53 protein-coding genes and 1 other RNA gene (1 of these 54 only partly in view) are annotated in these 57162 nt (G+C 68.8%); 35 read left to right on the top strand and 19 right to left on the bottom strand.

The genetic code is table 11. The features are described from left to right. A protein-coding gene (locus HV824_RS10815) for a LuxR C-terminal-related transcriptional regulator (RefSeq protein ID WP_255207930.1) crosses the window boundary here: on the top strand, positions 1-629 show its 3' portion. Its footprint begins 454 nt before the window's first position; 629 of the gene's 1083 nt are visible here — the last part of the coding sequence; its start codon lies beyond the left edge, outside the window; it ends in the stop codon at positions 627-629. Positions 630-636: 7 nt separating this feature from the next. Here HV824_RS10815 and HV824_RS10810 read toward each other — a convergent pair whose 3' ends face one another. The 3 genes from HV824_RS10810 to HV824_RS10800 all read right to left on the bottom strand — a co-directional run bounded on the left by HV824_RS10810 (position 637) and on the right by HV824_RS10800 (position 2570). After that, complete coding sequence (locus HV824_RS10810; RefSeq protein WP_176417479.1) at positions 637-897, bottom strand: DUF3892 domain-containing protein; 261 nt, start codon at positions 895-897, stop codon at positions 637-639. A gap of 92 nt (positions 898-989) precedes the next feature. Then, positions 990-1673: an iron-containing redox enzyme family protein gene (locus HV824_RS10805; protein ID WP_176423210.1), complete on the bottom strand. Its 684-nt coding sequence runs from the start codon at positions 1671-1673 to the stop codon at positions 990-992. A gap of 87 nt (positions 1674-1760) precedes the next feature. After that, a complete protein-coding gene (locus tag HV824_RS10800; protein WP_176423209.1) occupies positions 1761-2570 on the bottom strand; it encodes a GNAT family N-acyltransferase in 810 nt (269 codons plus the stop codon). Between the two features lie 218 nt (positions 2571-2788). Here HV824_RS10800 and folD point away from each other — a divergent pair, with 218 nt between their 5' ends. The 3 genes from folD to HV824_RS10785 are packed head-to-tail and all read left to right on the top strand — an operon-like array spanning position 2789 to position 4758. Next, positions 2789-3661 carry a bifunctional methylenetetrahydrofolate dehydrogenase/methenyltetrahydrofolate cyclohydrolase FolD gene (gene folD / locus HV824_RS10795; protein WP_176417476.1) on the top strand — a complete coding sequence of 291 codons (873 nt, stop codon included), beginning with the start codon at positions 2789-2791 and terminating at the stop codon, positions 3659-3661. A gap of 50 nt (positions 3662-3711) precedes the next feature. Beyond that, positions 3712-3870 (top strand): hypothetical protein, encoded by a 159-nt coding sequence (locus HV824_RS10790; protein WP_176423195.1) that lies wholly within the window; start codon positions 3712-3714, stop codon positions 3868-3870. Positions 3871-3912: 42 nt separating this feature from the next. Beyond that, positions 3913-4758 carry a glyoxalase gene (locus HV824_RS10785; RefSeq protein WP_368670915.1) on the top strand — a complete coding sequence of 282 codons (846 nt, stop codon included), beginning with the start codon at positions 3913-3915 and terminating at the stop codon, positions 4756-4758. A gap of 48 nt (positions 4759-4806) precedes the next feature. Here HV824_RS10785 and HV824_RS10780 read toward each other — a convergent pair whose 3' ends face one another. After that, entirely contained in the window at positions 4807-5067 is a 261-nt protein-coding gene (locus HV824_RS10780; protein ID WP_176423208.1) for a hypothetical protein, read from the bottom strand. Between the two features lie 198 nt (positions 5068-5265). Here HV824_RS10780 and HV824_RS10775 point away from each other — a divergent pair, with 198 nt between their 5' ends. The 5 genes from HV824_RS10775 (at position 5266) to HV824_RS10755 (ending at position 10779) form a co-directional block, all read left to right on the top strand. Further along, a complete protein-coding gene (locus HV824_RS10775; RefSeq protein WP_176423207.1) occupies positions 5266-7008 on the top strand; it encodes an amidohydrolase family protein in 1743 nt (580 codons plus the stop codon). Between the two features lie 112 nt (positions 7009-7120). Further along, complete coding sequence (locus HV824_RS10770) at positions 7121-7894, top strand: M57 family metalloprotease (protein ID WP_176423206.1); 774 nt, start codon at positions 7121-7123, stop codon at positions 7892-7894. A gap of 164 nt (positions 7895-8058) precedes the next feature. Continuing rightward, positions 8059-8466 (top strand): SRPBCC family protein, encoded by a 408-nt coding sequence (locus HV824_RS10765; protein WP_176423205.1) that lies wholly within the window; start codon positions 8059-8061, stop codon positions 8464-8466. 357 nt (positions 8467-8823) lie between these two features. Further along, on the top strand, positions 8824-9606 hold the full coding sequence (locus HV824_RS10760) for a phospholipase D-like domain-containing protein (RefSeq protein WP_176417471.1): 783 nt from the start codon (positions 8824-8826) through the stop codon (positions 9604-9606). Positions 9607-10011: 405 nt separating this feature from the next. Beyond that, positions 10012-10779 carry a M57 family metalloprotease gene (locus tag HV824_RS10755; RefSeq protein WP_176423204.1) on the top strand — a complete coding sequence of 256 codons (768 nt, stop codon included), beginning with the start codon at positions 10012-10014 and terminating at the stop codon, positions 10777-10779. Positions 10780-10938: 159 nt separating this feature from the next. Here HV824_RS10755 and HV824_RS10750 read toward each other — a convergent pair whose 3' ends face one another. Continuing rightward, positions 10939-12396, bottom strand: a complete 1458-nt coding sequence (locus tag HV824_RS10750; protein WP_255207929.1) for a hypothetical protein — start codon at positions 12394-12396, stop codon at positions 10939-10941. Between the two features lie 282 nt (positions 12397-12678). On the opposite strand from HV824_RS10750, the gene HV824_RS10745 reads away from it, so the two are divergent. The 3 genes from HV824_RS10745 (at position 12679) to HV824_RS10735 (ending at position 17139) form a co-directional block, all read left to right on the top strand. Further along, positions 12679-14979, top strand: coding sequence for a zinc-dependent metalloprotease (locus HV824_RS10745; RefSeq protein ID WP_176423202.1), 2301 nt, complete (start codon positions 12679-12681; stop codon positions 14977-14979). Between the two features lie 184 nt (positions 14980-15163). Then, entirely contained in the window at positions 15164-15667 is a 504-nt protein-coding gene (gene nrfH, locus HV824_RS10740) for a cytochrome c nitrite reductase small subunit (protein WP_176417467.1), read from the top strand. Then, complete coding sequence (locus HV824_RS10735; protein ID WP_176417466.1) at positions 15664-17139, top strand: ammonia-forming cytochrome c nitrite reductase subunit c552; 1476 nt, start codon at positions 15664-15666, stop codon at positions 17137-17139. Before nrfH ends, HV824_RS10735 begins: the two co-directional genes overlap by 4 nt. Before the next feature lie 51 nt (positions 17140-17190). On the opposite strand, the gene HV824_RS10730 is transcribed toward HV824_RS10735, so the two are convergent. Then, positions 17191-17658 carry a DUF2147 domain-containing protein gene (locus tag HV824_RS10730; protein WP_176423201.1) on the bottom strand — a complete coding sequence of 156 codons (468 nt, stop codon included), beginning with the start codon at positions 17656-17658 and terminating at the stop codon, positions 17191-17193. A 308-nt stretch (positions 17659-17966) separates the two neighbouring features. On the opposite strand from HV824_RS10730, the gene HV824_RS10725 reads away from it, so the two are divergent. Both HV824_RS10725 and HV824_RS10720 read left to right on the top strand, forming a co-directional pair. After that, positions 17967-18527 (top strand): biotin transporter BioY, encoded by a 561-nt coding sequence (locus HV824_RS10725; RefSeq protein WP_368670914.1) that lies wholly within the window; start codon positions 17967-17969, stop codon positions 18525-18527. Positions 18528-18603: 76 nt separating this feature from the next. After that, a complete protein-coding gene (locus HV824_RS10720) occupies positions 18604-18840 on the top strand; it encodes a hypothetical protein (protein WP_176423200.1) in 237 nt (78 codons plus the stop codon). A gap of 184 nt (positions 18841-19024) precedes the next feature. On the opposite strand, the gene HV824_RS10715 is transcribed toward HV824_RS10720, so the two are convergent. From HV824_RS10715 to HV824_RS10695, 5 genes are all read right to left on the bottom strand, one after another. After that, a complete protein-coding gene (locus tag HV824_RS10715; protein ID WP_255207928.1) occupies positions 19025-21808 on the bottom strand; it encodes a CHAT domain-containing protein in 2784 nt (927 codons plus the stop codon). Positions 21809-21935: 127 nt separating this feature from the next. Further along, positions 21936-22478, bottom strand: a complete 543-nt coding sequence (locus HV824_RS10710) for a hypothetical protein (protein WP_255207927.1) — start codon at positions 22476-22478, stop codon at positions 21936-21938. Positions 22479-22509: 31 nt separating this feature from the next. Next, positions 22510-23244, bottom strand: a complete 735-nt coding sequence (locus tag HV824_RS10705; protein WP_368670913.1) for a hypothetical protein — start codon at positions 23242-23244, stop codon at positions 22510-22512. Beyond that, positions 23241-23762: an RNA polymerase sigma factor gene (locus tag HV824_RS10700; protein ID WP_255207926.1), complete on the bottom strand. Its 522-nt coding sequence runs from the start codon at positions 23760-23762 to the stop codon at positions 23241-23243. Before HV824_RS10700 ends, HV824_RS10705 begins: the two co-directional genes overlap by 4 nt. Before the next feature lie 313 nt (positions 23763-24075). Then, on the bottom strand, positions 24076-26310 hold the full coding sequence (locus tag HV824_RS10695; protein WP_176417462.1) for an exo-alpha-sialidase: 2235 nt from the start codon (positions 26308-26310) through the stop codon (positions 24076-24078). 647 nt (positions 26311-26957) lie between these two features. Here HV824_RS10695 and HV824_RS10690 point away from each other — a divergent pair. The 9 genes from HV824_RS10690 to HV824_RS10650 all read left to right on the top strand — a co-directional run bounded on the left by HV824_RS10690 (position 26958) and on the right by HV824_RS10650 (position 35941). Further along, complete coding sequence (locus tag HV824_RS10690; RefSeq protein WP_368670912.1) at positions 26958-27746, top strand: hypothetical protein; 789 nt, start codon at positions 26958-26960, stop codon at positions 27744-27746. A 132-nt stretch (positions 27747-27878) separates the two neighbouring features. Next, entirely contained in the window at positions 27879-28751 is an 873-nt protein-coding gene (locus tag HV824_RS10685) for a hypothetical protein (RefSeq protein ID WP_176417460.1), read from the top strand. Positions 28752-28860: 109 nt separating this feature from the next. After that, positions 28861-29499 carry a LysM domain-containing protein gene (locus HV824_RS10680; RefSeq protein ID WP_176417459.1) on the top strand — a complete coding sequence of 213 codons (639 nt, stop codon included), beginning with the start codon at positions 28861-28863 and terminating at the stop codon, positions 29497-29499. A gap of 215 nt (positions 29500-29714) precedes the next feature. Further along, entirely contained in the window at positions 29715-30176 is a 462-nt protein-coding gene (locus HV824_RS10675; RefSeq protein ID WP_176417458.1) for a DoxX family protein, read from the top strand. Positions 30177-30418: 242 nt separating this feature from the next. Beyond that, positions 30419-31759 carry a PQQ-dependent sugar dehydrogenase gene (locus HV824_RS10670; RefSeq protein WP_176417457.1) on the top strand — a complete coding sequence of 447 codons (1341 nt, stop codon included), beginning with the start codon at positions 30419-30421 and terminating at the stop codon, positions 31757-31759. A gap of 195 nt (positions 31760-31954) precedes the next feature. Further along, the gene (locus HV824_RS10665) at positions 31955-33670 is read left to right on the top strand and encodes a radical SAM protein (RefSeq protein ID WP_176417456.1); all 1716 of its coding nucleotides are present in this window, start codon (positions 31955-31957) and stop codon (positions 33668-33670) included. 131 nt (positions 33671-33801) lie between these two features. After that, the gene (locus tag HV824_RS10660) at positions 33802-34266 is read left to right on the top strand and encodes a carboxymuconolactone decarboxylase family protein (protein WP_176417455.1); all 465 of its coding nucleotides are present in this window, start codon (positions 33802-33804) and stop codon (positions 34264-34266) included. A 1-nt stretch (position 34267) separates the two neighbouring features. Continuing rightward, the gene (locus HV824_RS10655) at positions 34268-35134 is read left to right on the top strand and encodes a sigma-70 family RNA polymerase sigma factor (RefSeq protein WP_176417454.1); all 867 of its coding nucleotides are present in this window, start codon (positions 34268-34270) and stop codon (positions 35132-35134) included. A 171-nt stretch (positions 35135-35305) separates the two neighbouring features. Further along, positions 35306-35941 carry a hypothetical protein gene (locus HV824_RS10650; RefSeq protein WP_255207925.1) on the top strand — a complete coding sequence of 212 codons (636 nt, stop codon included), beginning with the start codon at positions 35306-35308 and terminating at the stop codon, positions 35939-35941. A gap of 128 nt (positions 35942-36069) precedes the next feature. Here HV824_RS10650 and HV824_RS10645 read toward each other — a convergent pair whose 3' ends face one another. Then, positions 36070-36765 carry an NADPH-dependent F420 reductase gene (locus HV824_RS10645; RefSeq protein WP_176417453.1) on the bottom strand — a complete coding sequence of 232 codons (696 nt, stop codon included), beginning with the start codon at positions 36763-36765 and terminating at the stop codon, positions 36070-36072. Between the two features lie 152 nt (positions 36766-36917). Here HV824_RS10645 and HV824_RS10640 point away from each other — a divergent pair, with 152 nt between their 5' ends. The 8 genes from HV824_RS10640 to HV824_RS10605 all read left to right on the top strand — a co-directional run bounded on the left by HV824_RS10640 (position 36918) and on the right by HV824_RS10605 (position 43985). After that, complete coding sequence (locus HV824_RS10640) at positions 36918-37883, top strand: 3-hydroxyacyl-CoA dehydrogenase family protein (RefSeq protein WP_176417452.1); 966 nt, start codon at positions 36918-36920, stop codon at positions 37881-37883. Further along, the gene (locus HV824_RS10635) at positions 37880-38470 is read left to right on the top strand and encodes a hypothetical protein (protein ID WP_176417451.1); all 591 of its coding nucleotides are present in this window, start codon (positions 37880-37882) and stop codon (positions 38468-38470) included. The genes HV824_RS10640 and HV824_RS10635 overlap by 4 nt, the downstream gene beginning before the upstream one ends. 132 nt (positions 38471-38602) lie before the next feature. After that, a complete protein-coding gene (locus HV824_RS10630) occupies positions 38603-39679 on the top strand; it encodes a hypothetical protein (protein WP_176417450.1) in 1077 nt (358 codons plus the stop codon). After that, entirely contained in the window at positions 39676-40596 is a 921-nt protein-coding gene (locus tag HV824_RS10625) for an AHH domain-containing protein (RefSeq protein ID WP_176423197.1), read from the top strand. Before HV824_RS10630 ends, HV824_RS10625 begins: the two co-directional genes overlap by 4 nt. A gap of 19 nt (positions 40597-40615) precedes the next feature. Further along, a complete protein-coding gene (locus HV824_RS10620) occupies positions 40616-41200 on the top strand; it encodes a DUF1629 domain-containing protein (protein WP_176417448.1) in 585 nt (194 codons plus the stop codon). A gap of 6 nt (positions 41201-41206) precedes the next feature. Continuing rightward, positions 41207-42013 (top strand): hypothetical protein, encoded by an 807-nt coding sequence (locus tag HV824_RS10615; protein ID WP_176417447.1) that lies wholly within the window; start codon positions 41207-41209, stop codon positions 42011-42013. A gap of 186 nt (positions 42014-42199) precedes the next feature. Next, positions 42200-42727 (top strand): DUF1993 family protein, encoded by a 528-nt coding sequence (locus HV824_RS10610; RefSeq protein ID WP_176417446.1) that lies wholly within the window; start codon positions 42200-42202, stop codon positions 42725-42727. 97 nt (positions 42728-42824) lie between these two features. Beyond that, on the top strand, positions 42825-43985 hold the full coding sequence (locus HV824_RS10605; RefSeq protein WP_176417445.1) for an ankyrin repeat domain-containing protein: 1161 nt from the start codon (positions 42825-42827) through the stop codon (positions 43983-43985). Positions 43986-43999: 14 nt separating this feature from the next. On the opposite strand, the gene HV824_RS10600 is transcribed toward HV824_RS10605, so the two are convergent. After that, on the bottom strand, positions 44000-46816 hold the full coding sequence (locus HV824_RS10600) for a carboxypeptidase regulatory-like domain-containing protein (RefSeq protein WP_255207924.1): 2817 nt from the start codon (positions 46814-46816) through the stop codon (positions 44000-44002). Between the two features lie 356 nt (positions 46817-47172). Here HV824_RS10600 and HV824_RS10595 point away from each other — a divergent pair, with 356 nt between their 5' ends. After that, complete coding sequence (locus tag HV824_RS10595) at positions 47173-47628, top strand: hypothetical protein (protein WP_176417444.1); 456 nt, start codon at positions 47173-47175, stop codon at positions 47626-47628. A gap of 350 nt (positions 47629-47978) precedes the next feature. On the opposite strand, the gene HV824_RS10590 is transcribed toward HV824_RS10595, so the two are convergent. The 3 genes from HV824_RS10590 to HV824_RS10580 form a co-directional block, all read right to left on the bottom strand. After that, a complete protein-coding gene (locus HV824_RS10590) occupies positions 47979-50639 on the bottom strand; it encodes a DEAD/DEAH box helicase (protein WP_176417443.1) in 2661 nt (886 codons plus the stop codon). A gap of 339 nt (positions 50640-50978) precedes the next feature. After that, the gene (locus HV824_RS10585; RefSeq protein WP_176417442.1) at positions 50979-51500 is read right to left on the bottom strand and encodes a hypothetical protein; all 522 of its coding nucleotides are present in this window, start codon (positions 51498-51500) and stop codon (positions 50979-50981) included. A gap of 327 nt (positions 51501-51827) precedes the next feature. Next, positions 51828-52610: an AraC family transcriptional regulator gene (locus HV824_RS10580; protein WP_255207923.1), complete on the bottom strand. Its 783-nt coding sequence runs from the start codon at positions 52608-52610 to the stop codon at positions 51828-51830. Between the two features lie 97 nt (positions 52611-52707). Here HV824_RS10580 and HV824_RS10575 point away from each other — a divergent pair, with 97 nt between their 5' ends. After that, complete coding sequence (locus HV824_RS10575; RefSeq protein WP_176417441.1) at positions 52708-53535, top strand: NAD(P)-dependent oxidoreductase; 828 nt, start codon at positions 52708-52710, stop codon at positions 53533-53535. Between the two features lie 59 nt (positions 53536-53594). Here HV824_RS10575 and HV824_RS10570 read toward each other — a convergent pair whose 3' ends face one another. Next, a complete protein-coding gene (locus HV824_RS10570; RefSeq protein ID WP_255207922.1) occupies positions 53595-53774 on the bottom strand; it encodes a hypothetical protein in 180 nt (59 codons plus the stop codon). Positions 53775-54049: 275 nt separating this feature from the next. Between HV824_RS10570 and HV824_RS10565 the strand changes: the two genes are divergently transcribed. After that, entirely contained in the window at positions 54050-55264 is a 1215-nt protein-coding gene (locus HV824_RS10565; RefSeq protein ID WP_176417440.1) for a methyltransferase, read from the top strand. Positions 55265-55472: 208 nt separating this feature from the next. On the opposite strand, the gene HV824_RS10560 is transcribed toward HV824_RS10565, so the two are convergent. After that, entirely contained in the window at positions 55473-55985 is a 513-nt protein-coding gene (locus HV824_RS10560) for a nitrilase-related carbon-nitrogen hydrolase (RefSeq protein ID WP_176423196.1), read from the bottom strand. A gap of 14 nt (positions 55986-55999) precedes the next feature. Between HV824_RS10560 and HV824_RS37325 the strand changes: the two genes are divergently transcribed. Beyond that, positions 56000-56140 carry an ATP-binding protein gene (locus tag HV824_RS37325; protein WP_368670916.1) on the top strand — a complete coding sequence of 47 codons (141 nt, stop codon included), beginning with the start codon at positions 56000-56002 and terminating at the stop codon, positions 56138-56140. A gap of 397 nt (positions 56141-56537) precedes the next feature. On the opposite strand, the gene ssrA is transcribed toward HV824_RS37325, so the two are convergent. Beyond that, positions 56538-56903: a transfer-messenger RNA gene (ssrA, locus tag HV824_RS10555) on the bottom strand. Positions 56904-57162 lie beyond the last annotated feature (259 nt).

The raw sequence follows: 57162 nt of genomic DNA, 5'->3' as shown, positions 1-57162 counted from the left end.
ACGCCGCCTTCCTGACGAGCCTCACGCCCCACCTGCTGAACGCGGTGCGCAACTGCCGTGACATGCAGACGGCCTCCACGGGCTCCCGGCTCCTGGAGGAGCTCTACAGCAGGCCTGACGCCGCGTACGTCGTGGTGGCGCCGCCCTCGCACGAGGTGCTGCGCTCACGCCGGGCCGCCGCGCTGCTGGAGCGGTGGTTCAAGCCCTCGGACCTCCACGCCTCGGGGATTCCGCGCGTCCTCATGGAGCGGCTGGAGGCCCTGACGCGGATGAGTCCAGACGCGCGGCTCCAGAACACGCGCTGGGTCTCCCTCCACGGGGATTCGTACCGCGTGGTGCGGTTCGTCCAGCTCCCCGAATCCGAAGGCCCGCGCCAGTGGGCCCTGATTCTGAACGAGATTCCCTTGTCGATTCCGCTCCCCGAAACCATGCGCGTGCAGCTCACGGCCCGGCAGGTGGACATCGCGCGGGGCATGCTCCGCAACTGGTCCAACGAGCAGATTGCCAGCGAGCTGGGGCTCTCCGAGGACACCGTGAAGACGCACGTGCGCGACATCTTCCGCCGGCTCCAGGTCGACAACAGGACGGACTTCCTCTACCAGGCGGCCCACCTCAACAAGCCCGTCTGAAGCAGCTTCAGAAGCGCGGCAGCTCCAGCAGGTTGTCCGTGAGGATGCCATTGGCCTTCGTGCGCAGGTACGGAGGTCTGGCGTCGATGACGAAGAGCTTCACGTCCCGGGGCCACGTCTGCACGCGGGCGTCTCCCCCCGCCTGGAGCCACTGCACCAGCTCCAGGCGGCTGCCCTCACCCACCTCGGTGCCCTCCTTCCACCGAAAGCGGGCAATGTGCTCGTGAAGCGCGCCTCCTTCGAGACGGATCTGGGTGATGTAGCGCATGAAGACGCCTCCCACTTCGCGGACGACGATTCGGAGGGGAGGATCGCCTTCAAGCGCGGGACTGTCTCTACCACCGGGGAGGTATGCGGCCTTCAGCGCTCGCGGAAGATGCCCGGGTAGATGCACCGCGTGGCGCGGGCGGAGAAAATCACCGCCGCCTGGTCCTCGGGGTCCGTCAGCGTCCGCAGCACCGCTTCCATCTCCGCCACGTGGTCCCCGTCCAGCGCGCCGTGGCTGCGCAGGAAGGTGACGGACTTGCGGATGTTCGGAATCGCGTCGGCCGCAATCAGGCGCTCCACGACGCCGGTCGCGCGCGTCTGGGACAGGTACTCCAGCACATACGCCGTCCCCAGCACCGCCGTCGGCACGCCGGACCGGGAGGTGAAGAAGTTCCAGCCGGTGTAGGCGTCCACCGCGGGGGTGCGCGCCGCGGCCTCCACGCGCGCCTCCGGACACCCCAGGTTCTTCAGGTCCGACAGCAGCCACTTCTCGTGGCCGCGCTCTTCTCCGGCCTTCTGCACCAGCAGCTCCGCCAGGTGCGGGTGCCGGCCCTGCCGCTCGAGCCGGTGGCCCGCCTCCGCCAGCATCGGCGTGCTCCAGCGCGCATAGTGGTAGGTCTGAATCAGGTAGTGGATGTAGCCCTCGGTGTCGATGGTGCCGTCGAAGAGGCGACGGGCGTCGGGCTGCGCGTCCAGCGCGGCCACCAACCCCCGGCCCTCCTGCTCCAGCACCCCCACCCAGTCCACCTGCTTCGGGTTCTGCGCTTGCGTGTTCACGGACGTCTCCTGTTCCCGGGCCGTTCGCGGTCCCCGGCTGCTGTGCGTTGAAGGTGAAGTGAAGGGAAGGAAGCAGCGCCAGCGGCCTCAAGCGGCGCGGCGAAGGGGGTGCTGCGCCAGCGCGTCGAAGCGCGCCAGGGTGCTGGCGGGAATCTCATCCAGCGCGGCGATGAGCGGCAGGGTGAAGCGGCGGAAGCTGGCGTCGTAGAGGGGCTCGGAGATGAAGCGCGCCCCCATCTTCCGGGCGAAGAGCATGGGCGCCCTCGGCACGCGCAAGCCGTCCAGCAGGCCATGCTCCGCGCGCAGCCGCTCCATGGGCGTGTAGTAGGGATTGCTGGGGATGGCGGGCGCCTCCACCGGCTCCGGCACGTCCACGCGCCAGCGCGGGCTCATCCAGCCCCGGTAGGCGGCCACCTGGCAGGACAGCAGCGCGTCCTCGCGCGAGTCCGTGTCCAGGTTCGCGGACGCAAGCCAGTGCGTCACGCCGCGCCGGCGGCTCTCCTCGTAGATGCCCGCGTGCAGCCGGGTGACGGCCTCGGAGTGCCGCCAGCCGTCGAGCACGCAGAAGCGCGACGTCTCCGCGATGACCATCCCCGGGCGGACCACGTCCGACAGGTCCAGCTTCTGCTCCAGCTCCAGCCCCAGCCGTCCGCCAATGGCCTCCGCCACCTCCGGGTTGGGCAGCAGCAGCCGCAGCGTGGCCACCGGGGCCGCGTCCGCGTAGACGACCAGGTGCACGGTGGTGTCCAGCGTGTCGAAACAGCTCACCTCGCGGCGGGACGGCGACGTCCACCCCGTCATCAGCCCCAGCTCTCCGCCGAAGACGGCCCAGCGGACGCGGACCGCGTCGTCGAGCTCGCGTTGGGTGGTGGCAACACGACAGTGCATGGACGTCATGGGTTTCTCCGGGAAGCGAAGCGGGTCCGGCGTCGCGCCGTCCTCGCCCTTTCATTCGCCGCCCAAGCCCCGAGTGCGCGCGGGCCCTGTGCTTTTTGCTCCCCGCGAATCCAGGGCCCGCGGGGTACGACGGGGAGCGTGTCCCAGGACACCGTCCGGGGTGGGCACCGCGAAGAAGCGCTGCGCCAACCCCGGGAATCTGGCGTAAGAAGCCGCGCATGGCGCGGACCCTTGATGGAACCGAAATCAGCCGGGTGATGCGGGCGGAGCTGGCCCAGGACGTCGCGGCGCTTCAGGCCGCCGGCGTGACACCCGGACTCTCCGTGGTGCTGGTGGGCGACAACCCAGCGAGCCAGGCCTACGTCGCGAGCAAGACGCGGGCGTGCGAGGCCCTGGGGATGCGCGGCCAGACGCTGACGCTGCCCGAGGACGTGTCGAAGGAGGAGCTGTTCGCCGTCATCGACCGGCTGAACGCCGACCCGGCCGTACACGGCATCCTGGTGCAGCTGCCGCTGCCGGCCCACCTGCCCTACAAGGCCGTCCTGGAGCACATCCACCCGGCGAAGGACGTGGACGGCTTCCACCCCATGAACGCCGGGTTGGCCTTCGTTGGAGACCCTCGGGCCTTCGTGCCCTGCACCCCCGCCGGCATCATGGAGATGCTCCGGCGTGAGGACATCCCCACCCGGGGCAAGCACGTGGTCATCGTGGGCCGCAGCCTCATCGTCAGCAAGCCGCTGGCGTCGCTGTTGATGGCGCCGGGCCCTGACGCCACCGTCACCCTCACCCACCGCCACACGCCGGACCTCGCGTCCTTCACGCGGCAGGCGGACATCCTCATCGTCGCGGTGGGCAAGCAGAACCTCATCACCGCGGACATGGTGAAGCCGGGCGTCGTCGTCATCGACGTGGGGCAGAACCGCGTCTCCGACGCGAGTTCGCCGCGCGGCTACCGCATGGTGGGGGACGTGGACTTCGATGCCATCCGGCCCATCGCCAGCGCCATCACTCCGGTGCCCGGCGGCGTGGGGCCGATGACCATCACCATGCTGTTGGCGAACACGCTTCAAGCCGCGCGGCAGGCCCGGTAGCCCCAGGCGCGGAGAGGGAAGCGCCAGGGCCTCTCCCAAGGTTCACTGGCGTGGGTGGCATCCCCGCCGCCGACGCACGCGCGCAGGACCTCGGCCGGACGTACCGCTCGGATGACGGCGCTGGCGAGCACTGGCACCCGTCGGCGGCCACGCACCAGAAGGTGGCGGAGGCGCTGACCCGGTTCATCCGGGACGGCGTGCGGCCCTGAGCGGCTCCGTGCGCCGCGCGCCGCCACGCATGACACGAAGAAGTGCCTCCGGCGACGTCGCTCGTCTATCCTCGCGCCATGCCCACCCATGCGACGAAGGCCACCGCCATCAGCGGGAAGGAGACGACCGTTCCGTTGCTCCCCTGCGTCTCGGCTGACGAAACATTGGAGTTCTACCAGGCGCTCGGCTTCGCAGTGACGTACCAGATGACCAAGCCGTACCTGTACCTGGCGCTGCGGTGGAGCAACATCGACCTGCACTTCGGCAGAGGCGCCAAGAGCCTGGACCCGAGCGAGGAGAACTCAGGCGGCTGCCTGGTCATGGTGGACGCGGTGGAGCCCTACCACCGGGCCTTCACGGACGCGCTGCGCGCGAAGTACGGCAAGGTGCTGGCCACGGGCAGGCCCCGCATCACCCGCTTCAAGCCCGGCCAGAGCCGCTTCTCATTGATTGACCCTACCGGCAACAACATCATCTTCATTCAGCGCGATGAGCCGGAGGATTTGGAGTACGGCGGCTCCGCGAAGCTCACGGGCCTGGCGAAGGCCATCGACAACGCGCGCATCCTGCGTGAGTTCAAGAATGACGACAAAGCCGCCGCGCGGGCGCTCGACATCGGGCTCGCCAGACACGAGGCGGAGGCTCCCGTGGAGGACCGGGTTCGCGCCCTGGCCGCCCGCCTGGAGCTGGCGGTTGCCCTCGGGGATGCCACGACGGGACGGGCGCTGAAGCAGCAACTCCAGGCCCTGCCCCTCTCCGAGGACGCGCGGCGCCAATTGTCCGACGAGCTGAAGGCCGCGGAGCGGCTGGAGGAGTGGCTCGCCCAAACCAAACCTCCCGAGCCCGCGCCGTCCAAGCGCACGGGGCCCCCGCGGCGGCCAAGATAGCGGCGAAAGCCGTGGACGAAGCCGTCGCGTCGCGCGTGCCCTCGAGCCTCAATCGACGTCGACGCCCGCATCGGGATTCCCCGAGCCGCCCCTGCCTTCCCTGAACCCCTGCGCCGCCTCCCGGGCCGCGCCCTGAGCCTCCTTCGCGGCCTCCCGGGCGCCCTCCTGAAGCTCCTTCGTCGCCTCCCCCACCTCACGGCCCACCTGTCGGGAGGTCTCCCGCGCGGACTGCTCATCGCAGCCGGTGAACGCCGCGAGCGAAGTCCCCAGGCCCACCAGCGTGAGCCACTTCCAACCCTTGCCTTTCATTGCACGCCTCCCTGGCTCGTGGTGCGTTCGCACCTTCCGCGGGCGAAGATAGTCACGCCCCCGCGGTGCGGCTGCCTGGGGGCCGAGCGCTCCCCTGACGCGCCCAGGCAATGGCATCCACGTCGGCTTGTGCAGGAAAGAACTGTCGGCGCGTCTTCTGGCTGGAAGCGGACAATCCACGGAGCCTAGGCTCTGTCCATGGACCTCATCGTCGAGAACGGCCTCGTGTTCGATGGTCTGGGCAATCCCCCGCGCAAGCTGCATGTGGGCATCCGGGGAAACACCGTCACCACGCTTTCGGAGGCCCCGATTCCGCGCGCCCCGCACACGCGCGTCATCGACGCCACCGGCCACTGGGTGACACCGGGCTTCATCGACTGCCACACGCACTATGACGCGGAGGTGGAGCTGGCGCCCTCGCTGTCGGAGTCCGTGCGACACGGCGTCACCACGGTGCTGATGGGGAGCTGCTCGCTCAGCCTCGCGCTGGGCACGCCCGAGGACCTGGCGGACATGTTCTGCCGCGTGGAGGCCATTCCCTACGAGACAGTCCGAACGCTGCTGGAGGAGCGCAAGACGTGGAACACGCTCGGCGACTACCTGACGCACCTGGAGCAGTTGCCGCTGGGCCCCCATGTCGCGTCCTTCATTGGGCACTCCGCGCTGCGCGCCCACACCATGGGCCTGCACCGCAGCCTGGAGCCCGGCCTGCGTCCACGAGAGGACGAGCTGCGCGCCATGGAGACCCTGGTGCGCGAGGGGCTCGAGCTCGGCTACCTGGGCCTGTCGGTGATGACGCTCAAGTGGGACAAGATGGGCGGCACCCGCGACATCCGCAGCCGCCCCCTGCCGTCCACCTACGCCCGCTGGAGCGAGTACCGCCGCCTGACGCGGCTGCTCCGTGAGCGGGGCCGGGTCTTCCAGGGCGTGCCCAACATCAGCACCAAGGTGAACGTGGTGCTGTTCTTCCTGGAGAGCATCGGGTTGTTCCGCCCGAGCCTCAAGACGACCGTCATCTCCATGATGGACCCGCGCGCCAGCCGCGGCATCCACCGCCTCATCGGCGCGCTCTCCCAGGTGGCCAACCGGCTGCTGGGGGCGGACTTCCGGTGGCAGGCCCTGCCCGAAGTCTTCGACCTCTGGGCGGACGGCATCGACCTGGTCGTCTTCGAGGAGTTCGGCGCGGGCGCCGCCGCCCTCCACCTCCAGGACGCCGCCTCACGCGCCGGGTTGCTGCGAACGCCGGAGTACCGTGAGCGCTTCCGCCGCGAGTGGACGAACCGCTTCCTGCCGCGGGCCTTCCACCGGGACTTCAACGAGTCGCGCATCCTCCAGTGCCCCGACGTCGGCGTGGTGGGCAAGTCCTTCGCTCAGGTGGCGAAGGAGCAGGGGCGTGACGCGGTGGACGTGTTCCTGGACCTCATCTCCACCCACGGCGACGCGCTGCGCTGGTACACGGTGATGGCCAATGACCGGCGCGAGGAGTTGGAGCGCATCTGCCGGCACCCGGACATCCTCATGGGCTTCTCGGATGCGGGGGCGCACCTGCGCAACATGGCGCACTACAACTTCCCCCTGCGGCTGCTGCGGCTGGTGCGCGAGGCGGAGAAGCGCGGCGAGCCCTTCATGAGCGTGGAGCGCGCCGTCCACCGGCTCACCGGGGAGCTGGCCGGCTGGTTCGGCCTGGATGCGGGGGTGCTCGCGGAGGGCCGGCGCGCGGACCTGGTCGTCATCCACCCCGACGGCCTGGACGCGAAGCTCGACGAGGTGGCGGAGGCCCCCATGGAGAACTTCGGTGGCTTCGTCCGGCTGGTCCGCCGCAATGACGCCGCGGTGAAGGCAGTGCTCATCTCCGGGCGCGAAGCCGTGAATGAAGCCGGCGTGTCTCCGGCGCTGGGCCGGGAGCGCGGCTTCGGCGGCGTGCTCCGCGCCCGGGCCTGAGGCCACGGCGCACTGCGTAGGACGGTGAGGCACCGTGCCGCCGCTACTTCCGCCATGCTTTACTCAAACGCGCAGCGCGGAAACCCGATTCAAGACAGGAGCCCATCCAACCATGCTCAAGAGAGCGGCAGTCCTGATGTTGAACTGTGGTGCATTGCTGTCCGGCTGCGGTCCCGACGCAACTGGCGGGAACGCGGAGGTCCTCTCCAATCTGACCGAGGCAGGGTTTCGCGCCGAGGACATCACCGTCGTCGATGACGCCGTCTACGTCGGAGGCGACGCGCATGTGCCGCTCGAGGCCTCCCGGGAGATGCTCCAGCGTGGAGAAGGGAGCCAGGAGCACTACAGGACGACCAACCTCGTCGGCCCCAACGTGACCCTGATTTGCGTCAATGCCACGTCTGCGCTGTCGAGCGTGTCCCGGTTCAGTCAGGGCCTCGACATGGCCCTCGCGAACTACAATGCCCTGGCGCTCAGGTTCAGGTTCGTTCGAGTCACCACCACCACCGGCTGCCTCGCGACCATCAATGCGTCGACCATGCCGGGTACCGGGTACACGTCGGGCTATCCGTCGGGCGGGCTCCCTTATGGGCAGATTCGAATCGGCACCGGGCTGAGCAGCTACAGCGTGGACATGATTGAACATGTCATCACCCACGCGCTTGGCCACACGATTGGCCTCCGCCACACCGACTTCTACAATCGCGGCATCAGCTGTGGCGGCGGCCCCGTCAATGAGGGCCATGGTGGCATTGGTGCCATCCACATCGCCGGGACGCCCACGGTGGCAAACCCAGGCGGGTCCATCATGAACACCTGCATCCCGTCCAGCACGGACGGTGAGTTCTCCACCGGCGACATCATCGCGTTGACCTCCCTTTATTGAGAAGCGACGCGACGCGCCTCTACATGGGGGACGCATCCTCTCCAAGCGGGCCTCCGGGCACTTGCGCCCTCGCGTCGAGTGCGGTGCCCGGAGTCATCGCTGGACGGGAAACGACGTCCGATTTCTTCAAGCGCCGCGGTCACCGCTCGCGCAAGGCTGGCGCCATGACAATGGAATCCACGCACATCAGCGTCCGCATCGCGCGCTCGAGCGCGGACGTGTACGCCTACGCAAGCCAGCCGCGAAACCTCCCAGCCTGGGCGGCCGGCCTCAGCAAATCCGTCCACGAGGCGGACGGTCACTGGGTGGCCGACGCCCCCATGGGCCGGGTCACCGTCGCGTTCGCGCCCGCCAACGCCTTCGGCGTCCTGGACCATGACGTCACGCTTCCGAATGGGGAGACCGTCTACAACCCCGTCCGCGTCATTCCGGATGGAGACCACAGCGAAGTCATCTTCACCCTCCGCCGCCGCGACGGCACGTCCGCCGAAGCGTTCCGTCGGGACGCGGAAGCCGTCGCAGCGGACCTGGAACGACTGAAGGCACTGCTGGAGGGCCAAGGCACGCGCTGAACGCACCGAGGTCCTACAGTGATTCCAGTTGGAAGCGCCCGTCCGACAACCCACGGCGGACGGCGCCCACGGCCCCGGCGTGAGGAGTCGCGACGACCGTCCAAGAACTCGAATAGACGTCGCTGGTGCCCCTGCTTCAGCAAGGGCACTTCCCAACAGATGCCACTCAGCCAGTTGTCGAAACTGTAGGCACCTTCGCCACAAGGTCTCCGGAGACCAATAAGACACCACGGGTCTAAAGACACCCCCTCGATAAAAGGCCACCAGTGGCATCGACGGTGTCCCGCACTCGCAGGATGCCTCCCTCTCCCTACCACCACCTGCTATTCTTCAGTTCCACGGTAATGGGAGGGGTTCTTGGCAATTGCAGGTGCGGGACGCTCACGAATCGAAATCCTCAATCACACCCAGACTGTCGCGAATCTCATGCGGCTCATTACGGAAGCCGAACGTGAACTGCTGCTGGTCAGTCCCTATGTATCCCTCGACAAGCTCCGCGCTCCAGTTCGGGCGATCCAGGGGGCGCTTCACCGCAAAGTACGGGTCGAACTCATCATCCGAGAGAAGGATTTCAGCACGAGGCAAGCAGACCCGTTCGCCGCGAAGGAGATGCAAGAACTCCGCGCTGCGGGGATGCAGGTGCACCTCCTCAAGGACCTCCACGCCAAGGTCTACCTGTCCGAAAAGAATGCGCTCATCACCTCACTCAACTTGCTTGAGTCGTCCATCAACAACAGCATTGAAGTGAGCACATGGCTCTGTGCGGGCACTCCCGAGTATCAACAGCTCGTCGAAGTGCTTCGGACGGACATTCGCCCGACATCGGTGAAGGTCGAGACAGCAGTGCACTCGGCGCGGGCCACCCGAGCGGAAACCGCTCCCGGGAGGACGAAGACAAAAGCGAGTAGGGCCCCTTCTTTCGATGACTTGCCCATATTCGTTGATGACGAAGGTCACTGCATCCGCTGCGGGGACGACGTCGCCTTCAATACGGACAAGCCGTTGTGCACGGACTGCTTTGGTACATGGCGCCGCTTTGGCGACCCGTCCTATCGGGAGGCGTACTGCCACGCCTGCGGGGAGGACGAGGACACGTCGGTTGCCAAGCCGCTCTGCTACGACTGCTTCCGGAACATGTAGCGCGTCCAGCATTCGCGCAGCGGGAGGCGCGGTCCACAGCCGAGTGCAGGTTCCCTCCGAGTCCAAAAAATCGAAATGTCCCAAAGGGAGTGGTCCCCAGCCGCGTCAGGTGGGGACGAACTGGCGACTCGCGGTCGTCCAAGACCACGAGGCCGCCGCGGACGACCAGCGCGCGGTGTGACACGGCCGATGCCACTCCGTGTCACACCGCCAAGCCACTGTATTTTCTTGAATTCACCCGCTCGCCGGGCCACGCGCCCCGGCTCCGCGTTGGTGATTCGGCGCGTCAATTGATGACTGGATTCACCTGGGGAGTGGCCAAACACCGTGCCACCTCGGCTTGCGCCATGCTTTACTCAAGCACGCAGCGCGGAAACCCGATTCAAGACAGGAGCCCATCCAACCATGCTCAAGAGAGCGGCAGTCCTGCTGTTGAACTGTGGCGTATTGCTGTCCGGCTGCGGTCCCGAATCATCTACCGGGAGCGCGGAGGTCCTCTCCAATCTGACCGAGGCAGGGTTTCGCGCCGAGGACATCACCGTCGTCGATGACGCCGTCTACGTCGGAGGCGACGCGCATGTGCCGCTCGAGGCCTCCCGGGAGATGCTCCAGCGTGGCGAAGGGAGCCAGGAGCAATACAGGACAACCAATCTCGTCGGCTCCAGCGTGACCCTGATTTGCGTCAATCCCACGGCTGCGTTCCAGAGCTATGCCCAGCTCAACAAGGGCCTCGACCTGGCCATCGACAACTACAATGCCCTGGGGCTCAGCTTTACCTTTGTTCGGGGCCCGCTCGCCAAATGCGACGCCAACATCGTCGTGACGACCATGACCGGTACCGGTCACTCCACGGGCTTTCCCTCGGGAGGATTGCCCTATGGGTTGATTTCAATTGGCACCGGACTGAACAACTTCAGCCTGGACGTGAATGAGCATGTCATCACCCACGCGCTGGGCCATACCCTGGGCCTCTATCACTCGGACTATTTCAACCCGAGCATCAGTTGTGGCAGCGGAGGTGGCGGCGGCCCCACGGGCGTGGGTGTCATACACATCCCCGGGACGCCCACCGGGGCAACGCCGGGTGGCTCCATCATGAACACCTGCTTCCCGTCCAGCACGAACGGTGAGCTCACGTCCTCCGACATCACCGCGTTGAACTACATGTACTGAGTTGCAGCGGGTCGACGCGCCTGCAAATGAGGCGCATCGGCCCGGACATCCGCATGCTCATTCAGGGGAGAAGCGCCCCTCCGCCCGCTGGAAAAAACGAGGGCCGCGCCCCCTTGGAATGGGCGCGGCCCTCACGTGCGGCATCGAAGAATCGAAGGACTACTCGCAGCTGCCCTGCCGCAGGTACGACAACAGCGAAGCGTCGTCCTCGGAGGCCGGCGCCGCGCCCACCAGGCACTGCCCCTGGGCGACGACCACCTGCGAGGCATTGGCGGAGAGCAGCAGCTCGCCCGTCACCACCTGCAGGCCCCCCTTGAAGCCCGTGGCGCTGTTGGCGGGCGCGGCGCGCAGGCTCGGCCCTCCGTCGCCCCCGCTGAGACGCAGCCGATAGGTCGCGTCCTCATACGCCGCGGGAATCTCCGACGCGGGCTCCGCTTTCAGGGGCGCCAGGTAGAAGCGCGTCACCAGGTCGAACTCCGGCTGCACCTTCAGCAGCGGCGTGCCATCCGCCCCGCGCGTCAGCGTCACGTCGAAGTGCCGGCCGGACTGCGCGTTGAGGTCCAGCTCGAAGAGCTTGTCGCTCCCCAGGCTCACGTGGGTCTGCGCGTCACCAACGCCCAGGTTCTTCACCACGACGTCCGTCTGGTTCTCCGTCGCCTCGACGGAGTACGAGATGCCGGCCAGGGACACCGTCCAGTCCTTGCCCTGCAGCGACGGCGCCAGGCCCGTGTACGGAAGGCGAACCTCCGTGGTGTTCAGGTCCAGCGAGAAGCGCGCGCGCTTCGCCTGGCCGTCCACCTCGAACGCCACGAGCGGCTCGGCCCGCGCGGAGGAGAACGCGAAGGTGCTTCCCTCCAGCGCCAGCTCCAGCCGCAGCGCGTCCAGGATGGAGGCGCTGACAATCCAGTGCGCCTCGCCCTCCTGCGTCGCCTTGAGCTCGACCTGCCCCACCATCACCGTCGGCAGGAACCCGGCCGACTCGGCGTCGAGCTGCTCCACCGCGCCCTTCAAGCCCCCCAGGTCCACCACCAGCGAGACGGCCTTCGGCAGGAAGCGCAGCGCCAGCGGCTCCGCGCGATTCGCGCCGATGAGCAGCTCCAGCTCCAGAGAGTCATCCCCCTGGCTCGTCGCGCGAATGCGCAGCTGTGCGTCCTCCACGAAGCGGACACAGTCCGCGTCCGCAACCTCGCTGCCGTCCGTGCAGACCTGCTCGCCCTTCAAGCGGAAGACGGTGGCGTTGCCCTCCGTGGACTCCACGTTGGCCTCGGTGAAGACGCGCTCGCGCAGGAACCGCTCCAGCGCGTCCGCCTGCGTGTCCACCTCATCCGCGTCGAACATGGCGGACAGCGCCGCGCCCTCCTCACCCGCTGGCAGCTCCGGGAGCGGCACGCCCTCGAAGCCCGCACCGAACAGCGCCATCGCGTCACCCAGGCCATTGAGCGTCGACAGACCGCTCACGGTCTTCATGCTGCTGCTGACCCCCCGCAGCGTCTCCGCCGACCGGGAGGCGGCGATGTCGGCGACCTTCTTCGCGTCGGGAGCTTCATCGGAATCACAACCCGTCGCGACGAAGGCAACAGCCGCGACCGCGGCGAGCCAGGACCTGGAGTTTTGCATGGGGCGTTGCTCCTTGGGGTGGGTAGACAGTGCCCCCCGCCTCAGCAACGTCCGCGCCAACCCAGGCTCCAGGTATTTCCAAGGGTTTCCGACACACCCCGGGCCTCAAAGCCGGGGTTGCCATGACATCCCTGTCATGACGGGCCGTTCGGCGCCGGGGAGATGCTTGCGCGGTGAGGGGGATTCCTCCCAGTCGCCGTCTCCCCTGAGGGCCGCGATGCAGGCGTCCCGTTGCTCCAGCACCGGATGGAAATTCCTCCGTCCGGCGATCTGGAGCACGACATGTTCGAATGGAGTACGCACAGGCGGCGTGCCGGGTGGGGCGCGTTGTCGCTGACGCTGGCCCTTGGCACGGGCTGCGGGGGCGGCATGACAGAGCCGACCACGCCCCCACCGGAAGCCCCCGAGCCCGGGCTCGCCGTGGAGCTCGCGGGTGACTTCGTGGCCATCCCCCGGGAGCTGAGCAAGGAGCAGCGGCACCACGTCGACCAGAAGCTGGGCGGCGTGGTGGAGGACGCGGGCAAGAGCTTCTATCTGGCCATCCGTCGCAGCGAGCTGCGCCAGCGCTGGTTCCTCACGGCGTTCGCCAAGCAGTACCACCCCGGAGGCGTGGGCAACCGCGCGGGCGAAGTGCTGGGCAGCCGGGTGGTGAGCTTCGAGGAGCAGAACGGCAAGCTCTTCGTCTTCGACGTCGACAAGCGCAAGGTGATGAGTGACGTGTTCGACCCGCAGATCCTGGTCGAGGCGTATCCCATCGTCACCGACTACCGCCCGTTCAACCGGCTGCCCGGCGCGAGCCAGTACGTGCTCATCGACCCCACGGCAGGCCTCAACCGCTACGGCGTCGTCGGCGACAGGGTCGGGCAGAGTGGCGTCCACCTCCAGGTGGAGCTGAGCTTCGCGCAGCGCTTCCGGCGGCTCGCCGACGGGGTCGCCTACGAGCAGGTCTTCACCGGCTACGCCGACCTCCCCTGGGAGTGGGCGTCCTACTACGGCGAGGACAATGCCTTCCGGACCGCGGGGACGCTGGCCATCTCCCTTCGCAAATACAAGGAGGGGCAGGGCTACACCCCCACCCCGTTGCCGCCCCGGGAGCTCTACTTCCGCAGCGACAGGCGGCTCGTGCCCAACACGACCGCGGAGCAGTTCGAACAGGTGGCCCTGAAGTGGAACATCCACCCCGGCATGAAGCCCATCCGCTGGCACATCATGGACACCGTGCTCGCGGCGCAGCAGGACCCTCGCCTGCAGCCGTATGACGTCGTGGGCGCGATGAAGCGCGGCATCGAAGGATGGAACGCCGCGTTTGGCTTCCCCGTGTTCGAGGCGGTGGTCGGCGGAGGCATTCAGGACTTCGCCGACGACGACCGCAACGTCGTCATCTTCGACTCGGACGAGCTGATGCCCATGGCCTTCGCGAACTGGCGCAGCAATCCCATCACCGGTGAGATTCGAGGGGCCAGCGTCTACCACTCGGTGAGCTGGCTGCTGTTCGCTGTGGAGGCCTTCGCGGAGGAGGCCCCGCTCACCGAGCGCGTCGCCGAGTTGGCCACCGCGCCCCCCGCGCCGAGGCTCCGGCTGTCCTGGTCCGGCCTTGAAGGCACCGCGCCTTGTGAGCTGAGCGCATCGGACCCACGCCAGGTGCGCGCCCGACTCCAGGCCTCGGCCCACCCTAGGCTCGCGGCGCTCACCCAGAAGCAGAAGGTGGAGGCGCACATCACGCACGTCATGCTCCACGAGGTGGGGCACACGCTGGGACTGCGCCACAACTTCTCCGGTTCGCGCGTCAACGACGGCAGCCCCAACAGCCTCGTCTCCACCTCGGTGATGGACTACCTGCTCGACGAGGACCGGGCCCTCATGGATGCCCCGGGCGTCTACGACGTGCGCGCCGTCCGCTACCTCTATGGCCTGTCATCCGAGCTGCCCGCGACGGACGCCTTCTGCTCGGATGACGACCGCCGCGTCGACCCGTACTGCGCCACGTATGACCGCTTCGGTGATTCCCTCATGCTGCATCATGGCCCCGTGTTCCAAGGGCACCAGGACGCCCTGCTGACCAGCCCCCATCCCTGGCCCCGCCTGCAGTTCTACTTCGACTACGTGTCCTCGCCGTACCTGGGGTTCCTGCGCCTCACCGACCCGGCAAGCCAGGCCACGGCCTACGCGCTGGCCATGCAGAAGCTCCGGCCGCCGCTCGTGATTCCCCCGGGCGCCCGGCCGGACTACGCGGCCCGCGCGGACGAGCTCACCCGGCGCATCTTCCAGCGGCTGTACCTGGACCCTGCGTCGAGCCGGGGCAGCTTCACCAGCGACCCGCCGCCATCCCCCGCGCTGCTGACGCCCATGCTGGCGGACATCGAGGCCATCGTGCTCAACACGGACGGCGTGCGCAGCCACGCGGCGCGCCGCACCCTGGTGGACGTCCTCAAGGCCCAGCAGTCGCTCGGCGCGTACCTGCTGCTGCGCGAGCTGCGCGACTCGCTCAACGCCAGCCTGCCCTCGCTGCCTCCTGAAGAGCAGGTGCTGACCGAGGACCTGGTGACGCGCATCTCGGTCGCCCTGGCGCCCTACTACCGCTGAGAGGAGCGTGAACCTCCGGGCCCGTGCCTCGCGTGTTCGAGGCATGGGCCCGGAGGACGCAAATGCCGCGTGCCCACTCGCCTGGGCGCAAAAATTTCGCGCCCCGACTCCAGCCGCTCAAGCGGCGTGAAAATTCATACGCGCTCGCGAGATGAGACTGGCCGTATGCACAACCGCTGCTACGGTGTTCCGCGTGTCCTCGGCCTCCCGCACACTCCTGGCAGTGGCCCTGGGGCTGACCCTGGGCGCGGCCATTGGCATCGGCGGCTACACCTTCGCGTACGCGAAGGGCTCGGCCTACTTGCAGGACGACCCAGCCGCCTGCGCCAACTGCCACATCATGACCGAACAGTACGATGGCTGGAGCAAGAGCAGCCACCACGCGGTGGCCACCTGCAACGACTGCCACACGCCGTCAGGACTGGTTCCCAAGTACCTCAACAAGGCGAGCAACGGCTTCTGGCACTCCTTCTACTTCACCACCGGCACCTTCCCCGACCCCATCCGCATCCGCCCGCACAACCGGATGGTCACGGAGAACGCCTGCCGGAAGTGCCACGCCAGCCTCGTGGAGAGCATCGAAACGCCCCACGGCGACTCGCTGCAGTGCCTCACCTGCCACAACTCCGTGGGGCACCCCGAAGGCTCCGGGAACCCCGAACTCATCCGTCAGGAGGTTGAACGATGACCGAGCCCGAGAAGCAACGGCGCTTCAGCGGCGTCAAGCTGGTGATTGCCGTGGCGGTGGCGGCCGCCCTGGCCGCCGCTGGCGTCACCGCGCTCCTGGTCAACATCATGGAGCGCAAGCAGGAGGCGAAGAATCCCTTCTACCGGGTGGTGGAGTTGGACGACACCATCGCCGACCCGGAGGTGTGGGGGCGGAACTTCCCGCTGCAGTACGACAGCTACAAGCGCACGGTGGACCAGCAGCGCACCCGCTACGGCGGAAGTGAAGCCGTGGCGCGCACGCCTTCCCAGGCGGACCCACGCAGCGTCGTCGCGCAGAGCCGGCTCGAGGAGGATCCGCGGCTGGTGACGATGTGGAGCGGCTACGCCTTCGCCACCGACTTCCGCGAGGAGCGCGGCCACGCGCACATGCTGGAGGACCAGGTCTACACCGAGCGCCAGCACGTGACGCAGCAGCCGGGCACCTGCATCCACTGCCACGCCAGCGTGTACGTGCCCTACAAGAAGCTCGGTGACGGCGACCTCATCAAGGGCTTCGAGAAGATGAACCAGATGCCCTTCATGGAGGCGCGCAAGCAGGTGGAGCACCCTGTCTCATGCATCGACTGCCACGACCCCACCACGATGCAGCTGCGCGTGACGAGGCCTGGCTTCATCGAGGGCATCGCCGCGCTCAAGGCCAGCCAGGGCGTTCCCAACTTCCGGGTGAATCAGGACGCGACGCGCCAGGAGCTGCGCACGTACGTGTGCGGGCAGTGCCACGTCGAGTACTACTTCAAGGGCAAGGAGAAGCGCCTCACGTACCCCTGGGCCAAGGGCATCAACATCGATCAGATCATGGCCTACTACGACGAGGACGGGCACTCTGACTGGACGCACGCGCTCACGGGCGCCAAGGTGCTGAAGGCGCAGCACCCCGAGTTCGAGCTGTACAACCAGGGCATCCACGCCAAGAGCGGCGTGGCCTGCGCGGACTGCCACATGCCCTTCATGCGTGAGGGGGCGATGAAGGTCAGCGACCACCACGTGCGCAGCCCGCTGCTGAACATCAACCGCGCCTGTCAGACGTGCCACAAGTGGAGCGAGGCGGAGCTGCTCCAGCGCGCGGAGACCATCCAGACGCGCACCTTCGAGACGCGGAACATCGCCATGGACGCGCTGGTGGACCTCATCCATGACCTCGAGTCCGCGCGGAAGGCGGGCCTGCCCGAGGAGGCGCTCGCCAAGGCGCGCGACCTGCAGAAGCGCGCCCAGTTCTACCTGGACTTCGTGGAGGCGGAGAACTCCATGGGCTTCCACGCGGACCAGGAAGCGGTGCGCATCCTGAGCAACTCCATCAACTTCTCGCGCCTGGGTCAGAACGCGCTGCGTCCCGGTGGCGGCGCCTCCACCAGCCCCACCACGCGGCCCCAGGGCGCTCCGGCGCCCGTGTCCACGGCTGGCGCCGGTGAGACGCAGCAAGGCTTGAAGTAGGCACGGCGAGCGGAAGCGAGCGGTGCCCGCTTCCGCCCTCCACCGAAGGTGCTACTCGGCGCGGACCCAGTACTGGGTGCGCCCCAGCAGCGACATGCCGACGTAGCCGCGGACCTTCAGCTTCTTGCCGCCATCCTCGACGGCGACCTTGCACTTGTAGGTCTTGCCATTCGCGGGGTCGAGGATCTTCCCGCCGGACCACTCGTCATCATCCTTCTCCAGGTCGCGAAGGATGGTCATCCCGATGATGGGCTGGTTCTTCAGCGAGCCCTCGCACTTGTCGCAGAGCGGGTTCTGCTCTTCCTTGGGCTCGCGGAAGAGCTTCTCGATCTTCCCGTACAGCTTGCCGTTCTCCTCGTAGATGGCGATGACGGACTTGGGCTTCTTCGTCTCGTCATCGATGGTCGTCCACCGGCCGACGGCGGCATTGGGCGCGGCGGGGGCCTTGTCCTCGGCGACGGCGTTCGACGCCAGCAGCAGCGTCAGTGAAGCGAGTCCAAACCAACGGGTTGCGTTCATGTCTTGGTGTCCTTCCGCGCGGGGGCTCACGCAGGAGGCACCATGCGTACAAGCCCCGCATCACTTCGCTTGTACTCCACCGCCGTGCCGGCACTCAAACGTGCCGCCTCGCGTCATGGTGTCTCATCGCGGTGTTATCGAAGGCGACCGGGCGCTCCAAGGCCCGAGCGCGCGGAGGAAAGCGGGTCTCTCCCGCGTTGCGCCGGGTGGCGCCAGCGTGTACCCCCCTCGAGGCGCCGTGTCCTCGCGGTGTCCGATTCTGGAGGCTCCGCCTGACGCTCGCCACCACCGCCCGCCCCCGCGTCCTCGTGCTCGCCGATGGCGTCGCGCGCTCCCGGGCTCACGACCTGGCGCTCGTGCTCGGCGGCGCGCTGCTCACGGCGGGGCTCGCGCAAGTCTCCATTTCAGTGCCGGGCTCGCCCGTTCCCATCACCGGTCAGTCCCTGGGCGTCATCGTCGCTGCCGCGGCGCTCGGCCCCGCGCGAGGCCTGGCCGCGCAGGTGCTGTATCTCCTGATGGGCGCGGCGGGTCTGCCGTTCTTCGCGGAGGGCGCCAGCGGCCTGGAACGCATCCAGGGCGCAACCGGGGGCTACCTGGTCGGCTTCGTCCCAGCGGCCTTCCTGGTGGGGCTGGCGGCCCAACGTGGCCTTGACCGGCGTCCGTGGACCGCGCTGCCGCTCTTTGTCGTGGGCCAACTGGCCGTCTTCGCCGTCGGCCTGCCCTGGCTCGTCCTGTCCGCCCGGCTCGGCGTGGCCAAGGCCCTTGGCGCCGGCTTCATGCCCTTCCTTCCTGGCGGGCTCCTCAAGGCCGCCATCGCCGCCGTGCTGCTGCCCCTCGCGTGGCGGCTGGTGGGGCCACGCAAGGAGTGACTCCTCCACGTCGGTCCCGTGCTTCGCCACCGCCGGAGGCCCGCGGCGCCCGCGATGGTGAATGAGGGACGTGCCGATGTTCTCGATGAGGACGTCCACCTGGTACAGCAGGTGGGTCACCCGCAGGTCGCTGCCCACGCGGACCACCGACGTCGCGGAAGTCGGCGAGGGCGCGAAGAGCTCCACCGTCAGGTTGGAGGAGCTGCCGTACCCCGCAGACGAGAAGCCGGAGATGCCCAGGTCGGCGCTCGCCACGCCCCAGCCTTCGCAGGGAGTGCCCGGGGCGGCCGCCTCGCCATTCGTGGGCAGGTAGCGCAATCGAGAGTGCGCCGAGCATCGCCGCGTTCATCAACCACCGTGAATCCATGGGGAGTCGCATCCAGCATCTCCTGAGCCCGGGGATGGGCGTGCGGAGCAGCTGCGGTCCGGTGTGCCGCCGCGATGCCAGTCCTGGAGGCCCATGAGCACGAGCCCATCCCACGGTGGGGAGCCCGTGGTCACAAGGGCTTGGAACGCGCGGAGCCTGAACGGCCCCAGCGCCACAACGCCAGGAGCATGAGCAGCGCCGCGGCGATGACCAGCGCCCCGGCCAGTCCAGCCATCGGCGCCCCCTCCTCGCGAGGCATCGCGGCCACCAGCGCGGCGTCGCCGAGCACCACCAGCCCTGCCCAGGCCGCCGGTGGCAGCCCCGCGTCGATGGCCTCGAGCTGCGCGGCCCGCAGCGCCGCGGAGACACTCAAACCCGTGGCCAGGTGCCGGTAGAAGTCTTCCACCAGGTCCGCCGCTTCCTCGTCGCGCAACGGCCACAAGCTGGCCACCACCGCGCTCGAACCCGCCTCGAAGAAGGCCCGCGCGAGGCTCAGCACACCCTCACCCGGCAGCACCGCTCCGGAGGCGCTGCGGCACGCGGACAGCACCACCAGCGCGCCGTCGAGACGCAACTGGGTGATTTCGCGCGGCTGGAGGATGCCGTCCTCGTCGTCCGCCCCCGGGTTGAGCACCAACGCGGAGCGCTCCGGGGCCTCTGCGTCCACCACGGCGTGCGCCGCCAGGTGCAGCACCCGGACCCTCGACAGGTCCGCGCGCTTGAGCGCGCGCTCCGAGGCCTCCGTGCCCACCAACAGCCGGGGGACGACGTGGGTGTCTCGCAGCTCCTTCGCCACCCCGAGCCCTTCGCGACGGGCCTCGGGCAGCGCGCCGAGCCGCGCGGCCTCCTCGAAGATTCCAGTCCGAACGCGCGCCGCCGACCGCGACACACCCTGGCCCAGGACCCACTCGGGGTCCGCCAGCACCAGCGCCTCACCGACAGGCCTGAACGGGGACTCCCCGTGCCAGTGCCGCCACAAGCTCGCCGAGGGCACCAGGGCCAGTTCGTAGCGAGCGACCAGTGGCGGCCCGTCCCGACGCTCCCGCAGCGCGGCGAAGGGGAGGTCATGCAGCGGCCCATCCGGAACCAACAGCAGCCGCCGAACCGTGGGGGGCAGCCCCGCGAGCGCCGGCCCGAGCAGCTGCGCGTGAAGCGCCACCGCCGCGCCGCGCTCGGAGCCATCCCTGCGCTCGATGAGCCCGGAGAACAGCGTGGCCGCCGCCGCGAGCCGCGTGCGCTCGGGGATGCGATGGACGTGGGTTCCCCCCCGTGTCGCCACGAACAGCCACGCACCACCCGCCGACGTTCCAGTGAGGTCCTCATCGTCCCCCACGAGGAAGACCAGCAGCGCCTCGTCCTCCGCCAGCCCCTGCTCCACGGCCGCCAGCGAGGCGAACTCCCGCGCGCCGTGGCGAGGCGCCGGGCGCAGGTCCCGCTCGCGGCGCTCCAGCTCCTGGAGTTCCTTCAGGGCCGCCTCGCGTCCATCGCTCGCGAGCGACGGGTCCAAGAGCTGGCGTTGGACCGCCACCAGCCGCGATTGCACCTCGCTCCGCTGCGCCCGGCGCTCGGGCGTGTCCCCGGAGTCCGCGAGTGCTCGCGAGGCGACCAGGGCATCGAGCAGCGTCCTCGCCCGGAGCCGCTCGCTCACGGCGAAGGCCCGCGACACAGCCTCCCGGAAGGGGAGCGTGGCGGGCTTGCCCGTCGCCCCGCCAGCCTCCAACGTCCAGCCAGCGAGCCGCTGGTAGTCACGAGCCCACGTGGCGAACAGCTCCGCCTGGCTGGAGGCATCGGTTGGCGTCTGGCGCAGGGACTCCAGCGCGTCCAGGGCGCGCTCGGCATGCGCCAGTGCCTGGGGCAAGGGCTGTGTCCGATACGCCACCGTGCCGCGGCCTCGAAGGGCCAGCGCCAGGAACAGCGGGTCGTCTCCTCCGGAGGCCAGTCGCAGCGACGCCTCCGAGTCCTGAATGGCTCCGGCCGGGTCCACGTCTGCCCGCCGCTCCGCGCGCGTCCAGAGACACGCCAGCCGCCGCTCGTTTGAATCCAGCGACTCCGCGAGCGCCATGCAGCGCTCCAGGAGCGCGTCCGCCTCACGGCGCTCCTCGGGGGTGCCTCCCAACAGGTCCGCCGTGAGACGCACCGCCCGGGCCTCCAGCGTGGGGTTCCCCGCCCGCTCCGCGGCGGCCAGGGCCTGCCGCGCCAACGCCAACGCTCGCGTCCGGTCCGCCGGCACGTGGTCCCGCTCGAGCCGCCGCAGCGCGACGTTGGCGAGCGAGAAGCGCGCATGCGCTTCCAGGAAGAGGTCGCCAGTGCTCCGGGTCAACTCCACCAACCGGGCATTGACGTCCGAGGCCTCCTCCAACTGGCCCAGCCGCTCGCTCACCGTGCTCATGACGGACAGGTACTGCTTCTTCAGCCCTTCCGCGCCGTCCGGGAAGACGAGCGGCTCGGCGCGCTTGAGCACACGGAAGGCCCGGCCCAGGTCGAGCGCCACCTCGTAGAGCTGGCTGGCCTCGACGATGAGCGCGCGGGCGTGGAGCGCTGGCCGGCCGGAGGCGCTCGCCACCTCCACCACGCGCCGCGTCCAATCCCAGGACTCCTGGGTGCGCCCTTGCGCCAGGAGGATGGCGCGCAGGTTGATGGCCGCCAGCACCTCACCCTCCGCATCCTGGAGCCGGCGGAACGTCTGCGCCGCGCGGAGATAGGGACCTTCCGCCGCCTTGCTGCTGGACAGCATCCCGACATGCCCGAGCACGAGCGACAGCCAGCCGTGGTCGGGGTGACGCTCCACCAGGGACGTCAGCTCGCGCACGACAGCGTCACGAGCGGAAGCGACCTGGGCACATTGGTAGAAGCACATCGCCGCCTCCCGGCCCTCTGGCCGCGCGGCGAAGCGCTCCCGGCACGACTCGAGCAAGGGAGGCTGGGGAGGGCCTGGCGCCGCGGAGGAGGCCAGGCCCGGACACACCGAGAGAATGGCCCCCAGCAGGAAGGTGAGGAGCCTCCTGTTGCTTCTTTCGGACCGGTGCGTCCGGAGCGACACGTCAGCGGGTGGGCGGCGGCGGCGGCGGCGGGTCGACGGGCTCGCACTTGAGCGTCACGGGCCCCGGGGGAGGAGGCGGTGGCCTGGGCATCGCCAGCTCGAAGTAGCAGTTCTGGGGCCAGGTCCAGGAGTCCGGATCCACAACGGACCAGCGCTCCACCGTCACCACCGCCAGGGAGACGGTCTCCCCGCTCACCGTGGCGATGGCGCGCGCGAACAGCGGGTCCGCGGTGCGTGCCACGTAGCTCAGGCGCAGGGGCGCATCCGGGTCCACCACGCCCGTGGTCTGCGCGACGACGGCACCCGAGGGGTCGACGAGTTGGAGCGTCATGGACTGGCTCGCGCCGGTGCGAACGCCCGCCTCCATCACCGAGGCCACCACCTGGTCTCCCGCCTCGCCGTGGCTGGCATCCGTCTTCACCGCGCGGGTGACGGGGGCCGGCTGACTCCACGCCTGCCCGGCCCCACCGGCCACTCCCATCAGGAGCGCCACCAGTCCCGCGCGCATCCACTGTCGTGTCTTCATGCCCAGCTCCGCTTTCATGAGGCCCTCCATGGGCTCCGGACCGCCCGTTTCACTCCAGCCGGTTGACGAACGTGGCGCCGCGAAGCACCTGCCCGTCCGGCAACCGCGCTTCCACCTGCCACAGCAACGTCGTTCCCGGCTTCACCGGTGCCAGCACCTCGGAAGGCACCCGGTACTCACGCGCCTCCAGCGAGTCCACGCGGTGAACCCAGCCCAGGTCCTCCGTGGACAGCCGCACCGACCAGCGGGTTCCCTCGGGACCGCCGCTCCAGCGCAGCACACAGGCGTCGCGCCTGAGAGGCACCGCCTCTGGCACCTGGGAGACGACCGCCGCCGTGTCGCCGCCACGCAGCAGCGGCTGCTCCGGTTCTTCCCGCATCACCACGCCCACCACGATGAGGGCCAGGGCCGCGGTCGCCGCCACACCCCACAGGGGCTGGCTCCATGCGAAGCGGAACCGGCGCTTCTGCCGCGCTTCATCATCGCCGCGCCGGGTGCGTGGACGGTCCACCCGGGGCGCCACGGGAGGCACGGCCTCCGCGGCGGAGCGCGTCAGTTCGTTCGCGAGCCGCCAGGCCGCCGCCCAGGCCGGGTCCTCCGCCACACGCTCGATGACCGCGCGGCGCTCTTCGGCCGGTAGCTCGCCGCTCACCGCGCGCCAGATGAGGTCCGCATCCACCGGCGCCTCCGCGCGCTCCACCGGGTCCTCGGCACGCACGGCGGCGCGCAGACGCTCGACGGTGGCGTCATCGGGCTTCGTCTCGTCGCGTCCTCGCTCGCTCACGGCTCGAATCCCTTCGCGGAGAGGCACAGGCGCAGCGCGGCCAGGCCCCGGTAGATGAGGTTCTCGGTGCGCTTGTCGTCCCAGCCCAACAGCCGCGCGGACTCCGGCACGCTGTGGCCCTGCAGGTACAGCGTCACCGCCAGCCGGCGGTCCTGGACCAGCTTGCGCAGACAGTCGCGCACGGCCTGGGCAATCTGGGAGCCTCCCGCGGCCTTCTCCGGGTCGCCCGATGCCACCGGCGGCTCGGACAGCGACTCCACCACTTCCAGCTGGACCTCACGGCGGCGCGACACGTTGCGCAGCTCGTCCACCAGCGCGGTGTAGGCGACGCGGTACAAGTAGGCGGAGGTCAACCGGCTGCGGTCGGGCTCGCGCCGTTGCAACTCCATGACGCGCATCATCGCCGTCTGCACCAGGTCATCACGGCGATCGGCCATGTGGGGCGGACACACCCGGGCCACTGCACGGGCCAGGTCCTCGCGCAGCTGCTCCAGCACCTCCGAGGGGCGAGAGACCATGGCCTGTGCCGGCCTGTGCCGTGGCTCCACGTGAAAGTTCCTCCGAGGTGCATTCATGGTCATCGAAAGGTCCCTCCCGCGGCAAGCGTGGTGGCGGATTCGACGCGTATTCCGGGAGCCTGGACGACTACGGCAGGGCTGCATCCCAGACGAGGATGTGCGACCGCGTGTCGGCGTCGGTGAGGCGCAGCTGGCGCCCGGCGGAGTCGGTTTCCCAGGTGTGCGTGGCTAGATCGTGTGCGCCTTGCCACCTGAACGGGGGACGGCATTTTTCCCCCTCATGTCCGTGCGCTGCATTCCGGCGCTTCAAGGGTCAGCGCTTGACCCGAAGCACCTGGAAGCCCACGCCCGCGCTCCCGAAGCCGCTCGCATCCTCCACGCGCACCACCAGCTCCCCGGATGGCAGCGCGCCCCAGACGTCCGCGCGCGTCAGGTCCGCGCCGCTCATCCGCTCGTACCGACGTGACTCCTGCCACGTCACGCCGTCCGCGCTGATGAAGAGCCGCGCGAACACGTCACCGGACGCATGGACGTCCCCAGCGACAGACCAGGCCGTGCCCATCACCCAGCCCCCTCCGGGCACCGCGGTGAGCGAGTACGCCGGCCCCGGCAGCTCCAGCAGCGAACGCACGGTCCCATCCGGAGACAGGCGCAGGAGCTTCGGGTGTTCGGGCTCGAACAACGTTGACTGGCCAAGGAGCAGTGCCCCGCCCGGCTGCGCCACGCCCGCCACGGCGTTGGCCCCATAACCACGCAGCAGTGACGTCCAGGTCCGCCCACCATCCGAGGAGCGCCTCACCGCGGCCTGCGCCTCGCTGCTCCCCAGGGTCGCCCACAGCGTGCCCGTCGCCGGGTCCGCCACCAGGGTATAGCCGTGCCGGTGCGCCGTGAACGTGGAGCGCACGGACCACGTGGCCCCGCCGTCCGTGGTGGCCCAGAGCCGAATCGGCACGGCGGCCGAGGTGAAGGATTGGTACTCGAGGAAGAACCACGTGCTCCCCAGGCGCGCGAAGCTCTGCGGTCCCCGCGCACGATATGTGCCCAGGCGCAGCGGGTTCTCCCACGTCATCCCCCCGTCCGTGGAGCGCTGGAGGACGTACTCTCCGCTGTGACTGGCCACCGCCAGGAGCGTCCCCTCGTCCATCGCCGCCACCGTCCACAGGTTGCCACCCCGCTGCCCCCGAGCCGAGAAGGTGTGCCCACCGTCCGTGCTCGCCATCAACCGCGAGCGCGGGCCCCCCGCGGGAATGCCATACAGCGTGCCGGCCCCGTCCACCGCGAGCAGCTCATGCGTGGAATGGGAGCGCACGAGCTCCAGGACGAAAGGCCCCGGGCCAGGCTCCGGCTCCGGCGGGGGCGCGTCATCGAGCACCAGCGACACCCGCGACACCGAACCCCACGAGCCCGCATCCACCGCTTCGCCATAGAGGCAAGGCACCTCGCCGCTGCCCTCCGGCAGGACATCCACGGCGTTGAGATACCCCTTGAACGTCGCATCCCCGTCGAGCGTCACCGCGCTCCCGAGCGCGCCATCCTCGTCCACCGTGCGCACGCGCAGCTCGTAGTTCGCGTTGAGCGCCCGCACCCGGTTGTAGAAGACATACAACGTGTCGCCGATGCGGGTGATGGCAGGCTGGGTCGCCCAGTCCGAGCTGCCCTCCACCAGCACCCGGGAACCGAAGCTGCTCCCGTCAAAGTGCCGGTAGTAGAGCTTCTCCAGCTCGTCCTTGTAGACGAGGTGCATGCCCCCCTTCCCATCCGCCACCGCGCTCAACGCCGCGCCATGGTAGATGCCGTCGGAGAAGGCCTGGCGCACCGGCCCCCACGTGCCCAACGGGTCCGATTCAGAGCGGATGCGCATGCGCGCGGGTTCCCAGCCGTCATGCATCCCGTACAGGAAGACGAGCTTCGTCCCCACGCTGAGCAGCCGGCCCCCACCCCGCCGGCGGACCTTGTCCAGCGGCTGAACCGAACCGAAGTGCTGCCCCCCATTCGTGGACACGGAGACCACCGCCGTGGCGCCGCCGTCGAGGTCCAGGCGGAAGGCCTGGACCCACAGCCGTCCCTGTGCGTCGCGCGCCAGCAAGGCCCGTGAGTAGGCCGTGCTGGCGTCCGCGTTGAACACCCGCACCGCGGGCTCCGGCGCCCAGGTATTCGCCCCGGGCTGATGGCGCCACCACTGGAAGTAGACGTCGTGCTGACTGGACGCCGCCAGTTGCGGCCCCTCGTAGGAGTAGACAAGCGCCACATCCATGCCCACGACCAGCAGCTCCGCCCGGTCCGTGTGCGCGGCGTCGGGCTGGATGTCCCCCACCCGTCGCAGGGTTTGCAGGGCGTCCTCGGAGCGGTAGAGCACCAGCCCCTTGCCGTCCACGCCTCCGTGCTGGATGGCCACCAGCCACGTCGGCGGACGATTGCTTCCGGTTTCAATGCGAACAATGTGGCGCTGCGCCGGGAGCGTCAGGGCATTTCCCCCGCTCACCGGCACCAACGCCGAGCCACTCGCCGCCACCACCACGGCGAGCATGGCACCAGCCAACCCCGTCATAAGTCCCCTCCCCGAGCGTCCCACCGGGAAGCTGAGCGCGGGAGCGCACGAAAGGAAGGAGGCCCACGCACCTGAGACGATTCCGCGGGGAGGAGTGAACGAACCGCTGCCCGCGGAGGCACACGCCCATCCATGCGCACTGGCACCAACAGGGACGTCGGACGTGGACTGCCCGACAGGAGGACCAAGCACCCGTTGGTGTTCTCCATCCCGCTGTCGAACCATCACCCGGGGCGACTTCGTCTCATTCGTCACCGATGGTCGCGAGGAAGGGACCACCGCCGCGGGTTGGCCAGCGCGGTTCGCGAGCCTCGAAACGCGAACGGCGGCGCGGACTCAGGACGCGCGAGGCGGCAAAGCGCGCGCTGGCCACCGGAGCGGGTGTCACCCCTCTCCGGTAAAAACGCACATGACTCGTTCGACGTCTCAATGGATGACGCGCTCTGAGTGACTGTCAAGCGCCGGCTGGCGGGCCGTGTCCCTGCTTCATCTGCTACGCCGTCATCGCGGCTCCACATCTCACCCTCTTGCATCCAGGGATTCTCTCCATGCTCCATCCGCACCGGCTCCCACGAGTCCTGGCCTTCGCCCTGCTCCCACTCCTCTCCGCCTGTTCCTCTTCCGAATGCACGGAGCACCGTGACTGCGTGTCCCGTGGACCGGACATCGTCTGCGTGGAGGAGACTTGCGTTCAGGCCTCCACACCCGACGCGGGCACCGTCGACGCAGGAGCGGAAGACGCTGGCGTGGACGCGGGCTCGACGGGCTCGGACGATGCCGGCGCTCCGGACTCGGGCACGGATGCGGGGAGCTCCGCGCCGGAGGCCTCGCTGCGCATCACGGAGATCAACCCGTACGTCCAGCAGGAGCTCATCGAGTTGGTGGCCGTCACCGGCGGTTCGCTGACGGGCATCTCCCTCAAGGAGCTCACCAACTCCGACTTCACCTTCACCTTCCCCCAGGGCTACACGGTGGAGACAGGCGCCGTGCTGGTCCTCCACCTTCGCGGCGCCTGCACGGATGTCCCCGGGGACCCGGCCTCCTGTGGCCAGGACGCCCCCTTCACCGCCGGGGCCTGGGACTTCAGCGTGCCGGGCTCGCTGAGCTACTCCGGCAAGGTCTTCGAACTCTTCGCGTCAGATGGCACGCCCATCGACGGCGTTCCCTTCGTCCGGGCCTCCGGGGAGATGCCCTCCAGCATCGTCGCCGCGGTCCAGCGCCTGCAAGCAGACCGCGTCTGGGACCCGACGCCTTGTGTGCATGACCTCCAGACGGGGTTCGCCCGTGACCGGTACTGCCGCAACATCGCGGTGGACTGGTCCAACATGAACGCGGACGCAAACGTGATGCGCATCGCCGGGGACTCGCCGCTGACGACGCCCGGAACGCGGACGCAGTGGAGTGGCCCCCTGCCTTCACGGTGGGGCACCTACTAGCGAGGTCGACTCCGGGCGCCGCGAGGCGAGACCATGTCTCGGCCCTGACGCTCGTATTATACACCTCGCATGACTCCAACCGAGGCGCGGAAGACCGCGCCGTCGTGGCTCCTGCTCCTGCCACTTCCCGCCATGCTCCTGGGCGCCTTCGTCGCATGGCGAAGTGGCGCTCCCATCGCCGCATTCGCCGTCAATGCGACGGCGGCGGCCCTGGGGGCTGGCGCTGCGGCCATGGTGGGGCGCCTCTCGAGCGCGGCACTCCTGCGAGTCTCCGGCCCCCTCTCCGTCGTCGCGGTGCTGCTCACCGCCTCGACACTGCTCTTTCCGGGCCTCGACGAAGTTCATCGATGGATTGAGCTGGGGCCGATACGCCTCCACGCTTCCGCCGTGGCGGTGCCGTGGGTGCTCCTCGGGATGAGTGAAGCAATGCATCGGCGCTTCTCCGCCGCCGCCGTCCTTGCCGTGGGGTTATCGGCCGTTCATGCCGCGCAACCCGACGCGGGCCAGGGGACCGCCTTCGCGCTGGCTGCGAGCACCCTGCTCGCCCGTGCGCACTCGACGCACTGGCTCCAGCGTGCCGTCAGCTGCACCGTCGTTCTCCTCATCGGCTTCGGTGCATGGCTCCAGCCGGACCCACTCGCCGCGGTTCCTCACGTCGAGCGCATCCTCCAGCTCGCCGCCAGTCTGTCGCCCGCGCTCGGCCTCGTGGCAGTGGTCGCGCTGGCCCTGCTCCTGCTGCCCGCCGCGACAGGCACCGCCGTCGCCACCAGTCTCTTCGTCTACATCGCCGCGACACTCTGCGTGCCGATGCTCGGCAACTTCCCGGTACCCGTCATGGGAGCAGGGGCCGGCCCTGTTCTGGGTTGGTACATGGCAACAGGGATTCTCGCGGCGTCCCGGTGGCGGCTGACACCACGGCACCTGCCCGCGCTGCACCAGGGCCATCACCGAGCCGCGTTGAACCCGGCCCGACCTGGACGGCGGGGCGCTGGGCAGCAGGCCTGAGGCATTCCACCCTGAGCGGAATGTCACAACTCTGAAACCATTCCAAGAATCTTGGAAGCGCGCCGCAACTCTGCCGGGGACCTCCTGACAATGGGAGCAGGAGGTTCCAATGTCCAACTACCGCATCCGCCCTGGTGACACCCTCTCTGGCCTGGCCGCCCGTTTCGGCACCACCGTGTCGAAGCTGGCCCGTGACAACAACATCAAGAACCCTGACCTCATCTACGCGGGCAATACGCTGCGTATCGGGCACTCCGGCCGTGACAGCTTCGACGCAGGCGGGGGCCGTCCGGGCGGTGTCCGCGGTGGCGGGGGCCAGTCGGGTGACGTGGGCGGTCCGACGGGCGCCGGTCCCAGCAACGCGACCGCTGCGATGCGCCGGCTCGCGGACGCTGGCCGCGCGGCCGCACTGGGCATGGGCGGCTACAACAGCCAGGGCCTGTGCGCCACGGGCGTGAGCCGGGCCATCCAGAACGCCTTCGGTGTCAAAGTCTGGGGCAACGGCAACCAGATTGACAACAACCTGCCCCGCGACAAGTTCAAGCAGGTCAACATGTCGTTGGAGGAGGCGCTGAAGATTCCGGGCCTCGTCCTCACCTGGGAGAGCACCTCCACTCGGCTGGGCAGCATCTACGGCCACACGGCAATCACCACCGGCGACGGCCGCTCGTCCGCCAGCGACTTCATCGAGAGCAACACGACCAACAACGGCCGCTCCGGCTTCAAGGTCTTCATGCCCATCGTGTAGCGCTGCGCCGCACAGCCCGTGCCGCTTCCGAAGCCCCTGGTCCCGACAAGGACCGGGGGCTTCGTCGTTTCGAGCGAACCACGCAAGGCGCAGCGGCTCCGCGCCGGCGCGCCACCGGGGGCCGGGCATGGAGGGCCCGCTGTTTTTTCCAACCGACCGATGATTTCCGGCGGCCATGGCGGTCCAACCCTCAAAACCGCTTCACGGAGGACCCCATGACCACGACGACCCACACCGAACTCCAGCACGCCGCCCCGGCCCCCCGCCCGCAGTCGGGCACGCAGTCCTCCTCGAGGAAGGCCCTGTGGACCGGACGCGTCCTGAGCGGCATCGCCGTCCTCTTCCTGCTGTTCGACGCCACCGGCAAGTTGCTCCAGATTCCCGAAGCGCAGAAGGGAACCGTGGAGCTCGGCTACCCCGTCAGCGTGCTCTTCGGCCTGGGAGTCGTTCAGTTGGTGTGCCTGGCCGTGTACCTCATTCCGCGCGTCTCCGTGCTGGGCGCCATCCTGTGGACCGGCTATCTCGGAGGCGCGGTCGCGACCCACGTCCGGGTCGGCAACCCGCTCTTCTCCCACATGCTCTTCCCCGTCTACATCGCGACGCTGCTCTGGCTGGGGCTCTGGCTGCGCGACTCGCGGCTCCGCGCCGTCCTTCCGGGCCGGGCCACCTCGCCATAGTCTTTGGAGGGACTCGAAACCCGGGGTGAGCCGCTGCGCGCCATGCATTGCACTACGGCCATCCCATACAATTGGTGCCTCGCTGCACAGCGATTGACGATGGCGTGCAGCGCTCCACCCGAGCAAACGCGCCTCTGTCCGATGTCCGGCACGGAACGGTCGCCAGTTGAAGGGCGGGCTTTCCACTCGACTCGCGGCACGCGATGTTCGCTCCCGTTCTATCCCCCTCAGGAGAGAGTCGCATGCGCACCCTGCCGCTGCCCCTCATCGTCGCCGCCCTCCTCTCTGGCTGCAGCCAGACCCCAGACCCCACGCCAACGCCCAATGACTCGGGCGTCCCGCAGCAGGACTCGGGCCTCCCGCCGGAAGACTCGGGCGTCCCTCCAGATGACGCGGGCGTTCCGCCGGACGACGCGGGTGTTCCGCCGGAAGACCCGCTTCCCACCGGGCCTCCGGTCCCGCAGGGCCCGCCCAACGTGCCCGAGTTTGATCCGGCCTTCCCCGGGCAGACACGCGTCCCCGCCATCCAGACGCAGACGCCCATCCAGGTCACCGAGATTGCATCGGGCTTCAGGAACCCCTGGGCCATCGCGTTCCTCCCCGACCAGCGCATGCTGGTGACGGAGAAGCCCACCGGCTCGCTCTACATCGTGACGCCGCAGGGCGCGAAGTCCCCGGCCGTCACGGGGCTGCCCGCCGTGGATGGCCGTGGCCAGGGGGGCCTGCTCGACGTGGAGGTCGGTCCCGACTACGCGCAGAGCCAGCTCATCTACTGGACCTATGCCGAGCCCCGCCAGGGCGGCAACGGGCTGGCGGTGGCGCGCGCGAAGCTCGTGGACGGCGAGCAGCCTCGCGTGGAGAACGTGCAGGTCATCTTCCGCATGATGCCCACGCTCGAGTCGACGCTGCACTCGGGGGGCCGGCTGGTGTTCACCCCCGACGGCAAGCTGTTCGTCACGCTCGGGGAGCGCTCCATCCTCGCGGGCCGGGTGCAGGCGCGGGACGTGAAGAGCCACTTCGGCAAGGTGGTCCGCATCAACCCCGACGGCTCCGTGCCCCAGGACAACCCCTACGTGAACAACCCGGAGGCGAAGCCGGAGATCTGGTCGGTGGGCCACCGCAACATCCTGTCGGCGGCGCTCGACAGCCAGCACCGGCTGTGGACGGTGGAGATGGGACCGCGCGGGGGTGACGAGCTCAACCGCCCCGAGGCCGGCAAGGACTACGGCTGGCCCACCATCGGGTATGGCGAGGAGTACTCCGGCGCGCCCATCCACGAGAGCCCCCGGGGCCCGGGCATGGAGCAGCCCGTGTACTACTGGGACCCGGTCATTTCTCCCTCGGGGATGACCATCTACACGGGGGACCTGTTCCCCGAGTGGCGGAACAACGTCTTCATTGGAGGCCTGTCCAGCCAGGCGCTGGTGCGGCTCATGATGCGGGATGACCGCGTGGTGGGCGAGGAGCATCTCCTCAAGGACCAGGGCGCGCGCATCCGCGAGGTGGTGCAGGGCCCCGACGGAGCCCTCTACCTGCTCACCGACGCCACCAACGGCAAGCTGCTCAAGGTGACGCCGCGCTGAAGTCACCGCCGGCCACGGCGCGCTTCACGCTCCCCGAGCGACTCCGGTCCTCGGGGGGCTGAAGGAGCGCGCCGGGTGGGCTTCCACCAGGGCCTCGGGCCAGGCGGCCAGGCGGACGGGCCCCACCATTCCGTCCGGGACTGGCCGTTATCGCCTACGCTGCGCGCCGTCCCTTGAAAGGCCGGTGTGCGTCGCATGGGTGGTCGAGTCCTCTCTCCAGTCCTCCTCGTCGGTGCCGGCACGGGGGAGGCCACGTGCGGCATCCTGTACCTGGCGGGCTACCTGCGCCGCGGCGGCATCGAGGCCTTCGTGCGGCTGTACGACGGGGATGAGACCGAAGCCGAGGTGACACGCACCTTCGAGAGCCTCCTGCGCCGCGTGCGCCCGAAGCTCGTGGGCATCAGCCTCAAGTGGTTCCACCACGTGGACCGCGCGCTGCTCATCGCGAGGACGGTGCGGCGGATCGACCCCTCCATCCGCATCGTCGTGGGAGGCAACTCCGCGTCGTACTGGTGGAAGGAGCTGAGCGGCTACGACAGCATCGACCACATCGTGCTGGGCGACGGCGAGGTGCCCCTGCTGGCGCTGTGCAACGGCGAGGAGGCGCCGGTCAACGTCGTGTCGAGGAGCCCGGACGGCCGGCCGCGCCGGCTGCCGCTGGAGTACGTGCAGCGCGCCACGAACACGGACGACATCTACTACTCGCACTTCAACGACCTCTTCCTCAGCCAGATGGACCAGCACTCGTTCTCCGGCTGGGTCGCGCCCGGCAAGGGGTGCGGTGAGAACTGCCTGTATTGCGGCGGGGCGCGAGGCAACCAGAAGGCGGACTTCGGACGCGCGAAGCCCTTCCTGCGCGCCGAGGAGAACGTGCGCCGCGACCACCAGGAGATCGCCAGCCGGACGTGGCAGATGCGCTACGACTTCGCGGGCAGCACCGCCGGGTTCCTGAGCAGCACCTGGGCGGGCGTGGACCTCTCCCACCACTGCTGCACGTACTTCCTGTGGGGCGTGCCCCGGGTGGAGCTGATGGCGGCGCTGGCCGCGACGTTCCAGCGCGTCTACATGGTCATCGACATCGGCTGCTTCTCCGAACAGCAGCGGCTGGAGCAGATGGGCCGGGGCCTGCTCAAGCCCTGCGCGAAGGACCGCGAGCTGCTGGAGGTCATCGACGCCTGCCGCAAGTACCCCAACCTGGACATCGAAATCTCCGGCATCGGGGGCCTGCCCTTCGCGAGCAAGGCCACGCTGGCGGAGGAGCTGCGGCTCGTGGAGCGCATCATCGGCCTGGACTGCGTGGTGGGCTACCAGCGGCTCGAAGCGCAGCCAGGGGCGCTGGTGACGCAGCACCCCGCGCGCTTCGACATGGTGACGGAGGCGAAGACGTTCGCGGAGTTCCTCGACTACTTCGAGCGCCGCGAGCCCGGTGACGTGTCCGTGCCGATGATTCGCTTCCGCGACGAGGGCCTGGAGGCGGCGGTCCAGCACACCTCCGACCGGGTGGACGCGCTGGCATGGAAGCACCGCGACACGCGCAAGCGCGTCGCCATCCAGGGCAGGACGCGGCTGCGCAACACCGCGCCCTGGACCCAGCGCTTCACCCTGGGTGAGTGGCTGGGCAGCCACCGCGCCCCCCCGAAGCTCGCGGGTGAGGCGGTGACAGTCTTGCGCTCCGTGGACGGCATCACGATGAGCTGCGCCCCCTCTGTCAGCCCGAAGCGGTTCGCCGACCCCACGCTCACGCAGGGCGAGGACGGCGCCATCCTCCTGGCCGCCCTGGCCGCCTTCGAGCACCCCACGAGCGTCTCCAGCGCCGTGTCGAAGCTCGGCGCCAAGGCCCGGCTGGACCCGCACTCCGCGCGAGAGGTCATCGACCATCTGGTGGACGGACGCTTCCTCCAGCCGGCGTGAGCTTTCGCATCGCGGGGCGCGGTGGGGCGAAAAAATCGTCCAGAAAAGGCCATGTCACACGGAGCCCCGGCTGCGTCGTCCTGGGGTGGAAGGCAGGCACTTGCGCCCTGCACGACACACAGGAGCTACACATGAAGCCCCGGATGAACGCGTTCGCCGTCGCCCCCGATGCGATGAAGCTGACGCTCGAGTACGGCCAGAAGCTGCTGGAGCTGGGCCTGGAGAAGAGCCTCCTGGAGCTGGTGAAGATCCGCGCCTCGCAGATCAACGGCTGCGCGTTCTGCATCCACATGCACACCCGGGACGCCCGCGCGCACGGGGAGACCGAGGAGCGCATCTACCTGCTGGACGGCTGGCGCGAGTCGCCGCTCTACACCGAGCGCGAGCGAGCGGCCCTGGCCTGGACGGAGGCCCTGACGCACGTTTCCCAGACGCACGCGCCCGACGAGGACTACGCTGCCCTCAAGCCGCACTTCTCGGAGCAGGAGGTCGTGCACCTCACCCTGCTCATCGGGATGATCAACACCTGGAACCGCATCTCCGTGGGGTTCCGCTCCATTCACCCCGTCACCGCCCCCCGCACCGAGGCCGCCTGACGTGAACCCCGCTGACGCCTTCGACCCGCTGCGCCCCCGCTTGCTCCGCATCGCCTACCGGATGCTGGGCATCGTCGCGGAGGCCGAAGACGTGGTGCAGGAGGCGTACTTGCGCTGGCACCAGACTGACCGCGCCGCCGTGCGCGACGCCGAGGCCGTGCTTGTCCGCACGGTGACGCGGTTGTGTCTGGATGTCCTGAAGTCCGCCCGCGTACGCCGCGAGGAATACGTGGGCACCTGGCTTCCGGAGCCCATCGTCGATGCGGTGGAAGGTGATGACTTGACGCTGACCCTGATGATGGCCCTGGAGCGGCTGTCCCCGTTGGAGCGCGCCGCCTTCCTCCTGCACGACGTGTTCGGCATGGACTTCGAGGAGGTGGCGAAGGCCATCGACCGCGACCCGGCCGCCTGCCGCCAGCTCGCCAGCCGCGCGCGGACCCACGTGCGCGAGGCCCGGCCCCGCTTCCCCGTGTCGGAGGCCCAGGGCCATGAGCTGGCCTCGGCCTTCTACGCCGCGTCCCGCGGGGGAGACCTGGGGGCGCTCCAGGCGCTGCTGGCCCAGGACGTCGTCGTGTACTCCGACGGCGGCGGCAAGGTGAAGGCCGCGCTCAACCCCATCTACGGCCAGGAGAAGACGCTGCGCCTCTTCGAGGGCTTGCTGCGCATCCTGGACGTGAACTACTCGCAGTTGGTGCATGAGGGCTTCATCGACGGACTGCCCGCCTTCGTCACCCTGGAGAAGGACGGCACGCTCCAGACGACGGCCCTGGGCATCGAAGATGGCCGCGTCGTCGCCATCTACATCATCCGCAACCCCGACAAGCTCCGCGCGGTCCGTGCGCGGGTGGGGGACAAGCTGCCGACTTGAGCGCCCCCCTCGGCGGCGCCACCCTCGCCGTGGGCCCCGGGCGCAGGCGTTCGTTCAAGGCGCGAGCCTGACGCCTACTACCATGCGACCGCGTTCGATGGCCGGCAGTTCCTCCTCGTCTGGACCGGAGACCGCTCCCTCTTCCTGACGCGCGTCAACCGGAACGGGACCTTGGACGGCCCGCCAGTCACGCTCTTCACCCCCACCGACCACCAGCCCGCGGGCTCCCCGGGCATCGCCTGCCACAACCGCAAGTGCCTGGTGGCGTGGATTGGCTTTGGCGGAACCGCCCGTAGCGTGGTCCGCGGCATCACCCTGAACACCTCGAAGCCGGGCTTCGACGTCCAGGAGGTCTTCATTTCCAACCAGCCGTCCGCCATCAACTCCTATGGCGTCGCGGTGGCCTGGTCCCATGACCGGTACCTGGCGACCTGGACGGACATTCGCTTCGGCGGCCAGGACATCTTCGCCGCGAGAATCCGGCGCACGGGCGCGGTGCTCGACCCGGACGGCTTCGTCATCTCCGCTGCGCCGGGCAATCAGAACTTCTCGGCGGTGACGGCGACGAAGCAGGGCTTCTTCGTCGCCTGGAGCGACGCACGCAATGGCACCGCCGACATCTACGGCGCCCGCGTGAAGGACGGGACCGCGAACGTCCTGGACCCCAGCGGCATCCCCATCGCCACCTCGCGCACGAACGACATCTCGCCCAAGGTCGCCTCCGAAGGCCACCAGGTGCTCGTCACCTGGAGCGCGCTGACGGCCGACACCGGGCGCGTCCGTGGGGACCCGCGTGAAGCAGGATGATGTTCTGGACATCCCAGCCATCCGCATCTCGCACGCGCCTTCGGTCGAACAGCTCGCGCCGTGACGCGCCCCCAGGGGCAGGCGCTGGAGGCCCGCCCTTGGGACACACGCTCGGACCTCCGGGTGCCTCAACGGCTGAACATGGCCTTGACGCGCAGGTCGTTCTGCCGACGGACCTCGGCGACCTTCGTCGCGTCGGCAGCGGCCAGGGCCTTGGGGAGCTGCTCGGCGTCGAGGTCGGCGCAGTACACCGCCGTGCCCGGTTGCTGCCGCCAGGACTCCGACAAGGGGCCCGCGTCGATGGCATCGAAGCCCAGCGCGTCGACGAGCTGAAGAACCTGCTGTCGCGCCCGCGGGTCATCGCCCGACACCGGAAGCGCGATGCGCCCCGGTGCCCCACGGGGCAGGCCCTTCGTGTCCAGGCTGCCAGCCTGGATGTTGTTGAAGGCCTTCACGACCGGACGCTTCAGGTGCGCTGAGACCCACTCGCTGTCGGTCTGCCCTGCATCGATTGCGCCGATATGGCCGTCGCGGAACTCCGGGTAGTAGTTGCCCGTGTCGACCACCACGACGTCCGCGGGCACGTCGTCGAACAGGCCGGGCGGCAAGTCCGTGATGGCCTTCTGGGGAATGGTGACGATGACGATGGGGCCCGCGTGCGCCGCCTCGCGAACGGTGACGGGCCTTGCGCCCACGCTCGCCGCGATGGCCGTGACACCCTCGACGCCGCGTGAGTTCGCGAGCGAAATGTCATGCCCCAGGGCCTTGAGGTGCCGCGCCAGGGTCGCTCCAATGTTCCCCGCGCCGATGATTCCGATGTTCATGGGACGAGCAACCTAATGAGGTGCTCCTCGGCGCGCTCGTCATTCCTCGCCCTTCGGCATGGCTCGGTGCATCAATCACACACGCGCCATGAACAATTCCAGCAACACATCAAGAGGTTGTCTCTGTCGTGCGGGCTGGCAAGGTGCGCTCCATGACACACAAGCGGCTGAAGAGGATTGGCATGGTGGGCGGGGGCGCCATGGGGTGCGGTATCGCGCTCGAGCTCGCCATCGCCGGCAGGCAGGTGGTGCTCTACAACACGCGCGCCGACAGCAGCGAGCGGGCGCGCGCGAAGCTGGAGCGAGACGCGGCGCTGCTGGTGGAGACGGGCCTGCTCGCCCCACAGCAGGCGCCCGCCGCGCTCGGACGCATCCGCCGCACCACGGTGCTCGCGGAGGCCGCCGTGGAGCAGGACCTGGTCATCGAGTCCATCCCGGAGGACCTCGCCCTCAAGCAGCAGCTCTTCCGCGAGCTGGACGGGCTCGCGGCCCCCGACACCCTGCTCGCCACCAACACCACGGCGCTGAGTGTGACGGCCATCGCCCGGGATTGCACGCGGCCCGAGCGCGTCCTCTCTGCCCACTACTACCTGCCCGCGCACCTCATCCCGCTGGTGGACGTCATCCCCGGCGAGAAGACGTCCCCCGACGCGGTGGAGACGGTGCGGCGGTTCCTCGAGGAGCTGGGCAAGTCGCCCGTGGTGTTCTCCAGGGACGTGCCGGGCTCGGTGGGCCCGCGCCTGCAGCAGGCCCTCATCGGTGAGGCCATCCGGCTGGTGCAGGAGGGCGTGGCCACGCCGGAGATGGTGGACCGCGTGCTCACCCAGGGCGTCGGACGGCGCCTGGGCGCTTCGGGGGTCTTCGACCGGCTGGACCTGGTGGGGTTGGACTTCATGACGGCCCTCCTCCACGGCGCCGGACGCCCCGTGCCCCCCGTGCTCGCGCAGAAGGTGGAGCGCGGCGAGCTGGGCCAGAAGACGGGCCAGGGCTTCTACGCCTGGACGCCCGAGTCCACCGCCGCCTACGAGGAGCGCATGGCCCGCCACCTCGTCACCCAGCTTCGTGAGGACCGGGCCGCGGGCCGCCTCCGCGTGCCCACGACGGAGCTGGAGGAATGAGGACGGAGGCCGTCCTGCTGGACTCGGCGGTGCTGTCGGACTTCCTGGCGGACGCCATCCGCGAGTACACCACCTGCACTCCGGAGCTTCCGCCCCGGAGCTGGGCCGTGCTGCTGGGGCGCGTCGTTGGCGACGCCATGCGCGTGGAGCGTGTTCGCTTCGCCACCAACATCCGTGAGACGGATGAGCACGTGCTCCAGGAGTTCGACGCCACCATCATCCCCTGCTTCGGCGCCTGCTACGCCAACGGGCGCCGTGGCTTCTGGTGCGAGCCGCGGGAGCTGCTGCGAATCACCACCGAGGCCGAGGCCCAGGGGATGGACGTGCTCGGCTCCATCCACCTGCACCCGGACTGGCACCGCATCGGCCCGCCCCACGAGCGCGGCCTGCGCGTCAGCCAGGAGCCCACGCCCATGGACCGCCACCTCTTCCAGGGCAGCGGCTGGCCGCTCAACCTGATTCTCTACCTGGAGCGGCGCGAGGGCCGGCTCTACCACTCCGTCGGAGCGTGGGCGCCGCCCGACGGCCAGGAGGCTGGCGCGGGCTGTCGCGCGCTGGCCATCCGCATGGAGACTCCAGAGCGGTGAGCCGGCCGGGGGCGCGGCGCACCAACGGCACACGCTTCGGGACTTGCCCCAGCGTCGACGCAGGCCATGGAAGCCCTGTAGGCTGTGGATTTTGGGCTGGAGGATGCACCAATGCGAATCGTGGCGGTGGGAATGAGTTCCAGCCTCGGACCCACGACGACGGCCTGCGCCGCCTTCCGCGCGGGCATCGTCCGGACAAAGCCCTCCGAGTCGGTGACCACGTTCGCACCTGGCGACAGTGAGCCCCAGCCCGTCTTCGTCCACGAGGTTCTGGGTTCGACCTTCGGCTTCACGGGCGAAGGGCGGCTCGTGGCCCTTGCCATGGAAGCGCTGGAGGACCTGCGGACCTCCGTGCCGCTGGAGTCACTGGGACGCGAAGCGGGCATCTTCCTGGCCCTGCCGGACTTCTCGGATGGCTCAGGGCCCGTGGCGCTCGCGGCGGCCGCCGAACGGCTGGGGCGCCGCGTCTTGGGACGAGCGCTGGAGGGACTCGGCGTGTCCTGGCCGGAGGAGCGTTGGAGATTCTTCAGCGGCGGCTCCGCGGGCTTCGCGCTCGCGCTGGAGTCCGCCCAGCGGGCGATGGAACGCCATGAATACGAGACGTGCCTCGTGGGCGCCGTCGATTCGCTGGTGGAGCCAGAGAACCTCCGCTACCTGCTGGGCGAGCGTCGGCTGAAGACGATGGACAACCCGGTGGGACTCGTACCCGGCGAGGCGGGGGCCGTCTTGGTGCTCCGAAAGGGCCAGTCCAGGACCGAGCCGGCGACCGCGCCCACCGTGGACATCGCTTCTGTTCACCTCGGACGCGAGCCTCACGCACGCGGTGCGAAGCTGCGGCCCGATGGAGGGGCGCTCGCGGCCTGCGTGCAGGCGGTGCTGAGCGCCGGCCCGGGTGCCAGGGACGACGTGCTGTTCATCACGGACCTCAACGGCGAGGAAGTGCGCGCCTGGGAGTGGGGCTGTGCGCTGCTACGCCTGAGGCGGGATGGCGTGGTCACCGGGGATTCGCCCTTCTGGATTCCAGCCACAGGCTTCGGTGACGTGGGCGCGGCATCGGGCGCGGTGGGAGCGGCGCTCGCGCGGCACGCCTTCCTTCGGCACTACGCTCCCGCGCGTCGCCTCGTCGTCATCTCGCAGTCGGACTCAGGAGAACGCGCCGCGTTCGCTCTGTCATCCAGTGGCATCCCAGGAACCGGAGGTCGCACGTGAACAACTCAAGCGGTGGCAGGCGAGCAGGCGTGGCGATGACGCTCAAGGAGCTCATGCAGGGCACCTTCGAGCTGTATGGGAAGGTCGTCTCCGACGGACGGCCCAACATCCGCGACTTCGGCGCAGCGCCTGGCAGCGGCGGCGCGATGAAGCGCAATGAGCCCCGGAAGAAGCAGACCGACGACACGAAGAAGCGAAAGAAGGACGCCAGCCAGGAGGAGGCGGCACCCCACGCCAACCCCCAGTATCCAAAGCGCGCCAGCCTCTCCAAAGGCACTCAATACAACAAGAACGGCGCCAGCTACATCCGCGGCACCCGGCCCACCGAGTACAACTCCTACCCGCACCTGGGCCCCGCTGCCTTCCAGGCGGACGTACAGTCACGGGCCAGCATCACCCAGCTGGGGAACTTCAACCCGTCGCTGAGCGGCGTGAGCCAGCCCTATGTATGGCGGGGCCACCACCTGATTCCGGGCGAGGCGTTCTACACCGAGGACTCCACGGGAAAGCCCATCTTCGACGAGCCAGAGAACTTCGACATCCTGTTGCAGACCCCCTATGACATCGACCACGGCCACAATGTCATACTTCTCCCGCATGAAGCCTGGGCGGTACCTGTCCACGCGCTGATTTGCCATCCCAACAACCACAATGACTACTCAAGGGATGTGATACAGCGACTGAAGAGCATCGACAACGAAATCGACACCTTGCGCGGGCAGGCCACGGAGCACGAGGCCATCGTGGCCAACGTGTTCAGTCAATTGAAGGACCTGGAATCGGACCTCTGGGAAGACCTCCTCGATGAGTCCCGGAGTGCCGTCCGCAGCGCCGCGGAGGGCGAGCTGTACGACGGCCCCTGGTGTCGCTGGAAGACACAAGATGACAGGGAGTACATCTGGCCTTCACTCTGGTAGGCCAGCAACAGGAGCCCCCGTGAGCTTTTCGCTACTATGTGACAAAAATGACGGCGCCCTGCTGGATGCCTACCCGGAGGGAGGCCCCGAAGGGTGGCGCTACCTGGTGTCCCAGCGCCTGGCAGCCGAGTACCCCTCGGGCGGTCTCAGCATGGAGTTCTCACCCAATTTTCCAGATCGGCGAAAGCTCCATGACTTCGTGGACAGCATCCTCGAAATCCGCATCGTCTCTGACCGGGTGCGCCGCGTCATCCAGGAGCTGACGCCCCGTGACGCGGAGTTCCTCCCCGTCACGCTCGTGGACCACCAGAAAGACGTCGTCGCGCGTGACTACTTCATCATGAACGTCATCGCGGACCGGGATGTCATCGACCTCGAGCGCTCCACCGTCCGGATGAGCCATATCCTCAAGGACAACATCAGCCGGGTGTCGGAGCTGAAGCTCAAGGAAGACATACCACCCGATGGCCCGAAGCTCTTCCGGCCGCGGCACCTGCGCGGCTACACGATGGTGGACCCGACCGTCCAGGCCGCCCTGACCACCGCGAAGCTGACAGGGGTGAAGTTCCTCCCGGCAGACGGCTGGAATGGCAAGTACCGCTGAGGCGACATGGACATTGACTTCCATCAACTGAGGGAGAATGCGGGGGCGGCGGCGCCAGTCCTCATCTCGCACATTGACCCGGATGGGGAACGGAACCGGATGATCGAGGAGGTGCGGGAGCTGTGCCGCTGCTTCGTCAACATCGCGGCCGCCACGCTCCTGCTGGAGGGACGTCCGCAACCGTTCTTCCTCAACCTCTGCCGGGCCGCGGAGAACTGGCGCCGCCTCCTCCTTCATCTGGAGCGGCGCAAGCTGCAACCACCGCCCGCCTCGTGGGGACTCATCCCGCTTGCCGGAGTGGTGGCGACCGGACAGTGGGAGCTGGCGTGCCAGGTGGCGGAGCGGATGACGACGACCTGGCAAAAGGACTCAGGCGAGTACGCCGCGGAGTGTGCCTGGACCTCCACGCTGGCCGGCCTGGTGCTGCACGCAACGCGCGGTGAAGACCCCACGCCGAGGCTCCAGGAGCTGGCGCGCGTCTCCAAGGAGGAGTGCTGGCCCGCGCTCGCACAGGCGCTGGTGGACAAGGATACCCTCACATTCCTCTCAGCGTTCTCCGAGGCCCTCTCCCACCACGAGGCCCGCACCGAGAAGCTGGCGCGTGGCTTCACCCAGCGCGAGGACCACTTCGGCGCGAATCGGTATCTGTGGTTCGAAGGGCTCGCCCTGCTCCGGCTCGCGCATCAGCGCGGGCTCGACGTGCCCAACGAACGCTACCGCTACTGCCCGCCCCTCGCACAGGTGCCGATGACCGAGTCATATCGGGGCGACTGGGTCACCCGCCTTGGCGAGGCAGCCTCGGGGACGCCGTGAGGCGCGGCCCATCCCCTCAGGTGAAGCCAATCGCTTCTCCAAAGATGCGATAGCCGCGGAGGAACTCGACGAGAGGCCATCGCGCAGCGCCTGTGACTGATTTGACGGGGCCAGTCCAGGGGCACGTCAGAGCGCCTGCCGGGCCGCGGCGAGCCTGCTAGGGTTGAGTCATTCGAGGAGGCACCCATGTCGCTCTACGAAACGACCGTTCCCTGCTTCGCGCAGATGCTGCGTGCGTTGTTGGTGTTCCTGCAGAAGGGAGAGGCTCGCGCTCGCGAGCTGGGCTGTGATTCGAAGAACCTGCTTCAGTCGCGGCTGGCCCCCGACATGCACAACCTGGCCAGCCAGGTGCAGTTCACCTGTACCCAGGCGCAGGAGGCGGTGCTGCGGCTTGGCCAGCATCCGCCGCCGAAGCTCGACACGCCGGTTGACATGGAACAAGCGAGCGCCTTGATCGAACGAACGCTGCAGCTGCTATCGAGCGCCGACAAGGCCCGGTTCGAGGAAGGCGCACAGCGCCAACTGTCCATCGAGTTGCCCAATGGCATGGTCTTCGACATGACCGGCAGCGAATACGCGCGGAACTGGGTGACACCCCAGTTCTACTTTCACCTGGTCACGGCCTACAACATCCTGCGGCACAACGGTGTGCCGCTTGGCAAGGCCGACTACGTCCAGCACATGTTCGCCTACCTGCGCCAGCCAGCGGCCTGAGCCGGGGGCGTCGGGTCTCAATACGTGAAGAAGCGATGCCGGACTCAGGTAGGCTGCGATGCTCCGGCATCCAGCCCCCGGCCATCAAGTAACGCGCATGAAGCTCGACACGCCCGAGAACCTGTTCGCTGCCATCGAGCAGTGCGATGTCTTCGCGGTGGAGGACCTGCTGGCGAAAGGGGCCGACCCCGACGAAGTCGACCTCCACCGCTACCAGGCCACGCCGTTGGCGTATGCCTGCAGTCACGGTGACGAGGCCGCCGTGCGCGCGCTGCTGGCCGCGAAGGCCGCCCCGGATGCTGCGGCCTTCCAACCTCCGCTGGTCGCTGCCACCGCGCATGGGTTTGCCGCCCTGGTGACGTTGCTGGTGAAGGCCGGCGCGGAGGTGCACGCGGGGGACGAAACCGGCGCCAGCGCGCTGTGGACGGCCGCCGCGAATGGCTTCGCCGACATCGCACGCTGCCTGGTGGAAGCCGGCGCCAGTCGCGAGCAGCCGGACAACGATGGCAAGCTGCCGTCCATCGTGGCGTTGGAGAATGGCCATGTCGCGCTGTCGAACTACCTGAAGGATCCGGCGAGCTACCCGGCCACGCATTCCTTCTGGCGCGGCAGCAAGAAGCGAGCGCGGCAGGCGGCGGAGGCACGGCGCGCAGAGGTGGTCAGCAGGGCCATGGGCCGGGACGGCAGTGACGCTGCTGCCGCCGAACCCGAATGGACGTTCTCCGGCGGAATTGCGCGAAGCCAGTGGGCGACCCAGGACTTCCCTTCGGTGGCCGCTGCCGGCAACCTCGAGCTGGTGGGGCGAATGCTGGACGCCGGCCTCGACCCTGACTGGACACAGTTCAGGGGCAACCCGACGGCGCTGATGCTGGCCGCGCGCAGCGGCGAGCTGGGGGCGGTGGACCTCCTGCTCGCACGCCGCGCCAAGGTGAATCACCGGACGGACAAGGGACTCACCGCGCTGCACATGGCGCTATTCAAACCGTCGGCGCGCGTACACGGCCCCATCGTTCGTAGCCTCCTGGCGGCGGGTGCCGATCCCAATGTGCCCGACGATGAAGGACAACGGCCGCTGCAGCGCGCGCTGGCGCATGCGGCGCCAGCGCTGGTGCAGGCATTGATTGAAGCCGGCGCCGACCCGTTCCTCCGCGACCGCGCCGGCCGCATGCCCGCTGACTGGGCGCCAGCCCATGGAAAGCACGCCAGCGCCATCCGCGAGTTGCTGGAGACGGCGCGCAAGGGACGGGCGGGCGACTGATGGGCTGCTGCCGGCTACCGAGCCGGGACGCGCAGGACCTCGTCATGCGGCGGCAGGTGGAGCTGCTCGGGAGGCCCTGTCCGTCCTTCGTTGCCATGCCCCCATGAGACCACGGTGCCGTCGGCGAGGAACGACTGGCCGGCGTTGCGCGTGGCGGCAATGCCCACCACGTCCCTCACGCCGGAGGGCGGGGCGAGGGCGCTGTCGCCCCAGGCCACGAGGGTGCCATCCGCCTTCAATGCCAGGACGAAGGAATCACCGCCCGCGATGGCCACGACCTGCGTGAGGTCCGCGGGGACGCTCAGGTCCGAGGGGAGGCCGCCGCCCCACGCCACCACGGTGCCGTCCGCCTGGAGGGCGAAGGCGGCCATGCGCGCCGTGGCCACGCTCACCACGTCGGTGAGCCCCGCCGGAATCGGGTGGAGACCGGCCAGGGAGGGCTCCCCCCAGACAGAGACGTGATTGGAAGGAAGGACCCCCACGCCCCACTGCGCCCCATAGGCGACCGTCTGCTGGGGCAACACGCGCACGGAGGTGGTGGCGTCCCTCCGCCAGGGAACACCGGGCGTCACGACGACGTCGTGCTGGCCCGGAACGACGTGGTGCGCCACCCGCGCCACCACCTGAGTGTCGGACCAGGAGATGAAGTCGGTGACGGCTTCTCCTCCCACCGTGACGGTGAAGGGGCCGCGCGCCGCTCCGAAGCCGGAGCCCGTCAAGGTCAGGTGTCCGCCCTGGACCGCCAGCCTGGGCGCGGAGACCTCGAGCGCGCCCAGCCTCGCCAGGGACAGGCTGACCGGATGGAGCTGGCCCTCGCTCACGTCCAGCTCCGCCACGGCCTGCGCGTAGTTCGCCTTGCTGGCCGCCAAAGTGTGGGGGCCCTGGGGCACGCCCTCCAGGACGAAGTGCCCCTGCGCATCCGTCGTCGCGGTGGCGCCATGGCCGGAGAGCGACACGGTGACGCCCTCGTGGTGACTTTCACCTTCGAGTTGGATGATGCCCGCCACCACGCCGGGCCGACGCTGCAGCGTGATGTTCACCACCGTGTCCTCCTGATACCGCACCACCACGCTGCGCTCCTGAATCTCATAGCCCGGCCAAAAGGCGGACAGCGTGTACGGCCCCACGACGAGGCCACTGAAGGAGAAGCGGCCCTGGGCGTCCGTCAACACGGTGACGTTGCCCGGAAGCAGCGCCACCGAGATGCCCGAGGTGGTGTTGGCGTCCTCCAGCAGGACCACGCCTGAGATGCTCCCGCGGGCGATGGCCAGCGTCAGGCTGACCTGGGCCTGCTCGCCGGCGCGCACCTCCACGGCGCGCTGGGCCGTGGCGAAGCCGTCCTTCTGGGCCTCCAGGGTGTAGGAGCCCGTGGGGATGCCGGTGAGGGAGAACTGGCCCGCGGTGTTCGTGCGCGCGCTGAAGGCCGTCCCCGCCAGGGTGACGTTGATGTCCACCGGCGAGCTCCCGCCCTCGAGCAGGATGACACCGGCCACGTTGCCCCGCTCGCGTGTCAGCGAGAGCGAGACGGTGGCCGTCTGGGCCTCCTGCACCTGAACGGACTGGCTCGCCACGGCGTAGCCGCTCCTCCGCGCCTCCACCGTGTACGTGCCCGAGGCCACGTTGCTGAAGGTGAAGCGGCCCTGGCTGTCCGTGGTCGTGGTGGCCCCCGTTCCCGCCAGCGTGACGCTGATGCCGCCGTGGCTGCTCGCGCCCTCCAGCAGGGCCGAGCCCTCCACGCGGCCCTGGGCCCGCACCAGCGTGAAGGCGACCGTGGCCGCGGCGCCCGTGCGCACCGTGACGGTTTGCTGGGCCACCGCGTACCCCTGCCGCTGGGCGGTCAGGGTGTAGGTGCCCAACGGAAGCCCGGTGAGGGTGAACTGGCCTTGCGCGTTCGTCGTCGTGTTGGCGCCCGTCTGCGTCACGGTGATGGTGACACCCGAAGGGGTGGCGCCGTCCGACAGTTGCACGGTGCCCGCCACGTCCCCGCGCACGAGCGACAACGTCAGGTTGACCTGGCTCGGCTGGTTCGCGCGGACCTCCACGAGCTGTTGCGCGTCCACGTAGCTCTCCCGCCGCACGCGCAGGGTGTACGTGCCCGTCATCACGTTCTGGATGTCGAACTGTCCCTCGGCGTTCGTGGTCGCGGTGAGGGCCGCTTCCACCAGGGTGACGACGGCGCCGGCGTGGTTGCTCGCGCCTTCGAACTGGATGACGCCTGACACGCTGCCCCGCTCGCGTGACAGGGAGAGGTTGACCAGGGTGGAGCCCGTGCCCCGCACCTCCACCGTCTGCCGCGTCTCCAGGTAGCCCGCCTTCTGGAGCGCCAGCGTGTAGGTGCCCTGGGCCAGGTCGGAGAAGGTGAAGATACCCGTCGCGTCCGAGGTCGTGGTGGCGCCCGTCTCCACCAGGGTGACGGTGACGCCCGAGGAATCCAGGACGCCCTCCACTTGGACAGTGCCGAGGATTGAACCCCGTCCACGCCCGAGGTCGAGCCGCACGGAGGCCGTTGCCTCCGCGATGACCGTGACGGACTGCCGGGCCTCCGTGTAGCCGGACCGCCTCGCCACCACGATGTGCGTGCCCGGGGCGACGTTCTCCAGGGCGAAGCGACCGTCAGTCGCCGTGGTGGCGCTCAGCGAGGCGCCTTCCACGGAGACGCTGATGCCCCCGTGGGACGAGGCCCCCTCCAGGATGGCCTGGCCTTCGATGCGCCCGCGCTGCGTCCCCGAATCGGGCTGCGTCCCCGCGTCGGAGGGGGTCGTGGAGGTCGAGGAACAGGCGGAGAGGGCCAGCAGGAGGGCCCAGAGCCAGGAAGGGCGAAGGAGGCGCATGGGGTGTGCCACTCGGTGGAAACAGGAAGGGGACGGACGGCCAAGAAGCCTGACGGTACCTGGATTCTACGATTCCGTGGAATGGAGTGACCGCGGAAGGCGTGTGGGGGACGCGCCCGTCCCGCGAGAGGCCTTCCGCCCTGGCGCGCTCACGCAGTCGTGGGCGCCGTGGAGCCTGGCTACGTCGAAGCTCCGGCGCTTGACGGTGGCGACGCCGGACGCCCCGTAGAGCCACCGGGACCAAGGGCACTTCCAACACATGAACAGTTCAGAACACTCTCCAACCAGACAAACAAGACCCCAGGCAAACCAACTAAACTCCCGATGCCTCGCCAACCCACCCCCAGGAGAGCCTCTTGACAGTCCATGCAATCCTGAAGCACCTTCAACTCAGCGCGACATTTGTCTCGACGGCAATCCTGATTGGCGCCTGTGGGGAACCCCTCGCCGACGAGGAAGAGGATTTGAGTATAAGCAACAACACCGTTACCGCGCTCAACATCTACCCTCCAGCGGCGACCATGTCCTGCAGCAGGTATAGCCAAACCAGCACCTTTAGTTGCTCCGGCAATGCCAGCAATGGCGTGGCACCGTACACCTACCAGTGGCAGGAAGTGGATGACTTCGGTGGCGGCTCGACGAGTACCTACTGGTATAACGGCACGACCAGTCGGAACGGTGAATGCCAGTGGGGGCTCTATACCTATGGAACGTATTACACCAAATACGTCCGGTTCCGCGTCATTGACGCCAACACCTACGTGTCGAACGTGGTGGAGCGGAGGATCAACTGCTGGATTCCGACTGAGTAGTTCGTCCAGCCATTGCTGAGCAATGCCCGGGGACGTGCGCGAGCGTGCTCGGCCCGTCCCAGGCCTGCGCCACTCACGAGCGAACCCTCCCGAAATCCGCACCCATCCAGGTGTCATGGGCCTGGGGAATGGCTCGCAGCGGGAGTGGCCAGGCGGGCGGCCTTGGTAGCACGCCATCCCAGGAGGTCACTCGGCGGATGTTGGGGCCTGGCAAGCTGCCGCCCCCCACGCCACCGTGCCCATCGACAGTTGGGGACAGCGCCGCGAGGAGTTCCGGCTGGCCCACGCGCGGGTGGAGCTGGGGCTGGCTGGACCCCGATGCATGGCGAGCGCCCTGCCCGTGCGCCAGGTCAGCGTCGCCGTCGGCCGCCGCCCAGCCGTCTTCCACTCCTGGGTGCCTTGCCGTGATGCCCTCCACGACTGGGAACGCCGCGCTCCCCGTCCCCCCGCGGGCGTGGACGCTCACGGGTGGCCTCGGCGATCTCGTCCGGCATCCAGGGCCGGTCGAGCAGTTCCTGGAGCTCGAGGAGCGAGCGAGCTTCGAGCACGCCCCGCCGACCCCGGGCCACGCTGAAGCGCCGGGGGCGGTCGAGCAGCGGCAGCTCCTCCTCCACCAGCGTGCGCGCGAGCTTCTCCGGCAGGCGCAGCCGCACCACGCCTCGCGGGGCTCCGTCCGACAGCACCTCCACGTCGTACTCGAGCGGCACCTCCTGCTCGCGCACCTCCACGGCGTCCGGGAGCGCCAGGAGCGCCAGACGCGTCGCGGGCGGCACGAGCGCGTCCAGGTCAAGCCGCAGCGGGCGCGCCTTGAACTCGTCGAGCGTGTCCACCCCCTCCAACTGCGCCGCGTAGAGCGCGGTCAGCTCCGGTACGCCCAGCGGCGCGGTGGTGCCTCCCGAGCGTCGCCACAGCTCGCGCACCTCGGTGATGGCGACCCGGTGACGGTCCACCGCGGGATGGGGTGCCTCGCCCCGCGCCAGCGCCTCGGCGAGCGCGTGCCGGGCGGCCGTGGCGAGCTCCGGCCCCCAGGCGCGCAGCACCTCCACTTCCCGTTCGAGCTCGAAGCCAAAATAATCCCCCCGCGTCTCGAGCACGACCGAGCGGAAGCGCGCGTCGTACACCGGCGCCGCCGAGTGACGGCGGGCGTAGCGGCGCAGCAGGGACTGGGGAAGCTGGGTGCCTTCGATGCCGGCCTGCGAGTCGCCGTTGCGGCCGGCGAAGTAGCGCAGCGTGCCCGCCACCGCGCCCAGGTTGCCGCACACGCTCGTCTTCGACACGCGCGCGACCTCGCCCCAGGCGGTGCGCTCGTCGATGACCAGGTCGAAGGGCATGAAGCGCGCGAGCAGGTCGCAGAAGCGCCGGGAGACGCGCGGGTCCGCGAAGGGCATGCGCGCGGGCAGCGCCAGCCCCACGCTCCGGTACACGCTCGCCATCGCGAGCGCCGCGTCCTCCAGGGCCTTCACCAGCACCCCACGCGCCTCCGCCCAGGCCGCGAGCTTCTCCGCATGGAAGACGTGGCGCGGCAGCCCCTGCGCCTGCCCCACCGTGCCCGCTTCCCGGAAGGCCTCGGCGTAGAGGTTGTACGCCGTCAGATGGTCGCTGCCGGGCACGAGCAGCCCGTCCAGGTTCCGCTCCTCGCGAGTCATCCGGTGCAGCGACTCCACCGAGCTGCACACCGCGAGCACCGGCAGCAGCGCGTCCTCCGCGTTGACGATGAGCTCCGCCCACGGGCGCTCCACGGGCAGGGCCTCCACCGCGCGGCCGTAGTCGGACAGTCGACCGTCCGCGTCCACGATGTTGCGCGCCTGCAGCTTCGCGAGCGCCCGGCGATAGGCCTCGCGGTCCAGCGGCACGGGCAGGTCCAGCGCATCCGCCCGCACGCCCAGGGCCGCGGCGGTGAGCGCGACCCGCTCCGGCTCGCCCGCGAGCTGGAACTCGGGGGCGGTGGGCCGCAGCGAGGCGAAGTGCAGCGGCCGGTCGCTCAGGATGAAGACGCGCCCGCCCTCCACCCGCCCGTGCACGCGCCCCGCCATCTGCAAGAGCTCGTTGTTGCCCAGGTGCACGCGGGTGAGGACGTTGCGGCCGCGCTCCACCAGGTTCGTGAAGCGCATGTCGTCGATGACGACCGTGTCCAACCCTGGCACGTTGAGCGCGCTCTGCCCCGCCGCAGTCATCGCGAGCACGAAGGGCCGGGGCGCAGTGCCCTCCAGGAAGGGGCGGATGGCGCGCAGCGGCTCGCCGCCGTGGTAGTGCGCCGCGTGGAGCTCCGGCGCATGCGCGCGGACGTGGGCCGCAGCCTCCTCCACGCCCGCGCGGGTGGGCAGGAACACGCCCACGCCGCGCCCCTGCTGCTGCACGCCCCGTAGGAAGTCCTCGTCGAGGAAGGACAGCGGCTGACGGCGCTCCATCTCCACCTGGGCCGCCTTTTTCGGGTCGAATGAGGACACCTGGAGCACGTCCGCGCTGTCCAGGTAGCGCGCATAGAAGGCCGGGTCCACGGTGGCGGACAGCCAGATGAAGCGGCAGCCCACGCGCTTGCCCAGGGCCAGACACAGCTCCAGCTCGGCGGAGGTCTGGTGGATTTCATCCACGATGAGCGTGTCCTCGCGCCGGATGGCGCCGCCCTGGAACCAGCGCCGCGCGATGCCGGTGGTGACGATGACCACGTCCGCGAGCGGCGTCTCCGCGGTGGCTTCCCGCTCGCGGTTGACCACCGCCACCCGCAGGGGCCGCCGGCCCACGAGCGCCTCCGCGATAGGGCGGATGGCGAGCGTCTTGCCCGTGCCGGTGCCCGCGACGATGCCGAACCCCTGCCCGCCCCGGGCCAGCTCGAGGAGGCGCTCGCCGTGGTGCTCCACCAGGTACGTGCGCAGCTCCAGCCCGAGCGCCAGCTCGATGGTTTCACATGCGGCGCGCGTGGGCGCGAGGACCACCACCCTCCCGCGCTGGGGCGTGACGGCGGAGGAGGCGTCGGGGCGCGGCGGCAGGTATCGGTCGGTGGGCGTACGCACGAAGACCAGTGATACGCACGGGCGGGTGTCCAGGGGAAGCGATTCGCCCGCGGAAGAACGCCCCCGGGGAGGCAGGCAACCGTGCGAGGCAGGGGGCTTTGTCCGTGGACCCGGTTGGAATGTCGTCCGGTGCCCGTTCTCCGGACGTACTGGTGTCGGAACTGGGGGGTGATTTCTAATGAGAGGTGCGCAGAGCGTCTGGGCCGGCGTGTGCCCCAAGGGGGCAACGCGGCCTCTCCCCCGCCGGAGGCCTCACTCGGGAGGTCCTGTCAGAGGCCCTCCGCGGCCGTCGAGCTCCAGTCCGTAACCGCTCAGCAAGCCATCCATCCTTCCTATGTGCTAGTCGACCAATACGAGGTGGCCGATGGCGAGTGGAACAAGGACGCGAGCCGCGTCGCCTCCGCAGGGTCCCGCCAGCGTGCCTGTGATTTCCAGATCGAGTTCTCCGACGAGAGACCTGCTCGAGTTCTCCGTGATGTCGAGCCGGCCGGTGAGGTGATGCACCGCGGGTTGTTCGGGGTCCGCGCCAAAGCAGGAAATGTGGCCCCAGAGTTTGTTGACGCCCCGCGTGTGCGCTGAACCCGCTTCGAATTGAACACCAGCAGGTGTATGGGGAAACACCGTGGCCACGCCGTCGATCGTATAGGCAGCCGGCCCTGCGCCTTTCACGAATGGAGCCAGCTCAAGGCGAACGCAGAACCTCGATTCGTCATCGGCCACATCTGGGAGCGGGTCGTTCAATCCACACACCTCAATCTCGGCGTGCTCTTCACCGAACTGGAGGCTGACACGCCTTTCATCCTGGAAGGTTGTCCACGTGCATCCACGCCTCACACGGTAGAGGCCGAAGACATCCTTCAACGGTTCTTCGTCTGGCTCTTCGGGACAAGGCGCAGCGCCTTCTCCGCAAGCGACAATCGATAGGGCAAGGGTGAGGGGCAAGAGGCGGTTGAAAGGAGGATGCGTCCTTGCGATGGGCATGGCCCAGCAGGCCTGCAAGAGCGGTGCCCTCTCGCTTCCAAGCTCGTAGGGCGCGGAGGGTTCCGCTGGGTTTCCATCCGTGGACAGATTGTCCATCCGGGCGGCCTTCCGGCTGCCACTTGGGAGTTTGTAATACAGTTCAGCGGCCGCGCCCACCACGTTGGCCGTGTCACCCGATAGCGGGGCTCTTCAGGCGCGAGCCCGGCGTCAACTGATCAGCGGAGCCGCGCGGAGTTCGCCGAGAAACCGCTGCGGCGTCACGCCTGTGAAGGCGCGGAACTCGGCGATGAGATGTGCCTGGTCATAGTAGCCGGCGTCGGTCGCGATGCCCGCCCAGTCGGCATGTTCGTCATCAAGCGCGGCGCGCAGCGCACGATGGAAGCGTGCAAGCCTGGCAAATGCCTTGGGGCTCACGCCAATGGCTTCACGGAACACGCGACGGAGATGCCTCTCGCTCATCCCGATGTCGCCAGCGACGTCGTTCACGGGTGAGCTCGTCAGCCTCGCGGCGGCGCCGAGGGCGAGTTGCGAGCGAGTGCGGCGTCCGGCAGCGAGCGCGAGGCGTTCGGAGATCGCGCACTCCAGGATTGCGGCCGCATCGGCCGTGTCGCGGGTTTCACCGAGCCGCTCGAAGAGCCGCCGGGTTGCGGCGTCGCCCCACAGGTCCCCGAGCGCGACGATGCCCCCGGCAATGGCGGACGCCGGCACGCCGAGCACCGCTTCGTGCGAGCCCAGGTGAAGACGCGCCGTCACGGTGCGCTGCCCGCCACGAATGAGTTTTCGATGCACCTTCTGCCTTCCGCCCATCGCGTGTGCGTCGAGACCACTTCGGGCCGATGGCCCGAACCGAACGACCAGATGGACCTCCGGACGCGGAATCAAGACGCCTGGCACATCACGGTCGCGCTCGTCCACGAACAGCGCGGCTACGGAGGACGCGATGGATGCGCCCGGTTCGATTCGAATGGGGTGAACGGGGGCCGCGTGCATGAGACGACTCTGCCGCGCGCGTGACAGCGCCGCAAGCGCTGGCGCACATGTCCGTTTTCTCCAATCTTCGACGAGTCGCGATGGCTACGTTCCGCCCATGAAAATCCTTGTTACCGGAGCGACTGGAAAGGTTGGAAGCCGACTCACCAAGCGGCTCGCCGAGCGCGGCCACCAGATGCGCGCCCTCGTGAGAGATCCGTCGCGAGCCACCGCCCTGAACGAAGCGCGTGTCGAGCTCGTCCAAGGCGATTTGCTCGATGTAGACTCGCTCTCGGCCGCGGTGCGCGGCGTCGATGCAGTAGTCCACTGCGCCGCTTTCTTCCGCGGCGCCACTCCCGAGCAAGCGCACGCGGTCAATGAACTCGGCACGCAGCACCTCGCAAGCGTCTCCCGTGCAGCGTCCGTGAAGCGCTTCATCTTCACGAGTACCGGCCTGGTCTACGGCTCGAATGGGGGCCACCTCGCCAGCGAGGATGCCCCCTGCGCGCCGACGGTAGCATACCCGATGAGCAAGCTCGCCGCAGAGCGTTTCCTCCTCGATATCGAAGGTCTCGACGTGCGCGTGCTTCGCCTGCCGTTCGTGTACGGCGACGGCGACCCTCACATCGAGGAGGTGATTCCCATGATGCGCGGCTCCCCGCCAGACCAGCGCATGTCGATGCTCCACCACGTAGACGTCGCCCAAGCCGTCGCTCGCTTGCTCGAAGCGACTTCGCCTGCGCATCGCATCTACAACGTCGTCGATGACGAGGCCCCCGAGCTCGCCACGATCTTCACATCAGTGGGCGCGCCGCCGCCTGATGGATCGAACGCTGCGTTCGCGCGCGCGTTTGACGCGCTCCTCGATGGTCGCCGTATCCGCGAAGACCTCGGCTTCAAGCCCAGGTTCCCCCGACTCTCCGACGCGCTCGCCGCAGGCGCATAGAAGCGACGTAAGGACTTGAGTCCACATTACACGATTGATTAAGGGGACAGCTTGAAGTCTCACTCGCCATATACAGACGAGTCTTCGATCGACACCACCCGGACTCCCACCAGATTCGCGGCCTCCACGGCTTGCTTCACGTTCTCCGACACAAGAATGACAAGCGAATCCTCCGCAAGCCGAGACAGCGGAAGCTCCATGGTCCTTGACTCATCGATGCGGAGCTTCGTGAACTTCATCGGCAACCCCTTTGACGCCATCCGCAGCAGAGTCATGCCATGCATCTAGCCTTTGATACATACACACCTTCGCAACCATCGACGAACACTACTGCATCAGGACCTCGAAGGGCAGTCATGATGCATTCTCGCGGACGAGGACTTGTGGAAGGGCCGTGAGGTCGCGGGACCGGGCATTCGAGTTGGAGCTGGACTCCAAGCAGGAGAGGAGGAGGAGGTGAGCGACGGAACATGGCCCCGGCATCCCCAACCGGCGGCGCATAGGATGCGCCGCCATGGACTTCCAGGCGCGACTCGAAGCGATCACACGCCAACTCCGGCCCTGGTCCCCGCTCTGGTCCCGCTCCATCCTCCAGGGCTGGCCAGGGTCCGGCGCCGCCTATCCCGAGGACTGGCTGACCTATGCCCGGTCGCTCGATGACGCGGGCGAGCGGCGGCTGGACCAGGGGGGGCTCGCGGGTGCCCCGCCTCCGGACCTGGCTGCGCTCCTGGACGTCCTCCAGGACCTGACGGCGCTGCCCTGGCACGAGGGCCGTCACGCGCTGACTGTCACGCAGACGCAGGGCCTCAGCGCCAAGAAAACGCACGAGCTCGAGCGGGTGCTCGCCCTGCTCGCGCCGAGAACGCGCCACATCCACCAGGCGGTCGACATCGGCGGCGGCATGGGACATCTCGCCCGCCTCTGCGCGCGGACGTTCGGGTGGACCTTCCACAGCATCGATCGGGACGCCGTGTTGCAGGACAAGGGCCAGCGGTGGCTGACGAGCACCCAGTCCGCCTCCGGGGGCACCCTGCGCTTCATCCAGGCTGTCGTCGAAGACGGGAGCCAACCACAGCTCGATTCGCTCTTCTCCGGCCGGGACCGGGCCTCCATCGGGCTGCACACCTGCGGGCCGCTCGCCCTCACGCACCTCCGCAAGAGCCAGGGGGCGGGCCTCGTCCTGAACATCGGCTGCTGTTACGACAAGCTGGAGATCCCGCGGGACTACCCCGTCTCCCGCGTCGGGAGCGCGCAGCCGCTGCCCTTCACCCCGCATGCCCTGGCGTTGACGACGCGGGGACGGCATCACAAGACGGAGGAGGCGTTCGCGCGGATGAAGCAGGTGTATGCGTGGCGCTTCGCGTTCGACCTTCTCTCCAGGCGGCACTTTCCCGAGCGCGGCTTCGTGAGAGCAGGAGACGCGCCCCGGGCGCTCTATGCCGGACGCTTCGCCATCTACGCGCGGGATCGCCTGGCGCGCCTGGGGCTCGACCCCGGCATGACGGACGCAGCGCTGAATGCCTTCGAGGTGTCCGTGCGCGCCGAGACGCGGGACCTCCTGCTCTGCCATCTGCTGAGGGACCGCTTCGCGAGGGCGCTGGAGGTCGTGCTCCTGCTCGATCGCGCGTTGCTCCTGAAGGAATCGGGCTTCCACGTCGAGTTCCTCCAGCTCTTCGACCCGAGCCTGTCTCCGCGCAACCTCGCGCTCATCGCGTCGCGGAGCGCCTGAGTGGGTTCGGAGGGGTTCGAGGGAGGGAAGCTCCTTGGCGGCCTCATGCAGCGGCGGCGCAAGGGGGCGAATTCAGCGTCCGAGGTGTCCTGCAACCGCCAGCGGCGGAACGCCTCGCTCGGCGACGTCAGCTCGGCCGAGTTCGAGCAGGCTGTTTCACAGGTGCCGCAAGCCGCATCACCCACCTGCCCACGACACCGGGACAAGCTCACCCCTGCGTCCCCTCAACAGGGGCCCAGGTGAGGATTCCGCTCGTCCCCGGCTCGCTCCGCGCGAGCACCCGCCCATCCGACGACACGATGACGGCGGGCCCCGCAAGCGATGCTCGGACCGCGGGCGCGTGCTGCTCCACGGCGCGCAGGATGACCGCGCCCACGGCCTGCTCCCACGCGAAGCGGTTGCCCACCAGGGGCCGGTCGCTGGCGAGCACGGCGATGAGGTCGCCCCCGGCGGCCTGTCCCTTCAAGGACGTGAGGCGGCTGAAGGCCTCGTAGCAGATGAGCGGGATGAGCCGCCGCCCCGCCACGGACAGCAGCGGCGGAGCCTTTCCGGGCGTCAGCGGTTCGCCGCTGCCGCGCAGCCCCAGGAAGACGCGCTCACCCACCGGGACGAGCACCGCCTTGCCCCGGCTCGCCAGGAGGCGTCCCTGCGCGTCGAAGGCGCCCGCCGCGATGAGGTACTGGCCTTCCGTGCGCAGCGTGAGGCCCGCGAGGCTCGCCATCGGAGTGGACCACCATCTTCCCCAACGCCGCGTGCGCCATCGCCCTCATTGACCGCGTCATCCACCACGCGAGCATCATCAGCATCGAGGGCGACAGCTACCGCAGGCGCATGGCCGAGGAGTCGCGCGCGCAGCGCAAGGCCAAGAAGAGCTGAGCGTCCCTGCTACTCACCACTGCCCACCGGCCTCGCTCCGCGCCCCGCAACCGGGGCAGGAGCGAGGCCGTCTTGCATTGGCTCGACTCGATACCCGCGCCTGCCGATGACCCGATTTCCGCGCTCCGCGATGACCGCGTCGATGACCAGAATCCCGCGCTCCGCGATGACCGCCAACAACCCACAACCTCCTCGGACTCTTCCGCGCGACGGCGGCAGCGTAGCGGCCTGCCGCCCCCAGCGGCGGACCGGCATCTCTCGTCCGGCCTCCCGCCCAACCTCCATTTCCATTACCGCTACACGCTCCTAGAGACGCCAGAGGGGCACATTGCGGGCACATGAAGCCACGCAGGCAAACAAAAAGCCCAGCAACCTCTCGGCTGCTGGGCTTCTCACTCAGTGGAGGCGGCGGGAATCGAACCCGCGTCCGAAAGCCGTCCGTTCTTCGACCCTACGTGCGTAGTCCGCGGTTTGCTACGTCCCTGAGGCTCCCACGGACGGGATACTCAGAGCCGGTCCTGGAAAGGTCTCGCCACCTCGGGTCCAGGCGCCCTTGGCAGCCAGCCTGCATTATGACGGCCCATCCCAACCCCACAGGCCGAGAGCGGGGGGACCGCGCACTAAGAGCTGTTTTTAGGCAGCCAGCGCGAGCTCAACGTTGTCGTTGGCTTTTGTGTCTTTGCCGGGTTGGATTTACGAGCTACCAGACAAGCTCGGCACGCGTCTCGAACTTCATTGCCCCCGTCGAAACCAGGTCGCCCCCGGTAGGTTCACTGCACGTCACGCGGCTACTCACCGCGCCCCGTCTTCTTCACATTAACCGCTGCCGGGGGCGCGTCAATCCTCCTGAATGGCCGCAGGCCCACTTGGGCGCACGGACGTGGACACTCGGCCCACAAGCCCCTCCCCCACCGAGCCAGCCGTCGTAGGGTCGCCTACCCGCCGGGTCCCGCTTCCTCCGCCCCGGCCACGAGGCACCTGAATGAGACGACTGCTCCCCCTCCTTCTGCTCCTGCTGGGCC

The organism is Myxococcus sp. AM009 (assembly GCF_013372605.1).
Classification (GTDB): Bacteria; Myxococcota; Myxococcia; order Myxococcales; family Myxococcaceae; genus Myxococcus; species Myxococcus vastator.
Note: the sequence above shows the minus strand (reverse complement) of the source record. Positions and strands in the feature narration are given on the sequence as shown.

Coding starts and splice junctions, on each gene's coding strand:
- HV824_RS10605 (WP_176417445.1), top strand. CDS start 42,825: ATGAAGCTCGACACGCCCGAGAACCTGTTCGCTGCCATCGAGCAGTGC.
- HV824_RS10670 (WP_176417457.1), top strand. CDS start 30,419: ATGCGCACCCTGCCGCTGCCCCTCATCGTCGCCGCCCTCCTCTCTGGC.
- HV824_RS10800 (WP_176423209.1), bottom strand. CDS start 2,570: ATGACGTCCATGCACTGTCGTGTTGCCACCACCCAACGCGAGCTCGAC.
- HV824_RS10675 (WP_176417458.1), top strand. CDS start 29,715: ATGACCACGACGACCCACACCGAACTCCAGCACGCCGCCCCGGCCCCC.
- HV824_RS10730 (WP_176423201.1), bottom strand. CDS start 17,658: ATGAACGCAACCCGTTGGTTTGGACTCGCTTCACTGACGCTGCTGCTG.
- HV824_RS10660 (WP_176417455.1), top strand. CDS start 33,802: ATGAAGCCCCGGATGAACGCGTTCGCCGTCGCCCCCGATGCGATGAAG.
- HV824_RS10665 (WP_176417456.1), top strand. CDS start 31,955: ATGGGTGGTCGAGTCCTCTCTCCAGTCCTCCTCGTCGGTGCCGGCACG.
- HV824_RS10635 (WP_176417451.1), top strand. CDS start 37,880: ATGAGGACGGAGGCCGTCCTGCTGGACTCGGCGGTGCTGTCGGACTTC.
- HV824_RS10695 (WP_176417462.1), bottom strand. CDS start 26,310: ATGACGGGGTTGGCTGGTGCCATGCTCGCCGTGGTGGTGGCGGCGAGT.
- HV824_RS10735 (WP_176417466.1), top strand. CDS start 15,664: ATGACCGAGCCCGAGAAGCAACGGCGCTTCAGCGGCGTCAAGCTGGTG.
- HV824_RS10580 (WP_255207923.1), bottom strand. CDS start 52,610: ATGCACGCGGCCCCCGTTCACCCCATTCGAATCGAACCGGGCGCATCC.
- HV824_RS10745 (WP_176423202.1), top strand. CDS start 12,679: ATGTTCGAATGGAGTACGCACAGGCGGCGTGCCGGGTGGGGCGCGTTG.
- HV824_RS10645 (WP_176417453.1), bottom strand. CDS start 36,765: ATGAACATCGGAATCATCGGCGCGGGGAACATTGGAGCGACCCTGGCG.
- HV824_RS10685 (WP_176417460.1), top strand. CDS start 27,879: ATGCTCCTGGGCGCCTTCGTCGCATGGCGAAGTGGCGCTCCCATCGCC.
- HV824_RS10770 (WP_176423206.1), top strand. CDS start 7,121: ATGCTCAAGAGAGCGGCAGTCCTGATGTTGAACTGTGGTGCATTGCTG.
- HV824_RS10610 (WP_176417446.1), top strand. CDS start 42,200: ATGTCGCTCTACGAAACGACCGTTCCCTGCTTCGCGCAGATGCTGCGT.
- HV824_RS10780 (WP_176423208.1), bottom strand. CDS start 5,067: ATGAAAGGCAAGGGTTGGAAGTGGCTCACGCTGGTGGGCCTGGGGACT.
- HV824_RS10750 (WP_255207929.1), bottom strand. CDS start 12,396: ATGCAAAACTCCAGGTCCTGGCTCGCCGCGGTCGCGGCTGTTGCCTTC.
- HV824_RS10630 (WP_176417450.1), top strand. CDS start 38,603: ATGAGTTCCAGCCTCGGACCCACGACGACGGCCTGCGCCGCCTTCCGC.
- HV824_RS10570 (WP_255207922.1), bottom strand. CDS start 53,774: ATGAAGTTCACGAAGCTCCGCATCGATGAGTCAAGGACCATGGAGCTT.
- HV824_RS10565 (WP_176417440.1), top strand. CDS start 54,050: ATGGACTTCCAGGCGCGACTCGAAGCGATCACACGCCAACTCCGGCCC.
- folD (WP_176417476.1), top strand. CDS start 2,789: ATGGCGCGGACCCTTGATGGAACCGAAATCAGCCGGGTGATGCGGGCG.
- HV824_RS10710 (WP_255207927.1), bottom strand. CDS start 22,478: ATGAAAGCGGAGCTGGGCATGAAGACACGACAGTGGATGCGCGCGGGA.
- HV824_RS10640 (WP_176417452.1), top strand. CDS start 36,918: ATGACACACAAGCGGCTGAAGAGGATTGGCATGGTGGGCGGGGGCGCC.
- HV824_RS10765 (WP_176423205.1), top strand. CDS start 8,059: ATGACAATGGAATCCACGCACATCAGCGTCCGCATCGCGCGCTCGAGC.
- HV824_RS10775 (WP_176423207.1), top strand. CDS start 5,266: ATGGACCTCATCGTCGAGAACGGCCTCGTGTTCGATGGTCTGGGCAAT.
- HV824_RS10720 (WP_176423200.1), top strand. CDS start 18,604: ATGTTCTCGATGAGGACGTCCACCTGGTACAGCAGGTGGGTCACCCGC.
- HV824_RS10755 (WP_176423204.1), top strand. CDS start 10,012: ATGCTCAAGAGAGCGGCAGTCCTGCTGTTGAACTGTGGCGTATTGCTG.
- HV824_RS10600 (WP_255207924.1), bottom strand. CDS start 46,816: ATGCGCCTCCTTCGCCCTTCCTGGCTCTGGGCCCTCCTGCTGGCCCTC.
- HV824_RS10615 (WP_176417447.1), top strand. CDS start 41,207: ATGGACATTGACTTCCATCAACTGAGGGAGAATGCGGGGGCGGCGGCG.
- HV824_RS10575 (WP_176417441.1), top strand. CDS start 52,708: ATGAAAATCCTTGTTACCGGAGCGACTGGAAAGGTTGGAAGCCGACTC.
- HV824_RS10700 (WP_255207926.1), bottom strand. CDS start 23,762: ATGGTCTCTCGCCCCTCGGAGGTGCTGGAGCAGCTGCGCGAGGACCTG.
- HV824_RS10680 (WP_176417459.1), top strand. CDS start 28,861: ATGTCCAACTACCGCATCCGCCCTGGTGACACCCTCTCTGGCCTGGCC.
- HV824_RS10560 (WP_176423196.1), bottom strand. CDS start 55,985: ATGGCGAGCCTCGCGGGCCTCACGCTGCGCACGGAAGGCCAGTACCTC.
- HV824_RS10810 (WP_176417479.1), bottom strand. CDS start 897: ATGCGCTACATCACCCAGATCCGTCTCGAAGGAGGCGCGCTTCACGAG.